This window comes from Streptomyces sp. DvalAA-43, from assembly GCF_900091725.1.
Taxonomy (GTDB): Bacteria; Actinomycetota; Actinomycetes; order Streptomycetales; family Streptomycetaceae; genus Streptomyces; species Streptomyces pulveraceus.
This window is the reverse complement of the sequence record NZ_FMBW01000071.1, coordinates 1-56341: the sequence shown is the minus strand read 5'-3', so window position 1 is coordinate 56341 and position 56341 is coordinate 1. Positions and strand designations below refer to the sequence as shown.

52 protein-coding genes and 2 pseudogenes (1 of these 54 cut by a window edge) are annotated in these 56341 nt (G+C 72.1%); 32 read left to right on the top strand and 22 right to left on the bottom strand.

Annotated features, from left to right (window positions below; translation table 11 throughout):
- A protein-coding gene (gene folP / locus GA0115234_RS28540; RefSeq protein ID WP_237541846.1) for a dihydropteroate synthase crosses the window boundary here: on the bottom strand, positions 1–317 show its beginning. Its footprint begins 481 nt before the window's first position; 317 of the gene's 798 nt are visible here — the first part of the coding sequence; its start codon is at positions 315–317; the stop codon falls past the left edge of the window.
- A gap of 94 nt (positions 318–411) precedes the next feature.
- Complete coding sequence (locus GA0115234_RS28535; RefSeq protein WP_093547454.1) at positions 412–2241, bottom strand: phosphatidylglycerol lysyltransferase domain-containing protein; 1830 nt, start codon at positions 2239–2241, stop codon at positions 412–414.
- A 139-nt stretch (positions 2242–2380) separates the two neighbouring features.
- Between GA0115234_RS28535 and GA0115234_RS28530 the strand changes: the two genes are divergently transcribed.
- Complete coding sequence (locus GA0115234_RS28530) at positions 2381–3505, top strand: alpha/beta hydrolase (protein WP_093547452.1); 1125 nt, start codon at positions 2381–2383, stop codon at positions 3503–3505.
- A gap of 36 nt (positions 3506–3541) precedes the next feature.
- Here GA0115234_RS28530 and GA0115234_RS28525 read toward each other — a convergent pair whose 3' ends face one another.
- Positions 3542–4720: an ABC transporter ATP-binding protein gene (locus GA0115234_RS28525; protein WP_093547450.1), complete on the bottom strand. Its 1179-nt coding sequence runs from the start codon at positions 4718–4720 to the stop codon at positions 3542–3544.
- Positions 4721–4850: 130 nt separating this feature from the next.
- Between GA0115234_RS28525 and GA0115234_RS28520 the strand changes: the two genes are divergently transcribed.
- From GA0115234_RS28520 to GA0115234_RS28505, 4 genes are all read left to right on the top strand, one after another.
- Complete coding sequence (locus GA0115234_RS28520; protein ID WP_093547448.1) at positions 4851–5561, top strand: ABC transporter permease; 711 nt, start codon at positions 4851–4853, stop codon at positions 5559–5561.
- Between the two features lie 3 nt (positions 5562–5564).
- The gene (locus tag GA0115234_RS28515; RefSeq protein WP_093547446.1) at positions 5565–6266 is read left to right on the top strand and encodes an ABC transporter permease; all 702 of its coding nucleotides are present in this window, start codon (positions 5565–5567) and stop codon (positions 6264–6266) included.
- Between the two features lie 108 nt (positions 6267–6374).
- Entirely contained in the window at positions 6375–7361 is a 987-nt protein-coding gene (locus GA0115234_RS28510; RefSeq protein WP_093547444.1) for an ABC transporter substrate-binding protein, read from the top strand.
- A gap of 95 nt (positions 7362–7456) precedes the next feature.
- Entirely contained in the window at positions 7457–8467 is a 1011-nt protein-coding gene (locus tag GA0115234_RS28505) for a hypothetical protein (RefSeq protein ID WP_176729297.1), read from the top strand.
- Between the two features lie 107 nt (positions 8468–8574).
- Here the strand turns inward: GA0115234_RS28505 and GA0115234_RS28500 are convergent, their stop codons facing one another.
- Positions 8575–9717, bottom strand: a complete 1143-nt coding sequence (locus tag GA0115234_RS28500; RefSeq protein ID WP_093547442.1) for an NADH-quinone oxidoreductase subunit D — start codon at positions 9715–9717, stop codon at positions 8575–8577.
- Positions 9718–9769: 52 nt separating this feature from the next.
- A complete protein-coding gene (locus tag GA0115234_RS28495; RefSeq protein WP_093547440.1) occupies positions 9770–10750 on the bottom strand; it encodes an SAM-dependent methyltransferase in 981 nt (326 codons plus the stop codon).
- 96 nt (positions 10751–10846) lie between these two features.
- Here GA0115234_RS28495 and GA0115234_RS28490 point away from each other — a divergent pair, with 96 nt between their 5' ends.
- The 3 genes from GA0115234_RS28490 (at position 10847) to GA0115234_RS28480 (ending at position 13419) form a co-directional block, all read left to right on the top strand.
- Positions 10847–12049: a sensor histidine kinase gene (locus GA0115234_RS28490; protein ID WP_093547438.1), complete on the top strand. Its 1203-nt coding sequence runs from the start codon at positions 10847–10849 to the stop codon at positions 12047–12049.
- Between the two features lie 83 nt (positions 12050–12132).
- Positions 12133–12807 carry a response regulator gene (locus GA0115234_RS28485; protein WP_093547436.1) on the top strand — a complete coding sequence of 225 codons (675 nt, stop codon included), beginning with the start codon at positions 12133–12135 and terminating at the stop codon, positions 12805–12807.
- Between the two features lie 3 nt (positions 12808–12810).
- Positions 12811–13419 (top strand): AAA family ATPase, encoded by a 609-nt coding sequence (locus tag GA0115234_RS28480; RefSeq protein ID WP_093547434.1) that lies wholly within the window; start codon positions 12811–12813, stop codon positions 13417–13419.
- A gap of 55 nt (positions 13420–13474) precedes the next feature.
- On the opposite strand, the gene GA0115234_RS28475 is transcribed toward GA0115234_RS28480, so the two are convergent.
- Positions 13475–14575, bottom strand: a complete 1101-nt coding sequence (locus GA0115234_RS28475) for a DUF5937 family protein (protein ID WP_093548269.1) — start codon at positions 14573–14575, stop codon at positions 13475–13477.
- Between the two features lie 105 nt (positions 14576–14680).
- Here GA0115234_RS28475 and GA0115234_RS28470 point away from each other — a divergent pair, with 105 nt between their 5' ends.
- Positions 14681–14956, top strand: coding sequence for a hypothetical protein (locus GA0115234_RS28470; RefSeq protein WP_093547432.1), 276 nt, complete (start codon positions 14681–14683; stop codon positions 14954–14956).
- On the opposite strand, the gene GA0115234_RS28465 is transcribed toward GA0115234_RS28470, so the two are convergent.
- Positions 14953–16155 (bottom strand): threonine aldolase family protein, encoded by a 1203-nt coding sequence (locus GA0115234_RS28465; protein ID WP_093547430.1) that lies wholly within the window; start codon positions 16153–16155, stop codon positions 14953–14955. The genes GA0115234_RS28470 and GA0115234_RS28465 overlap by 4 nt on opposite strands.
- 256 nt (positions 16156–16411) lie before the next feature.
- On the opposite strand from GA0115234_RS28465, the gene GA0115234_RS28460 reads away from it, so the two are divergent.
- The 10 genes from GA0115234_RS28460 to GA0115234_RS28415 all read left to right on the top strand — a co-directional run bounded on the left by GA0115234_RS28460 (position 16412) and on the right by GA0115234_RS28415 (position 24794).
- Complete coding sequence (locus GA0115234_RS28460; RefSeq protein WP_093547428.1) at positions 16412–17368, top strand: Rossmann-like and DUF2520 domain-containing protein; 957 nt, start codon at positions 16412–16414, stop codon at positions 17366–17368.
- Positions 17369–17541: 173 nt separating this feature from the next.
- Positions 17542–18555 carry a pantoate--beta-alanine ligase gene (panC, locus tag GA0115234_RS28455; RefSeq protein ID WP_093548267.1) on the top strand — a complete coding sequence of 338 codons (1014 nt, stop codon included), beginning with the start codon at positions 17542–17544 and terminating at the stop codon, positions 18553–18555.
- Positions 18552–20294: an L-aspartate oxidase gene (locus GA0115234_RS28450; protein WP_093547426.1), complete on the top strand. Its 1743-nt coding sequence runs from the start codon at positions 18552–18554 to the stop codon at positions 20292–20294. Before panC ends, GA0115234_RS28450 begins: the two co-directional genes overlap by 4 nt.
- Before the next feature lie 2 nt (positions 20295–20296).
- Entirely contained in the window at positions 20297–21340 is a 1044-nt protein-coding gene (nadC, locus tag GA0115234_RS28445; protein ID WP_093547424.1) for a carboxylating nicotinate-nucleotide diphosphorylase, read from the top strand.
- Positions 21340–22137: a type III pantothenate kinase gene (locus tag GA0115234_RS28440; protein ID WP_093547422.1), complete on the top strand. Its 798-nt coding sequence runs from the start codon at positions 21340–21342 to the stop codon at positions 22135–22137. The genes nadC and GA0115234_RS28440 overlap by 1 nt, the downstream gene beginning before the upstream one ends.
- Positions 22138–22276: 139 nt before the next feature.
- The gene (locus GA0115234_RS28435) at positions 22277–22861 is read left to right on the top strand and encodes a hypothetical protein (protein ID WP_093547420.1); all 585 of its coding nucleotides are present in this window, start codon (positions 22277–22279) and stop codon (positions 22859–22861) included.
- 48 nt (positions 22862–22909) lie between these two features.
- A complete protein-coding gene (locus GA0115234_RS28430; protein WP_093547418.1) occupies positions 22910–23089 on the top strand; it encodes a hypothetical protein in 180 nt (59 codons plus the stop codon).
- Positions 23090–23197: 108 nt separating this feature from the next.
- Complete coding sequence (locus GA0115234_RS28425) at positions 23198–23734, top strand: BlaI/MecI/CopY family transcriptional regulator (RefSeq protein ID WP_256088839.1); 537 nt, start codon at positions 23198–23200, stop codon at positions 23732–23734.
- 9 nt (positions 23735–23743) lie between these two features.
- On the top strand, positions 23744–24301 hold the full coding sequence (locus tag GA0115234_RS28420; RefSeq protein ID WP_093547414.1) for an amino-acid N-acetyltransferase: 558 nt from the start codon (positions 23744–23746) through the stop codon (positions 24299–24301).
- A 157-nt stretch (positions 24302–24458) separates the two neighbouring features.
- Positions 24459–24794: a histone-like nucleoid-structuring protein Lsr2 gene (locus GA0115234_RS28415; RefSeq protein WP_093547412.1), complete on the top strand. Its 336-nt coding sequence runs from the start codon at positions 24459–24461 to the stop codon at positions 24792–24794.
- Here the strand turns inward: GA0115234_RS28415 and GA0115234_RS28410 are convergent.
- Positions 24773–25378 carry an SCO3374 family protein gene (locus GA0115234_RS28410; RefSeq protein ID WP_093547410.1) on the bottom strand — a complete coding sequence of 202 codons (606 nt, stop codon included), beginning with the start codon at positions 25376–25378 and terminating at the stop codon, positions 24773–24775. The genes GA0115234_RS28415 and GA0115234_RS28410 overlap by 22 nt on opposite strands.
- Before the next feature lie 428 nt (positions 25379–25806).
- Here GA0115234_RS28410 and GA0115234_RS28400 point away from each other — a divergent pair, with 428 nt between their 5' ends.
- Entirely contained in the window at positions 25807–28335 is a 2529-nt protein-coding gene (locus GA0115234_RS28400; RefSeq protein ID WP_093547408.1) for an ATP-dependent Clp protease ATP-binding subunit, read from the top strand.
- Positions 28336–28467: 132 nt separating this feature from the next.
- Here the strand turns inward: GA0115234_RS28400 and GA0115234_RS42570 are convergent, their stop codons facing one another.
- On the bottom strand, positions 28468–28845 hold the full coding sequence (locus GA0115234_RS42570; RefSeq protein ID WP_093547406.1) for a trypsin-like peptidase domain-containing protein: 378 nt from the start codon (positions 28843–28845) through the stop codon (positions 28468–28470).
- Positions 28842–29012 (bottom strand): hypothetical protein, encoded by a 171-nt coding sequence (locus GA0115234_RS42565; protein ID WP_176729296.1) that lies wholly within the window; start codon positions 29010–29012, stop codon positions 28842–28844. The genes GA0115234_RS42570 and GA0115234_RS42565 overlap by 4 nt, the downstream gene beginning before the upstream one ends.
- A 449-nt stretch (positions 29013–29461) precedes the next feature.
- Here GA0115234_RS42565 and GA0115234_RS28390 point away from each other — a divergent pair, with 449 nt between their 5' ends.
- A complete protein-coding gene (locus GA0115234_RS28390) occupies positions 29462–30160 on the top strand; it encodes a M23 family metallopeptidase (protein WP_093547404.1) in 699 nt (232 codons plus the stop codon).
- 48 nt (positions 30161–30208) lie between these two features.
- On the opposite strand, the gene GA0115234_RS28385 is transcribed toward GA0115234_RS28390, so the two are convergent.
- Positions 30209–30793, bottom strand: coding sequence for a TetR/AcrR family transcriptional regulator (locus GA0115234_RS28385; RefSeq protein ID WP_093547402.1), 585 nt, complete (start codon positions 30791–30793; stop codon positions 30209–30211).
- 125 nt (positions 30794–30918) lie between these two features.
- On the opposite strand from GA0115234_RS28385, the gene GA0115234_RS28380 reads away from it, so the two are divergent.
- A complete protein-coding gene (locus GA0115234_RS28380) occupies positions 30919–32496 on the top strand; it encodes an MDR family MFS transporter (protein WP_093547400.1) in 1578 nt (525 codons plus the stop codon).
- Positions 32497–32569: 73 nt separating this feature from the next.
- Here the strand turns inward: GA0115234_RS28380 and cseC are convergent, their stop codons facing one another.
- From cseC to GA0115234_RS28350, 6 genes are all read right to left on the bottom strand, one after another.
- Positions 32570–33949, bottom strand: a complete 1380-nt coding sequence (cseC, locus tag GA0115234_RS28375) for a two-component system sensor histidine kinase CseC (RefSeq protein WP_093547398.1) — start codon at positions 33947–33949, stop codon at positions 32570–32572.
- Positions 33946–34650 carry a two-component system response regulator CseB gene (cseB, locus tag GA0115234_RS28370; protein ID WP_093547396.1) on the bottom strand — a complete coding sequence of 235 codons (705 nt, stop codon included), beginning with the start codon at positions 34648–34650 and terminating at the stop codon, positions 33946–33948. Before cseB ends, cseC begins: the two co-directional genes overlap by 4 nt.
- A 10-nt stretch (positions 34651–34660) precedes the next feature.
- Complete coding sequence (locus GA0115234_RS28365) at positions 34661–35395, bottom strand: hypothetical protein (protein WP_093547394.1); 735 nt, start codon at positions 35393–35395, stop codon at positions 34661–34663.
- Positions 35383–35997 (bottom strand): SigE family RNA polymerase sigma factor, encoded by a 615-nt coding sequence (locus GA0115234_RS28360; RefSeq protein WP_093547392.1) that lies wholly within the window; start codon positions 35995–35997, stop codon positions 35383–35385. Before GA0115234_RS28360 ends, GA0115234_RS28365 begins: the two co-directional genes overlap by 13 nt.
- 206 nt (positions 35998–36203) lie before the next feature.
- Complete coding sequence (locus GA0115234_RS28355; RefSeq protein ID WP_093547390.1) at positions 36204–37106, bottom strand: A/G-specific adenine glycosylase; 903 nt, start codon at positions 37104–37106, stop codon at positions 36204–36206.
- Positions 37107–37260: 154 nt separating this feature from the next.
- Positions 37261–37908 carry a phosphatase PAP2 family protein gene (locus tag GA0115234_RS28350; protein WP_093547388.1) on the bottom strand — a complete coding sequence of 216 codons (648 nt, stop codon included), beginning with the start codon at positions 37906–37908 and terminating at the stop codon, positions 37261–37263.
- Positions 37909–38080: 172 nt separating this feature from the next.
- Between GA0115234_RS28350 and GA0115234_RS28345 the strand changes: the two genes are divergently transcribed.
- A complete protein-coding gene (locus GA0115234_RS28345; protein WP_256088838.1) occupies positions 38081–38899 on the top strand; it encodes a hypothetical protein in 819 nt (272 codons plus the stop codon).
- A gap of 177 nt (positions 38900–39076) precedes the next feature.
- On the opposite strand, the gene disA is transcribed toward GA0115234_RS28345, so the two are convergent.
- Together disA and radA are read right to left on the bottom strand one after the other, a co-directional pair.
- On the bottom strand, positions 39077–40201 hold the full coding sequence (gene disA, locus GA0115234_RS28340; RefSeq protein WP_093547386.1) for a DNA integrity scanning diadenylate cyclase DisA: 1125 nt from the start codon (positions 40199–40201) through the stop codon (positions 39077–39079).
- An 80-nt stretch (positions 40202–40281) separates the two neighbouring features.
- Positions 40282–41694 (bottom strand): DNA repair protein RadA, encoded by a 1413-nt coding sequence (gene radA / locus GA0115234_RS28335; protein ID WP_093547384.1) that lies wholly within the window; start codon positions 41692–41694, stop codon positions 40282–40284.
- A 265-nt stretch (positions 41695–41959) separates the two neighbouring features.
- Here radA and GA0115234_RS28330 point away from each other — a divergent pair, with 265 nt between their 5' ends.
- Positions 41960–43861 carry a BACON domain-containing protein gene (locus tag GA0115234_RS28330; RefSeq protein ID WP_093547382.1) on the top strand — a complete coding sequence of 634 codons (1902 nt, stop codon included), beginning with the start codon at positions 41960–41962 and terminating at the stop codon, positions 43859–43861.
- 186 nt (positions 43862–44047) lie between these two features.
- Here the strand turns inward: GA0115234_RS28330 and GA0115234_RS28325 are convergent, their stop codons facing one another.
- Complete coding sequence (locus tag GA0115234_RS28325; protein ID WP_093547380.1) at positions 44048–44908, bottom strand: hypothetical protein; 861 nt, start codon at positions 44906–44908, stop codon at positions 44048–44050.
- Positions 44909–44948: 40 nt separating this feature from the next.
- Here GA0115234_RS28325 and GA0115234_RS28320 point away from each other — a divergent pair, with 40 nt between their 5' ends.
- The 3 genes from GA0115234_RS28320 (at position 44949) to ilvD (ending at position 48934) form a co-directional block, all read left to right on the top strand.
- Positions 44949–45896 carry a Ppx/GppA phosphatase family protein gene (locus GA0115234_RS28320; RefSeq protein WP_093547378.1) on the top strand — a complete coding sequence of 316 codons (948 nt, stop codon included), beginning with the start codon at positions 44949–44951 and terminating at the stop codon, positions 45894–45896.
- Between the two features lie 94 nt (positions 45897–45990).
- Positions 45991–46818, top strand: a complete 828-nt coding sequence (locus GA0115234_RS28315; RefSeq protein ID WP_093547376.1) for a sugar phosphate isomerase/epimerase family protein — start codon at positions 45991–45993, stop codon at positions 46816–46818.
- Positions 46819–47083: 265 nt separating this feature from the next.
- Positions 47084–48934: a dihydroxy-acid dehydratase gene (ilvD, locus tag GA0115234_RS28310; protein ID WP_093547374.1), complete on the top strand. Its 1851-nt coding sequence runs from the start codon at positions 47084–47086 to the stop codon at positions 48932–48934.
- Positions 48935–49020: 86 nt separating this feature from the next.
- Here the strand turns inward: ilvD and GA0115234_RS28305 are convergent.
- A pseudogene (locus GA0115234_RS28305) lies at positions 49021–51251 on the bottom strand (PQQ-binding-like beta-propeller repeat protein).
- Positions 51252–51383: 132 nt separating this feature from the next.
- On the opposite strand from GA0115234_RS28305, the gene GA0115234_RS28300 reads away from it, so the two are divergent.
- The 4 genes and pseudogenes from GA0115234_RS28300 (at position 51384) to proC (ending at position 54323) form a co-directional block, all read left to right on the top strand.
- Positions 51384–51716 carry an SH3 domain-containing protein gene (locus GA0115234_RS28300; protein ID WP_093547372.1) on the top strand — a complete coding sequence of 111 codons (333 nt, stop codon included), beginning with the start codon at positions 51384–51386 and terminating at the stop codon, positions 51714–51716.
- A 91-nt stretch (positions 51717–51807) separates the two neighbouring features.
- Positions 51808–52347, top strand: a complete 540-nt coding sequence (locus tag GA0115234_RS28295; protein WP_093547370.1) for a hypothetical protein — start codon at positions 51808–51810, stop codon at positions 52345–52347.
- A 207-nt stretch (positions 52348–52554) separates the two neighbouring features.
- Positions 52555–53370 (top strand): annotated as a pseudogene (locus GA0115234_RS28290) (class I SAM-dependent methyltransferase); the annotation flags it as partial.
- A 143-nt stretch (positions 53371–53513) separates the two neighbouring features.
- The gene (proC, locus tag GA0115234_RS28285; RefSeq protein ID WP_093547366.1) at positions 53514–54323 is read left to right on the top strand and encodes a pyrroline-5-carboxylate reductase; all 810 of its coding nucleotides are present in this window, start codon (positions 53514–53516) and stop codon (positions 54321–54323) included.
- Positions 54324–54337: 14 nt separating this feature from the next.
- On the opposite strand, the gene GA0115234_RS28280 is transcribed toward proC, so the two are convergent.
- Positions 54338–54940, bottom strand: a complete 603-nt coding sequence (locus tag GA0115234_RS28280; protein WP_093547364.1) for a cysteine hydrolase family protein — start codon at positions 54938–54940, stop codon at positions 54338–54340.
- Positions 54941–55014: 74 nt separating this feature from the next.
- Between GA0115234_RS28280 and GA0115234_RS28275 the strand changes: the two genes are divergently transcribed.
- Entirely contained in the window at positions 55015–56049 is a 1035-nt protein-coding gene (locus GA0115234_RS28275; RefSeq protein ID WP_093547362.1) for a GlxA family transcriptional regulator, read from the top strand.
- The last annotated feature ends 292 nt before the right edge of the window (positions 56050–56341 follow it).

Sequence of the window (56341 nt, the reverse complement as noted above, 5' to 3'; positions counted from 1 at the left end):
GGGTCGGCGAGGCCGCCGCTCACATCGTTGACCAGGGCGGCTCCGGCCGCGACGGCCTCCTCGGCGACCTCGGCCCGCATGGTGTCCACGGAGACCGTGACCCCTTCGGCGGCCAGGCCCCGGACCACCGGGACCACGCGGCGCAGCTCCTCCGAGGCGTCCACCCGGCTGGCGCCGGGGCGGGTCGACTCGCCGCCGACGTCGACCAGGTCGGCGCCCTGGGCCACCAGGTCGAGGCCGTGTTTGATCGCGGCCGTGGTGCCGAACCAGCGGCCCCCGTCGGAGAAGGAGTCCGGGGTCACGTTCACGACACCCATGACCGCGCAGCGGTCCCACTCCGGCAGGCCCTGGACCGTGCCTCGTCCACGCAACGTACTCATGCGACCAGCGTAGGCCCCGTACGGTGCGGCGTTACGCCGCGCGCGCGTGCTGCTCCTGGGTGTGGGCGCAGGGGCGGGGCCGGCGGGCCGGGAAGCGGCGGGCGAAGGGGCGGGGAAGGGCGAGGTTCACGAAGCCCTCGGCCTGCATGGCGGCGAGGGAGATGCGGGGCAGGTCGCGGGCGGTGCGGTAGACGACGAAGCGCGGCTCCCAGCGGGGCCGGAACTTGGCGTTGAACTTGTACAGCGACTCGATCTGGAACCAGCGCGAGAGGAAGATCAGCAGTCCGCGCCAGGTCCGCAGCACCGGTCCCGCGCCCAGCTTCTCGCCCCGGGCGAGCGCCGAGCGGAACATCGCGAAGTTCAGCGAGACACGCTCGACGTTCAGCCGGGCGGAGGCCTGGAGGGCGGCGACGATCAGCAGCTCGTTCATGCCGGGGTCGGCGGAGCGGTCGCGGCGCATCAGGTCGAGGGACATGCCGTCACGGCCCCACGGGACGAAGTGGAGCACGGCCTTCAGGTCGCCGTAGGGGGAGTCGGCGGAGTCCTCGCCGGCCTTGTGGGCGGTGGCGATGACGCAGTCGCCGTCGGCCGCGTCGCCGATCCGGCCGAGTGCCATGGAGAAGCCGCGCTCGTTGTCGGTGCCGCGCCAGTCGGCGGCGGCCCGCCGGATGCGGGCCAGTTCGGCTTCGCCGATGTCGCTCACGCGGCGGACCCGGGTCTCGTAGCCGAGGCGTTCAATGCGCTTCACCATCTGGCGTACGTTGCGCATCGCGCGCCCGGCGAGCGAGAAATCCGCGACGTCCACCACCGCCTCGTCGCCGAGTTCCAGGGCGTCGAGTCCGGTCTCGCGGGTCCAGACCTCGCCGCCGGTCTCGCTGCACCCCATCACGGCCGGGGTCCAGGAGTGGGCCCTGGCCTCGTCCATGAACCGTTCGATGGCGCCGGGCCAGGCCTCCACGTCGCCGATCGGGTCGCCGCTGGCCAGCATCACTCCGGACACGACCCGGTAGCAGACGGCGGCCTTGCCGCTGGGGGAGAAGACGACGGCCTTGTCGCGGCGGAGCGCGAAGTGGCCGAGCGAGTCGCGGCCGCCGTGCTTCTCCAGCAGGGCGCGCAGCCGGGCCTCGTCGTCCTCGGTGAGCCGGGCGGCCGGGTGCTCGGGGCGGAAGGCGAGGTAGATGGTGGTGACGGCGGTCAGCAGACCGAGGGCGCCGAGGGAGTACGCCACGGTCCAGGAGGTGTCGCCGGCGTACTCGACGGGGCCCTCGAAGCCGAGCATCCCGTACAGCACGTGCTGGAGCCGGTCGGCGACGCTGGGGTTGCCCACGACCCGGCCGGGGTGCGCGCTGACGATGACCAGCCCGAGGCCGAGCGAACCCGCGCCGAGGAGCACGAAGTTGGCCAGGGCCCGCCAGCGGCTCCTGGGGTCGGGGAGCGCGGCGAACTCGCCGCGGTTGCGGACCAGCAGCAGGCAGAGCGCCAGCGAGACGAGCATGCCGATGACCGAGTGCCGGTAGGTGAACTGCGCCAGCGCCCCGGCCGGCAACAGTACGACGGCGGCCCGCCAGGCCCGCCGCTTGCGCCGCTTGAGGCCGTGGGCGAGCAGCAGCAGCAGGACGCCCGCGCTCAGCGAGAGCGCGGCGGCGAACGGTCCCAGGGCGCCGGGCAGGACCTCGGCGAGCGTGTGCATCCGGCTGTGCCGGAAGCGCGGAAAGACGCCCGCGGCGACATCGATCAGGCCGACGGCGGTGCAGGCGGTACCGACCAGCGTCGGTACGGACTCGGGGCGCGGGCCGCGTACGAACTTGCGTACGGGACTCGGAACCGATCCCGATTTATCCCCATCTAGCGTGACAGACATCGCTTCCCGTGGTTCCGCGAGAGATTCTTGTAGTCCTTCGGCCGTAGCCCTCCGGACGATGTGCGACCTGTAGGACGAGGCTTCCGGGCCGTGGGTTCACCCGCCGTACGGAAATTTCCAGACAAGAAAGCTCACCCCCATGGGTCTTACCAGCAAAACATTTCTGGTTCTGGCCATCGCGATGGCCGTGGTGTTCTTCGCGGCCACCATCTGGCTCTGGCCCCGGCTGGCCCGGCGCAGCGTTCCCGCGGTGTTCGGCAGGGTCGGCCTGCTGCTGGTGACCCAGGTGACGGTCTTCGTCACGGTGGCCCTGGTGGCGAACAACTCCTTCCTCTTCTACGGGTCGTGGGCCGATCTGTTCGGCCAGAAGCAGGACCTCGGGGTCGTCACGGACAACGCGGCCGGGGCGCTGGCCTCCAAGAACATCGTCCGGGTCGGGGTCCAGCGGCCGGACGTGCCGGGTGGTCCGCGGCCCGCGACGAGCGGGCGGATCGACAAGGTCGTCATCGCCGGTCACCAGTCGAAGATCGAGAGCTCGGCGTACGTGTACCTGCCGCCCGAGTACTTCCAGCCGGCCTTCGCCCGCCGCAAGTTCCCCGCGGCCGTCGTGCTCACCGGCTACCCGGGCGTCTCGGAGAACCTCCTGAAGGGCCTCCAGTACCCCCGGACGGCACACGAACGAGTGAAAGCGGGCCGGGCGCAGCCGATGATCCTGGTGATGCTCCGGCCCACGGTCGCGCCGCCGAGGGACACCGAGTGCGTGGACATCAAGGGCGGACCGCAGACCGAGACCTATCTCGCCGAGGACGTGCCGCAGGCGATCTCCGAGTCGTACCGGGTCGGGAGGGTGGCCCGTAACTGGGGCATCATCGGCAACTCGACCGGTGGATACTGCGCACTGAAGATCGGGCTGCACCACCCGGACCGGTTCGCGGCCAGCGTCGGGCTCTCCGCGTACTACAAGGCGGCCGAGGACCCGACGACCGGCGATCTCTTCCAGGGCGACCAGAGCGCGCGGGACCGCGCGGATCTGATGTGGAGTCTGGACCACATGCCGAGGCAGCCCGACTCGTCCTTCCTCGTCACGACCTCCAGGCACGGCGAGGGGAACTACCGCACCACGCGGCAGTTCATCTCCAAGGTGAAGTCGCCCGCCCAGGTCTCGTCGATCGTGCTCGACAGCGGCGGGCACAACTTCAACACCTGGCGGCGGGAGATCCCCTCGGCGCTGGACTGGCTGAGCAGCCGGCTCAGCGAGAACTGACCCGGACCGTCGCACGGCGGGCCGGGAGGGACCGGCTCACCGCGCGACGCTCTCCACGGTCTCGACCGCCACCTCGGCGCGCGGGACGGCGTGGGCGTCCGCGTCGATCGAGCGGCGCAGCGCCTCGTGCAGCCGGGCCGGGGTGAGCACGCCGAGGAACCGGCCGGTGCTCTCCTCGTCGATGACGGCGATCCAGCCCGCGTCGTGCTGGAGCATGGTGGCGAAGGCCTGCTTGAGCGGGGCGCCGACGGGCAGCCACGCCTCCATCCGGCGGGCGTGCGCGCGCACCGTGTCGCCTGCTCCGGCGCCCCCGGTCCCGTCGGCCGGGATCCAGCCGTGCAGATTGTCCTGGCCGTCCAGCACGACGGCCCAGCGCGCCCCCTCGGACCGCAGCCGCTCGGTCGCCCGCGCCAGCGAGTCGTCGAGGTGGACGACCGGCGGCTGGTCGAGGTCGCCCTCCTCGATGGGGGTCACGGAGAGCCGCTTGAGGCCGCGGTCGGCGCCGACGAAGTCCGCGACATAGGGCGTGGCGGGCGCGCCGAGCACGGTGGCCGGGGAGTCGAACTGCTCGATGGAGCCCTGTCCGTAGACGGCGATCCGGTCGCCGAGCCGGACCGCTTCCTCGATGTCGTGCGTGACGAACAGGACGGTTTTGCGGACCTGTTCCTGAAGTTTCAGGAATTCGTTCTGCAGCCGTTCCCGTACGACCGGGTCGACCGCGCCGAAAGGTTCGTCCATCAGCAGCACCGGCGGGTCCGCGGCCAGTGCCCTTGCCACGCCGACGCGTTGGCGCTGACCGCCGGAGAGCTGTTCCGGATAGCGGTCGCCATAAACGGAAGGGTCAAGTCCGACGAGGTCGAGGAGTTCGGCCGCGCGTTCCCGGCCCTTTCCCCGTTTCCAGCCCAGGAGATGGGGGACGGTCGCGGTGTTCTCCAGGATCGTGCGGTGCGGGAAGAGTCCCACCTGCTGGATCACATAACCGATACGGCGGCGCAGCCGGACGGGGTCGATGGCGGATATGTCGTCCCCGTCGACGAATATCCGGCCCTCGGTCGGTTCGATCAGCCGGTTCACCATCTTCATGGTGGTCGTCTTGCCGCAGCCCGACGGTCCGACGAGCGTGACCAGTTCACCCTCGGCGACCTCGAAGGAAAGGTCGTCGACGGCGGTGGTGCCGTCCGCGTACCGCTTGGTGACGTGCTCGAAACGGATCATGGTTCCCCATTGTGGCGCGTGTTCTGTGAAGGACATGTTGCTGAAATACAACGGCTCCGGCGATTGTCAGTGGTCGAGGATAGGGTCGCCAGACATACGTACGAAGCGGTGACGAGGAGGTGGGGGACGGATGGCCGCGGGACAGAACTGCCTGGTGACGAACGACTGGATCTGCGGGGAGTATCTCCGTACCCGCAGTCAGGAGTTGACCGATGCGACGGTCCAGCACATCTGGATCACCGCCGTATCAGTGGTGATCGGACTCCTGGTGGCCTTTCCGCTGGCGCTGCTCGCGCGCCGCAGCCGCCGTTTCGCCGGGCCGGTGCTCGGGCTGACGACGGTCCTCTACACCGTGCCCTCGCTCGCCATGTTCTCGCTGCTGCTGCCGCTGTTCGGGCTCTCCGCCGCGCTGGTGGTCACCGGCCTGGTGCTGTATTCGCTGACCATTCTGGTGCGGAACATCCTGGCCGGTCTCGAAGCCGTACCCCAGGAGGCGAAGGAAGCCGCGAAGGGCATGGGGTACGGGCCGGTGCGGCTGCTCTGGGAGGTCGAACTCCCACTGGCGATGCCCGCGCTGATGGCCGGTGTGCGGATCGCCACGGTGTCGACGATCGCGCTGACGACGGTCGGCTCGATCATCGGCAGGGGCGGCCTCGGCAATCTCATAGGGGACGCGCTCCCCAGCTTCTTCAAGGCCCAGGTGCTCACCGCCTCGGTCCTGTGCGTCCTGCTCGCGGTCGTCGCGGATCTGCTGCTGCTCGGTGTGCAGCGGCTGCTGACCCCCTGGACCCGAATACGCGCCGCGCACGCGGACGCGGGCACCGTGGCAAAGGCGGTCTGACCCATGGGAGTTCTCGGCGAGGCCTGGACCTGGCTCACTACCGGCGCCAACTGGTCGGGGGAGAGCGGGGCGGCCCACCGGCTCGGCGAGCATCTGTACGTCAGCGGCGTCGCGCTCGCCCTGGCGTGCGCGATCGCGCTGCCGGTCGCGCTGTTCCTCGGGCACATAGGGAAGGGCGGCGCGCTGGCCGTCAACCTCTCCAACGTGGGGCGGGCGATCCCGGTCTTCGCGGTGCTGGCCCTCTTCATGGTCTCGCCGCTGCGCAACGCCGGATATGTGCCGACGGTCATCGCGCTGGTGCTGTTCGCCGTGCCGCCGCTGCTGACCAACGCCTACGTCGGGATGACGGAGGTCGACCGGTCGGTGACGGAGGCGGCCCGGGGCATGGGGATGTCCGGGCGGCAGCTCTTCCTCCGGGTCGAGCTTCCGCTGGCCTACCCGATGATCATGACCGGGCTGCGCTCCGCCGCGGTCCAGGTGGTCGCCACCGCCACGATCGCCGCGATGGTCGGCCAGGGCGGCCTCGGCCGGATCATCACCGCCGGGTTCAACACGTACAACACCCCGCAGGTGGTCGCGGGGGCGGTGCTGGTCGCCGTGCTCGCGCTGCTGGTGGAGGCGGTGCTGGTGGGCCTGGACCGGCTGCTGTCACCGCTGCGCCGCCGCCGGGCGGCACCGGGCGGCGCGAACGCGACGGCGGCGTGACGGCCATATGAAACCCGGTCCGCCACCCCCGGATCCATTCGGTCCGCCATCCCCGGATCGCATCTCGTACAGACCCTCGGACCCTGTTGCTGTGGACGGAGAACACCCATGAGCAAGACCTCGCGCATAACCGGCGCGGTCATCGGCATGATCGCGCTGGCCGGCTCGCTCGCCGCCTGCGGCGGCGACAGCCTGGAGAAGGACAAGGCGGGCCCGGCGTCCTCCGGCGGCGGCGCGGGCTCCGGGAAGAAGGGCTCGCTGGTCGTCGGCGCGGCCTCCTTCACCGAGTCCAAGGTGCTGGCGGAGCTGTACGCCCAGATCCTGGCCGACGCCGGATACAGCACCTCCGTCACCACGGTGGCGAACCGGGAGCTGTACGAGCCGTCCCTGGAGAAGGGCGAGATCGACGTCGTCCCCGAATATGCCGCGACGATCGCCGAATTCCTCAATGCCAAGGTGAACGGCGCGAAGAAGGCCGAGAAGGCGCCGGTCGCCTCCGGGGACGCGGCGGCCACGGTCGCCGCGCTGGAGAAGCTCGCCACCCCGCGCGGACTGAAGATCCTCCCGGTCGGCCGGGCCGTCGACCAGAACGCCTTCGCGGTGACCAAGGAATTCGCCGCGAAGAACAAGCTCAAGACCCTTTCGGACCTCGGCAGGTCGAAGGTCGGAGTGAAGATCGCGGCGGGTGACGAGTGCGAGGTGCGGCCGTTCTGCGCACCCGGTCTGAAGAAGACGTACGGCATCGACGTCACCGGAATCGACCCCAAGGGAGTCGGCACCCCGCAGTCCAAGCAGGCGGTCAAGGACGGGAAGGACCAGCTGGTCCTCACCACCACCACGGACGCGGTCCTGGACAGCTACGACCTGGTGTTCCTGGAGGACGACAAGAAGCTCCAGAACGCCGACAACGTACTGCCGGTCCTCAATGCCGAGGACGCCGGTTCCCAGGACATTGCCGACGCACTCGGCAAGCTCACCGAGGCGCTCACCACCGAGGATCTCGCGGAACTGAACCGCAAGGTCGACGCCGAGCGCGCAAAGCCCGCCGATGTGGCCAAGGACTATCTGCGCACGAAGGGCCTCGTCGAGAAGTAGGAAATCGGGGGGAAAAGGGGCCGTCAGGTAACCGGGAGGGAACAGATTGGCGGGCGGCCCCCCAAGTGCCCCGTACACACGGTAAATTTCAGGCCATGCCACGTGGACGTCATCGCCATTCGCCACCTCTGCACAGAATCCTTCCGTCGTCGGCAGTCGTCGGAGTCTCGGTTCTCTGTGCCTCGGGCGCCTGGCTGCTCGCCGAGCCCCTGGTCCTGCGCGGTCTGGTGGCCGCCTCGGCGGCCGCCGCCGTGACCGGCGCGTATCTGATGCGCAGCTGGGACCGGGAGGCCGGCCGCCGGGTCGCGGAGCTCACCCGGGCCCGCGCCGGTGACGCGTGGCGGGCCGAGGAGCGGATCGCCGAGCTGGAGACCGACCTGGAGGAGTCGCGGGAGCTGCGCACCCGGCTGGAGACGAAGCTGCGCCGCAAGCGCGTGGAGCTCGCCAACCTCCGCGGGGAGCACGCCGCGCTGCTGCGCCGGTACGCCAACGCCGAGACCGAGCGGGCCAGCGCGCTGGAGGGCCGCAGACAGCTCGCGCTCGAAGCCGCCGCGCCCCGGGAGCTGCCCGCCGCCCGCAGCACGCCGACACCGGCCGCCTATCTGCGGGCCGCCCAGGCGCTGGAGGACCTCGCGCGCAACGGGGCGCTCCAGGAGGCGCGCCGCACCGCCGAGCAGGCCAGGAAGCGCGATCTCGCGGAGCGGTCCCGGGAGGCGGAGGAGCGCCAGGGCAGGCACGCCGCGGACGAGGACCGGACCGGCGCGCACCATCTGCGCCCGCCGGCCGCCCTGCCTCCGACCCGGCAGTCCGCCGCGCTGCCCCCGGCGCGCACCGCACCGGCCGCCACCGCCGTCGCCCCGTACGCGGCGTCCCGCCGCCACCTGGTGCCGCAGGGCAGCTTCGACTTCTTCGGTACGCAGAAGGCGCGCGCCGCGATCGAGTCCGTGCAGAACGAGGACCTCGCCGACGTGGTGGGCGAGGAGGCGCTGGCCGCGCACCGTACGGGCACGCCCGGGAACCGGGTCGTCGGCGAGGTCATCGACCTGACCGCGCACGACGAGACCGAGCAGCTGGACGTGGTGGAGCTGCGCAGCGCCATCTCGTAGGCGGCACGGACAAGCAGGGCATCGGCGAGCAAGGCACAGACAGGCAAGGGCTGCCCCGGACCCGGGGCAGCCCTTGCTCGCCGATGCCGGTTGCTCGCCGGTGCCGCCTACTTGTCGATGTCGCCGACGACGAAGAAGAGCGAGCCCAGGATCGCCACCATGTCGGCGACCAGCGTGCCCGGCAGCAGCTCGGTGAGCGCCTGGATGTTGTTGTACGAGGCGGAGCGGAGCTTCAGCCGGTACGGGGTCTTCTCGCCCTTGGACACCAGGTAGTAGCCGTTGATGCCGAGCGGGTTCTCGGTCCAGGCGTAGGTGTGGCCCTCGGGAGCCTTGAGCACCTTGGGCAGCCGCTGGTTGATCGGGCCGGGCGCCAGGGCGGCCGTCCGGTCCAGGCAGGCGTCCGCGAGGTCCAGCGCGTTGTGCGTCTGCTCCAGCAGGCACTCGAAGCGGGCCAGGCAGTCGCCCTCGGTGCGGGTGACCACCTTCAGGGTGTCCTGGAGCTCCCCGTACGCGAGATACGGCTCGTCGCGCCGCAGGTCGAAGTCGACGCCCGAGGCCCGGGCGATCGGCCCGGACACCCCGTACGCGTGCACGGCCTCGGCGGAGAGCACGCCCACCCCGCGGGTGCGGCCCCGGAAGATCTCGTTGCCGAGCACCAGGTCGTCGTAGACGTCCATCCGGGAGCGGACCGAGGCGACGGCGTCCCGGACCCGGCCGAGCCAGCCGGCCGGGACGTCCTCCTTGAGGCCGCCGACCCGGTTGAACATGTAGTGCATCCGGCCGCCTGAGACCTCCTCCATCACGGCCTGGAGCTCCTCGCGCTCGCGGAAGGCGTGGAAGACCGGGGTGATCCCGCCGAGTTCGAGCGGGTACGAACCGAGGAACATCAGATGGTTCAGGACCCGGTTCAGCTCGGCGAGCAGGGTGCGGGTCCAGACCGCGCGCTCCGGGACCTCCATGCCGAGCATGCGTTCCACGGCCATCACGACGCCCAGCTCGTTGGAGAACGCCGACAGCCAGTCGTGGCGGTTGGCGAGCATCACGATCTGCCGGTAGTCGCGGGCCTCGAACAGCTTCTCCGCGCCGCGGTGCATATAGCCGATGACCGGTTCGGCGTGCTGGATGCGCTCGCCGTCCAGGACGATGCGCAGTCGGAGCACGCCGTGGGTGGAGGGGTGCTGGGGGCCGATGTTGAGCACCATGTCGGTGCTCTCCGCCGCGCCGCCGATGCCGACCGTCGTCTCCGTCATGCGGTCAGTATCGCGTGAACGCGCCGGGGCTCCGAGCCCAGGGCGCCCGTTCTCAGCCCCTGCGCTGCATCAGCCAGCCGAAATCGCCGAGGCCGCCCCGGGCCGTCAGCTCCGCCGCCTCGCCCGCCGAGGCGAGCGCCCGTACGTAGCCCGCCGGGTCGGCCGACGCCAGGGCCAGGGGCGGGCGCTCGCCGCTGACACCGAGGCGGCGCAGCGCCTCGCGCTGGCTCAGCAGCTCGGGCGGCGCCCCGGCCCCCGCCCCGGCCGCCGCGCACGCGTCCAGCGCCACATGCGCGGTGAGGTCGCAGCTGCCGTCCGGCACCGGCCGTACCTCGCGTCCGGCCCGGAAGCCGGTCAGGGTGCCGAAGGGCGGCCGGGCCTCCCGCACATGGGCGTAGTCCACCGCCACGGCGAGCCCCCCGGCCAGCGTGGCCACCGCCCGTGCCCAGGCCTCGTCGCGGGGGCGGCCGATCTCCGCGCGGCCCCCCGGCCCGGCCGACGGCCACCAGCGGCGCAGCCACGCGGCGTCCGCCCCGGTCACCGGAGCGCCCAGCCGTTCCGCGCCGTCAGACGCCCGGACGAGGACGTACCGGTCGACGCCGTCCGCGTCGGTCTCGGCGACCTCGGCCGGGACGTTGTCCAGCCACTCGTTGGCGAAGAGCAGCCCGTATGTGCGCGTCGGCGGTTCGGCGCACCACTCGATCCGGGGATCCAGGCCGGGCGGCCGGTCGGCCAGCTCCACGGCGTACGCCCGTACGTCGAGGCCGTCGGCGCCCGCGCCCGGCAGCGCCGCCAGCACCCCGGTCAGCAGCTCGCCCCGGCCGGCGCCCAGATCCACCAGGTCGACGGACCGGGTGCCCAGCTCCCGTGCCGTCCCGACCAGCAGCCGGGCGACGGCGGAGGCGAAGAGCGGGGAGGCGTGCACGGAGGTGCGGAAGTGTCCCGCCGGCCCTTCGGGGCTCCGGTAGAACCCCCCGTCCCCGTACAAAGCGGTCTCTGCCGCCTCCTGCCACCCACGCCACTCATCCGCCACGTGTCCAAGTCTCCACCTTGGGGAGTACGGTCCCTGAAGCCGGATCGGCCCTTCGGCTGACCCGTCCGCCCCTCGCCTGTCCCTACGCTGGGTCACGTGCAGCGCCTCTACGACTTCCTCCGCAGACACCCGACGGGCGTCGACAGCTTCTGGGCCGTCGTCCTCCTCGGGCTCTCCGGCGTGTCCATGGCGAGTTTCCCGAAGGGCGGGCTGGAGCGCGTCGCCGGCGTTCCGATCGTCCTCGGCCTCTGCCTCGTCGTGGCGCTGCGCCGACGGGCGCCGGAGAAGATGCTGCTGCTCGCCATCGCGATGGGGGTGGCGCAGCTGGGCACCGGGGTGGGGCCCGGCGTCATGAACTTCGCCCTGCTGGTGATCGTCTTCACCGTGGCCACCGTCGGGGAGCGCTGGGCGTCCCGGCTCGCGCTGGTCTGCAGCCTGTGCGCGGCGGGCCTGTCCAAGCTGCGCTGGCCGGGGGAGGCGCCGCGGACCGGCTGGGCCGAGGAGATCTTCATCGTCGTCGTGCTCACCGTGCCGTTCGTGCTCGCCTGGGTGCTCGGCGACTCGATGCGGACCAGGCGCGCCTACTTCAGCCAGCTGGAGGAGCGGGCCGCCCGGCTGGAGCGGGAGCGCGAGGCGCAGTCGAAGGTCGCGGTGGCGGCCGAGCGGGCCCGTATCGCCCGTGAGCTCCACGACGTCGTCGCGCACAACGTGTCGGTGATGGTGGTGCAGGCCGATGGCGCGGCGTACGTCATGGACGCGGCACCCGACCAGGCCAAGCAGGCCCTGGAGACCATCTCCAGCACCGGTCGGCAGGCGCTCGCCGAGATGCGCCGGCTGCTCGGGGTGCTGCGCACGGGCGACGCGCAGGAGAGCGGGGAGTACGTCCCGCAGCCCGATGTGGGCCAGATCGAGGACCTGATCGAGCAGGTCAGGCAGACCGGTCTGGCCGTCGACTTCAAGATCGAGGGAACCCCGCGATCGCTGCCCAGCGGGGTCGAGCTGACCGCGTACCGCATCGTGCAGGAGGCCCTGACCAACACCCGCAAGCACGGCGGTCCGGACGCGGGGGCCAGTGTGCGTCTGGTCTACTTCGACGACGGGCTCGGACTGCTGGTCGAGGACGACGGGCGGGGCGCCGCGCACGAACTGTACGAGGACGGCGGCGCCGACGGCGCGGGCCACGGGATGATCGGCATGCGCGAGCGCGTCGGCATGGTCGGCGGCACGCTGGACGCCGGGCCGCGTCCCGGCGGCGGCTTCCGGATCAGCGCGCTGCTGCCGCTCAAGCCCGCCCACTAGCCGCTCGAACCCGCCCACCAGATGTTCCAGCCCATTGGATGCTTCGGCCCACCAGATGTTTCGGACAGGAGACAGGACCCCTCATGGCGATCCGCGTGATGCTCGTCGACGACCAGGTGCTGCTGCGCACCGGCTTCCGGATGGTGCTCGCCGCCCAGCCGGACATGGAGGTCGTGGCCGAGGCCGGTGACGGCGCCGAGGCGATCGAGACCCTCCGTTCCACCGCCGTCGACGTGGTGCTGATGGACGTACGGATGCCGAGGCTGGACGGGGTCGAGGCCACCCGGCGCATCTGCGCGCAGCCGGACGCGCCCAAGGTGCTCATCCTGACCACGTTCGACCTCGACGAGTACGCCTTCTCCGGGCTGAAGGCCGGGGCCAGCGGCTTCATGCTCAAGGACGTGCCGCCCGCCGAGCTGCTCGCCGCCATCCGCTCCGTGCACAGCGGCGACGCCGTCGTCGCCCCGTCCACCACCCGTCGGCTGCTCGACCGCTTCTCCCCGATGCTGCCGAGCGGCACCGGCGAGCCGCAGCACAAGGACATCGCCAAGCTCACCGAACGCGAACGCGAGGTGATGCTGCTGGTCGCCCAGGGCCTGTCGAACGGCGAGATCGCGGCCCGCCTGGTGCTCTCCGAGGCGACCGTGAAGACGCACGTGGGCCGCATTCTCACCAAGCTGAGCCTGCGCGACCGGGTGCAGGTCGTGGTCCTCGCGTACGAGACGGGGCTGGTCCGGGCCGGTGGCGGGGCGGTCTGACCGATGGGACCGCTGATCTGGATCAACGGCCCGTTCGGCGTCGGCAAGACGCAGACGGCGTACGAGCTCCGGCGTCGGCTGCCCGGCAGCGTGGTCTGCGACCCCGAGCGCGTCGGGTTCGGGCTGAACCGGACGCTGCCGCCCGCCCTGCGCGGCGACTTCCAGGACCTGAAGGCCTGGCGCGACGGCGTGCGCGAGGTGCTGGGGGTGGCGTCGCGGGGGCACCCGGGGCCGGTGATCGCGCCGATGACGCTCGTCGACCCCGGCTACTTCACCGAGATCGTCGGGCGGCTGCGCGAGGACGGGCACACCGTGCACCATGTCGCGCTGCTCGCCGAGCGGGCCACGGTGCTGCGCCGGCTGAGCGAACGCGGGCTGGGGCGCGGGCTGAAGCGGGAGAGCTTCGCCGTACGGAAGCTGGACCACTGCCTCGAACGGCTCGTGGAGCCGGAGTTCGCCGAGCATCTGGCCACCGACCGGCTGACGGTCCCGCAGGTCGCCGACCGGATCGCCGGATCGGCGGGGCTGACCCTCCTGCCGGACACGGACGGTGCGCTGCGGCACCGGGTACGGCGGGTCTGGACGGGCGTCAGGCACATCCGCTTCGACTGAGCCGGGACCGAGCCGGGGCGGGCTGGGGGCCCGGCCCGGCCCGGGGCGCCTTCGCTCAGCGCAGGATGCCCTCCAGGAAGTCGCTGCCGAGCCGGGCCACCGAGGTCAGGTCCAGCTGGTGCAGCACGTACCGGCCGCGCCGCCGGGTGGTGACCAGGCCCGCCTTCTTGAGTACCGCGAGATGGCGGGAGACCTCGGGCGCCGTGATGCCGTGCGTATCGGCGAGCTGACCGGTCGTGTGCGGGGAACGGGCGAGGTGGCGGCAGAGGCGCATCCGCATCGGGTGGGCCAGCGCCTCCATGCGCAGCTGGAGCAGTTCCACGGAGGCGGGGGAGGGCAGCTCCGGCTGGTGCACCGGGTAGTGGATCACCGGGCGCCAGCCCGCCGCGTGCAGCAGGTTGAGGTGCGGCCAGCCGAAGGTGGACGGGATGAGGGTGAGCCCGGAGCCGGTGGCGCTGGTACGGCCCTCGCTCAGCTTGTCGGCGCTGATCAGGGTTTCGGCCTCGTCGACGGTCAGCGCCGTGGACACCGCGCCCATCGCCTCGCCGATCCCCTTGCGCCGCAGCAGATCGGTCTTGTGCCGGGCGTCGGCGACCAGCTGGACCTGGACCCGGCGCCAGGTGTCCGCGAAGAACGCCCGGTCGCAGTCCTCGAACAGGCGCCGCACCCAGCCGCGCAGCGGCGCCGGATCGGCCAGCAGCTGCTGGGCGAACTCCACCTGCCGGGGGCCGCGCGCCGCCGCCATGTCCAGGGCGCGGGCGTGCATCGTCGGGTCGCTGAGCGGGGAGGGCGCGCCGACCCCGTACAGGCTGGTGCAGGTGAACTCCAGGGCGGCGGCGACGAACCGCTCGTCGTCCAGCCGGTCGAGGATGTCGAGGTCCTCGGCGAGGTTCGCGCCGGTCCGGCCGTTGCCGCCGCGGACACCGGCGAACGGCATGAAGACGTCCGAGAACGTGTGGCGCCACAGGAAGTCGGCCTCGTGCAGCCGGTCGGCGAGGTCCGGGTCCAGTGCGCTGGAGGTCGCCGTCGCCCAGCCGTGCAGGCCGGGGTGGTGCCCCGGCTCGGAGAGGGCGTGCAGGGCCAGCCCCAGCTCGGCGAGGGGGGAGGTCTCGAAGACGATGCGGTCGGGGGTCAGCCCGGCGATGTCGATGTGCACGCTCACCCCTCCATAGTGCGGGGTGCCCGCGCGCGTCACCGCGCCATTTGACGGTGGTCGTCAATCGGCGGGCCGGACGGGCCGGGACCGGCCCACGCTGAGGCCATGGACGCCTTTCAGCAGCACATGATCGACAGCTACCGCTCGGCCCAGCGGGGCGAACTGCCGCCGCCGCTGCCGGGCCGGCACGACTGGGACGTGGTGCGCGAGGTGCGCGACCGGCGCCGCTTCGACGCGGTGATCGCGGGCCGCCCGGCACGCGGCCGCCGGCGGTCGGCGCTGCTGTCGGGCCGGTGGCGGGCGGCGCTGCGGTCCCGGTTCGCCCGGAGCCGCGGCACCGGGCGAACCGGGGAGTCGGGGGGAACCGTGGGTTCCTGCTAGCCCAGCCGCTCCACGAACCCCCGTACGGCGTCCCGTACGTCCTCGGCGGTCCACTCCAGCCCTTCGAGCCCCACCGTCACCTCGGTGAACGACACCCCGGGCGGTCCGGCTGCCGCGGGGTACCACTTGCGGAAGAGGGAGACGCCCGTCTCCTCCGCCTGCCGCACCGCCGCCTCCGTCAGGGCATCCGGTCCGTACGGCAGCCACACCTGGAACTGGTGCGTGTGCGGCGGCTCCGGATGCACCCGGAACCACCCGGCACCGGCCGCCGCGAAGCCCTCGGCCATCGCCTGCGCCACCACCTTCGCCTGCGCCACGTACGACGGGAGCAGCGGCAGCTCCTGATCGAGGCCGATCAGGGCGGCGAGCGCCGCCGGGAACTGCTGGAAGACCTGTCCCCCGTACCGGTGGCGCCAGGTGCGGGCCTCCTCGATCAGTGAGGCGGGACCGGCCAGCGCGGCCCCCGAGATCCCGCCCACGGTCTTGTAGAACGACACGTACACGCTGTCCGCGAGCGCCGCGATCTCCGGCAGCTCCCGCCCGAAGTGGGGGGCGCACTCCCACAGCCGCGCGCCGTCGATGTGCACCACCGCATCGCGTTCCCGCGCGGCCGCCACCACGGCCTCCAGCTCCTCCCACGTCGGCAGGACGAAACCGGCGTCGCGCAAGGGAAGTTCCAGCATCAGCGTGCCGAACGGCTCGTCGAAGTCGCGGATCTCCTGCGCCGTCGGCAGCCGGGGTTCGTGCGCCGGATGGACGGTACGCAGCCCGCTCACCGCCCCCAGCGCGCCCCGCTCGTGCAACTCGGGGTGGGCGAGGGGGTGCAGCGCCACGGTGGCGTTGCCGGTCCGCCCGGCCCAGCACCGCAGCGCGACCTGCTGCGCCATCGTCCCGGTCGGGAAGAACGCGGCGGCCTCCATGCCCAGCAGGCCCGCGATCCGCTCCTCCAGCTCGGCGACGACGCCGTCGCCGTAGATGTCCGCGGGGCGGTCGAGATCGGTGACGGCACCGGCCCCGGCCGTCAGGGCGGCCAGCCGCTCCCGGAGCGAGAGGTTCATCGGCGGCCTGATCAGGACCCGTTCGGCCGCGTGCCAGGCGTTGATCCTGCGCAGCCGCTGCGCCTCCTCGGGCGACTGGGGCCCGGCCGTCCCGTCCGCGTCCCGCGCCCGCTCGTCCGTGCCTGTGGTGGTGTCTGTCATGTGACGATCATCGCGCGGCGGGCGGCTCGGGCCCGCATGGTTTTCCGGGTCGTCCCGGCTCGGGCCCGCATGGTTTTCCGGGCCGTCCCGGCTCCGGACCGCATGGTTCCCCGGACCGTCCCGGCTCCGGACCGTGCCGACGCCCGGAGTTTTCCCACAGGCTGTGGACGGCCGGGAGTCCGGGCGAAACGCTGGCGTAGCATGCAGAGAAATCGTCCGGTACCCCCCGCGGACTGGAACGGAAGGCCATCGCCGCGTGAACGCAACAGCCCCCCATGATTCCCTCGACGCGAGGGACCGCCCCGCCCGCCTCACGGTCGGCGTCGTGGGCGCGGGCCGTGTCGGCCCCGCTCTCGCGGCGTCCCTCCAGCTCGCCGGGCACCGTCCGGTCGCCGTGTCGGGCGTCTCCGACGCATCCGTGCGCAGGGCGGCCGCCCTGCTGCCCGGCGTACCGCTGGTGGAGCCCGCAGAGGTCCTCGCGCGCGCCGAGCTGGTGCTCCTGACCGTCCCCGACGACACCCTGCCCGGCCTGGTCGAGGGCCTCGCCGAGACCGGCGCGGTGCGGCCGGGACAGCTGATCGTCCACACCTCCGGGCGGTACGGGACGAAGGTCCTGGACCCGGCGCTGCGGGCCGGCGCCCTGCCGCTCGCCCTGCACCCGGCGATGACGTTCACCGGCACCACGGTCGACGTCCAGCGGCTGGCAGGCTGTTCGTTCGGCGTGACCGCCCCCGAGGAGCTGCGGCTCGCCGCCGAGGCGCTGGTCATCGAGATGGGCGGCGAGCCCGAATGGATCGCGGAGGAGTCCCGCCCGCTCTACCACGCGGCACTCGCCCTCGGCGCGAACCACCTGGTCACCCTGGTCGCCCAGTCGATGGAGCTGCTGCGCACGGCCGGGGTCGCCGCCCCCGACCGGATGCTCGGCCCCCTCCTCGGCGCCGCGCTCGACAACGCCCTGCGCTCCGGGGACGCCGCGCTCACCGGCCCGGTGGCCCGCGGCGACGCCGGTACGGTCGCCGCGCACATCGGCGAGCTGCGCAGGCACGCCCCGCAGACCGTGGCCGGTTACCTCGCGATGGCCCGCGCCACCGCCGACCGCGCCCTCGCCCACGGCATGCTCAAGCCGGAACTGGCCGAGGACCTGCTCGGGGTCCTGGCCGACGGCACGGGCACCGGCGGTACGAGCGGCACCGGATCACAGGAGCCCCGATGACCGACACGACCGGCGCAACCGGATCGACCGGTGCAACCGGCACACCCGAAACGACCCGCACAGCCGACACGATCGACTCGACCGGCACAGCTGGCACGACGGGCACAGCCAGCACAGCCAGCACAGCCAGCACAGCCAGCACACCCGGCACGACCGACCCCGACGCGCCGCGGATGCCCCACAGCCCCGCGGCCACCCTGCTCCGTACCGCGGCCGAGCTCGGCGCGTTCGCCCCGCTCAGGGGGGCGCGGGCCGTCGTCATGACCATGGGCGCCCTGCACGAGGGCCACGCCACCCTGATCCGCGCCGCCCGCGCGGCCGCGGGCCCCGGCGGCCAGGTGGTCGTCACCGTCTTCGTCAACCCGCTCCAGTTCGGCGAGGCCGCCGACCTGGAGCGCTACCCCCGTACGCTCGACGCCGACCTCGCCGTGGCGGGCGCCGCCGGGGCGGACGCGGTCTTCGCGCCGTCCGTCGACGAGGTCTACCCCGGCGGCGAGCCGCAGGTCCGGATCTCCGCGGGCCCCATGGGCGAGCGGCTGGAGGGGGCCTCGCGCCCCGGGCACTTCGACGGCATGCTCACCGTCGTCGCCAAGCTCCTCCACCTCACCCGCCCCGACGCCGCGTTCTTCGGGCAGAAGGACGCCCAGCAGCTGGCGCTGATCCGCCGCATGGTGCGCGATCTGAACTTCCCGGTGGAGATCGTCGGCGTGGAGACGGTCCGCGAGCCGGACGGCCTCGCGCTCTCCAGCCGCAACCGCTTCCTGGACGCGGAGGAGCGGCACACCGCCCTCGCCCTGTCCCGGGCCCTGTTCGCCGCCCGCGACCGGCTCGCCGCCCAGCAGGCGCTGCACGCCCGCGCACAGACCACCGCGGCCACCACCGGCCGGGCCGCCGCGCTCACCGCGCTCGGCGAGGCCCGCGCCGCCGCCGACACCCAGGCGGTGGCCCTGGCCCGCCCGGTCGACGGCCCCTCGGCGGTACGCGCCGCCGCGCTCCTGATCCTCGACGACGCGGCGGCCGGACAGCCCCCGCTCGCCCTGGACTACCTGGCGCTCGTGGACCCGGCCGACTTCACCGAGATCCCCGACGACCGCACCACCGGAGAGGCGGTCCTCGCCGTCGCCGCGAGGGTCGGCACGACCCGCCTCATCGACAACATCCCGCTGACCTTCGGAGCCACCACGTGACCGGAATACGGCTGACCGCCCCCGCCCCCGGCTGGTCCCTCGACGCCGACGTCGTGGTGGTCGGCTCCGGCGTGGCCGGTCTCACCACCGCACTGCGCTGCGCGGCGGCGGGCCTCGCCACCGTCGTCGTCACCAAGGCCCGTCTCGACGACGGCTCCACCCGCTGGGCGCAGGGCGGCATCGCGGCCGCGCTCGGCGAGGGCGACACCCCCGAGCAGCACCTCGACGACACCCTGGTCGCGGGCGCCGGTCTCTGTGACGAGGCGGCGGTCCGGACGCTGGTCACCGAGGGCCCGGACGCCGTTCGCCGGCTGATCGGGACCGGTGCCCACTTCGACACCACGGAGAGCGGCGACATCGCGCTGACCCGCGAGGGAGGCCATCACCGCCGCCGCATCGCCCACGCGGGCGGCGACGCCACGGGCGCCGAGATCTCCCGGGCCCTGGTCGAGGCGGTCCGCGAGGCCGCCCTGCACACCATCGAGAACGCGCTGGTCCTGGACCTCCTCACCGACGCCGAAGGACGTACCGCGGGCGTCACCCTGCACGTCATGGGCGAGGGCCAGCACGACGGCGTCGGCGCGGTCCGCGCCCCCGCGGTGGTCCTCGCCACCGGCGGCATGGGCCAGGTCTTCTCCGCCACCACCAACCCGGCCGTCTCCACCGGCGACGGGGTGGCGCTGGCGCTGCGGGCCGGAGCGGAGGTCTCCGACCTGGAGTTCGTCCAGTTCCACCCGACGGTCCTCTTCCTCGGCTCCGGCTCCGAGGGCCAGCAGCCCCTGGTGTCGGAGGCGGTACGGGGCGAGGGCGCCCATCTCGTCGACGCGTCCGGCACCCGCTTCATGCTGGGGCAGCACGAGCTGGCCGAGCTGGCCCCGCGCGACATCGTCGCCAAGGCCATCACCCGCCGGATGGAACTGCACGGCACCGCGCACATGTATCTCGACGCCCGTCACTTCGGCGCCGAGATGTGGGAGCAGCGTTTCCCCACGATCCTGGCGGCCTGCCGCGCCCACGGCATCGACCCGGTCACCGAGCCGATCCCGGTCGCCCCCGCCGCGCACTACGCCTCCGGCGGCATCCGCACCGACCTGCGCGGGCGTACGACGGTGCCCGGTCTGTACGCCTGCGGCGAGGTCGCCTGCACCGGCGTGCACGGCGCGAACCGGCTGGCTTCCAACTCCCTCCTGGAGGGCCTCGTCTTCGCCGAGCGCATCGCGGCGGACATCGTCGAGGACCGCCCGCGCGCGGGCGCCGCGGAGACCGGCACCCCGCGCACGCCCTCCCCGCTGATCGCCCCGGAGGCCCGGTCCACGATCCAGCGCATCATGACCCGGGGTGCCGGAGTGCTCCGCTCCGCCGAGTCCCTGGCCACCGCCGCCGACGAGCTGGAGGCCCTCCACAACAGCGCCGCCCTGGCCGTCGAGGCGGACGAGCCCAAGGTCGCGGTGCCCGGCGTCGAGGCGTGGGAGGTCACCAACCTGCTGCTCGTCTCGCGCGTCCTGGTCGCCGCCGCCCGTCAGCGCGAGGAGACCCGCGGCTGCCACTGGCGCGAGGACCGGCCCGAGCGCGACGACGAGAACTGGCGCCGCCACCTCGTCGTCCGGCTCACCCCGGAGCGCCGCCCGGTCCTCCGCCGGACGGAGACCCAGGCATTCGGGCCCGTACGCCCCACGCAGGCACCAGACTGCGCAGCAGCACCCCCGACCCACCCCGCCGACGTCACCGAGGAGCCGTAACCGTGAGCACGCCCGAAGAGAATCCGCGCCCCACACCCGTGGACGTACCGCTGATCCAGATCGGCGCGCCCGCACCGTCCGCGGGCGGCTGCGGGGACGGCTGCGGCTGCGGCGGGGACGACTACTACGAGGCCGACCCGCTGGAGTGCGGCCTCGACCCCGCCCTGACCCAGCTCCTCGCCGACGCGGGCCTGGACCCGGTCCAGGTCGAGGACGTCGCCCACGTCGCCATCGCGGAGGACCTCGACGGCGGGGTGGACGTCACCACCGTCGCGACCGTCGCCGAGGACGCCGTGGCCACCGGTGACTTCACCGCCCGCGAGGCGGGCGTCGTGGCCGGTCTCCGCGTCGCCGAGGCGGTCCTGTCCATCGTCTGCACGGACGAGTTCGCGGTCGAGCGCCATGTCGAGGACGGCGACCGGGTCGCCCCCGGCCAGAAGCTGCTGACCGTCACCACCCGCACCCGCGACCTGCTCACCGGCGAGCGCAGCGCGCTCAACCTGCTGTGCAGGCTCTCCGGCATCGCGACCGCCACCCGCGCCTGGGCCGACGTGCTCGAAGGCACGAAGGCCAAGGTCCGCGACACCCGCAAGACCACCCCGGGCCTGCGCGCCATGGAGAAGTACGCGGTGCGCTGCGGCGGCGGCGTCAACCACCGCATGTCGCTCTCGGACGCGGCGCTGGTCAAGGACAACCACGTGATCGCGGCGGGCGGCGTGGCCGAGGCCTTCAAGCGGGTACGGGACGAGTTCCCGGACGTACCGATCGAGGTCGAGGTCGACACCCTCCAGCAGGTCCGCGAGGTGATCGACGCGGGTGCCGACCTGATCCTGCTGGACAACTTCACCCCGCTGCAGACGGTCGAGGCGGTCGCCCTGGTCGGCGGCCGCGCGGTCCTGGAGTCCTCCGGCCGGCTCTCCCTCGACACCGCCCGCGCCTACGCCGAGGCGGGCGTCGACTACCTGGCCGTCGGCGCGCTCACCCACTCCTCGCCGATCCTCGACATCGGCCTGGACTTCCGCGACACCGACGGGGCCGACGCCTGATGCTGCTCACCATCGACGTCGGCAACACCCACACCGTCCTCGGCCTGTTCGACGGCGAGGAGATCGTCGAGCACTGGCGGATCTCCACCGACGCCCGCCGTACCGCCGACGAACTCGCCGTGCTGCTCCAGGGCCTGATGGGCATGCACCCGCTGCTGGGCATGGAGCTGGGCGACGGCATCGAGGGCATCGCGATCTGCTCCACGGTCCCGGCCGTCCTGCACGAGCTGCGCGAGGTGACCCGCCGCTACTACGGCGACGTCCCCGCCGTCCTCGTCGAGCCGGGCATCAAGACCGGCGTGCCGATCCTGATGGACAACCCGAAGGAGGTCGGCACGGACCGCATCATCAACGCGGCCGCCGCCGCCGAGCTGTACGGGGGCCCGGCGATCGTCGTCGACTTCGGCACGGCCACCACCTTCGACGCGGTCTCCGCGCGCGGCGAGTACACCGGTGGGGTCATCGCGCCCGGCATCGAGATCTCGGTCGAGGCGCTCGGCGTCAAGGGCGCCCAGCTCCGCAAGATCGAGCTGGCCCGGCCGCGCAGCGTGATCGGCAAGAACACGGTCGAGGCGATGCAGTCGGGCATCATCTACGGCTTCGCCGGCCAGGTCGACGGCGTCGTCGCACGGATGAAGCGGGAGCTGGCGGCCGACCCCGACGACGTCACCGTCATCGCGACGGGCGGCCTTGCGCCGATGGTGTTGGGGGAGTCCTCCGTCATCGACGAGCACGAGCCCTGGCTCACCCTCATCGGGCTGCGTCTGGTGTACGAGCGGAACGTGTCCCGGCTGTAGCGGACAGGCGGCGTACCTGCGGGAACGGCCCACGGGGGAGGGGGGCCGCCGCCGCGCCGCCGACGGCCAGTTAAGCCGATTTTGTCCATTTAGCACGTATTGTCGCGTCATGCCCACGCCTTACGGATCACGCGGCGGTATGGCGTTCAGCGCGGACGAGCTGCGTGTGCTCCGACGCGCCCTCGCCATCGCCCTTCACCCGATGCCCCTGCCGGACGAGGACGTCCAGGACTGCCTGCGACTGGCCGGCGCCGTGGACGAGGCGGTCGGCGAGGCGGGACGGCTGCGCACGTTCCTCCTCGCCGACCTCGTCCGCTACCGCAACGCCCTCCCCGGCTCCGTCAGCGGCTATCTGGAGCTGCTCCAGGACGCCCTGGCGGGCGGATACGACCCCCGCCCCGACGACCTCGCGGCGCTGCGCGCCCTGCGCCACAGACCGGTGGCCGCGGCGCTCCTGGAGCGCTGTCAGGTGCTCGCGGAACGGTCGGTACGGGCCCGCCTCGCCGGACGCGCCGCGTCGGCGAAGGCCCCCGCGCCGCGCAGTCGGCTCCTGGCCCTGCCCGGCGGCCGGGCCGCCGCCGACGACGGACCCGAACAGCCCAAGGCCCCGGCGGCACCGCCCCGGCCCGGCCGGCCGTCCGGGCGCCCCGCGCCGAAGCCCTCGGAGGTCTTCCCGCCCCGCCGTCGCCCGGCGCCCCCGCCCCAGCAGCGCGCCGCCGGGTAGCGGAGGGGCGACGCGGAACTCCGTACCGGCCTCGCTACTCTGGACGCCATGGACTATGTATCCGCGCTCGTACCCCCCGTGGTGATGGCCGCCTTCTTCATCGGCCTCGTCGTGACGATCGTCAAGAGCCAGGGCGGTCCCAACAAGGCCAAGGAGGACGCGGCCGTGGACCTGGCGATCGGCCGCGCCGAGTCGGTCCAGCAGGCACCGCGGACCGACGGCGCCTGATTCCGGCACCCGCAGCACACGAAGGGCGTACGGCTCATCCGGAGCCGTACGCCCTTTTGTCGCGCAAATAAGCCGGTCATTCCAGGCATGTGGCACTAAAGTGACATTGTGCCCCGCCCATTGGGAGATCTGGAAGACGCCGTGATGACACGGGTCTGGCAATGGAACCGTCCGGTGACCGTGCGGGAAGTCCTTGAGGACCTTCAGCAGGAACGCTCCATCGCCTACACCACCGTCATGACGGTAATGGACAATCTCCATCAGAAGGGCTGGGTACGCAGGGAAGTCGACGGCCGCGCATATAGATATACGGCGGTCTCCACCCGCGCCGCCTACGCGGCCGCACTGATGAACGAAGCATGGTCGCGCAGTGACAACCCGGCGGCCGCTCTTGTCGCCTTCTTCGGCATGATGTCCGCCGAGCAGCGCGAAGCCCTCCAGGACGCCATGCGGGTCGTTCAGCCCAAGCTGTCCGGGGCCGCCGAGCCCCCGCCCGCCGAACAGAGCGGTGGACAGACCGCCGAACAAGCCGCTGAACAGACCGGTGAACCGGCCGGAGCGGCGACCGGTGAACCGGCCGGAGAAGCGGCCGAAGGCCCGGCCGGAGATCCGGCCGATGGGACGGGCCCGGGGGCCGGGCGATAGCGTCGGGGTATGTCCTCAGAGCTTCCGCATGCCGATTCCCGTACCGAACCGCCGGCCATAAACACGGCCGTCACCGTCCGACGTGCCAGGACCAGCGATGTGGCATCGGTCCGGCGCCTCCTCGACGGCTACGTACGTGAAGGCATCCTGCTCGACAAAGCGACCGTGACGCTTTACGAGGACATCCAGGAGTTCTGGATCGCGGAACGCGACGAGGACGCCCGCGTCATCGGCTGCGGTGCACTGCATGTGATGTGGGAAGACCTCGCCGAAGTGCGTACTCTCGCCGTCGATCACAGCATCAGGGGCGGCGGAGTCGGCCATCACGTGCTGGACAAGTTGTTGCAGACCGCCCGCTGGCTCGGTGTGCGACGGGTTTTCTGTCTCACCTTCGAAGTCGACTTCTTCGCGAAGCACGGCTTCGTGGAGATCGGAGAGACACCGGTCGACGGAGATGTCTACAGTGAGCTGCTGCGTTCCTATGACGAGGGTGTAGCAGAGTTCCTGGGTCTCGAACGGGTGAAGCCGAACACCTTGGGCAACAGCCGGATGCTTCTGCATCTGTGACCGTCTTCTGCGGTTGCCACAAGAAGCCGGAACCCTATGTCCGAATCGCGCATGTTTCCCGTCTCCCCGTGATCCTGAACCTCTCCCGGGGGTTTGTGTTTTCCGGGGAAAAGCGGTTTCCTTTCCGCGTACTGCATTTTCGATGAAAGGGAATCCAGTGGCACAGAAGGTTCAGGTCCTTCTTGTCGATGACCTCGACGGCGGCGAGGCGGACGAGACGGTCACGTTCGCTCTCGATGGCAAGACGTACGAGATTGACCTCACGACGAGCAACGCGGACAAGCTCCGTGGTCTTCTTGAGCCGTACACCAAGGGTGGCCGGCGCACGGGTGGCCGCGCGGCGGGTGGCCGTGGCAAGGGCCGCGCCGTCACGGGTGGCAACAAGGACACCGCCGAGATCCGTAAGTGGGCCCGCGAGAACGGCCACAATGTGAATGACCGTGGCCGTGTTCCCGCGGAGATCCGCGAAGCTTACGAGAAGGCCAACGGCTGAGCTGTCGACCCATCCGTCGACGGCCCCGTTCGGGCACGCGTCAACCGGACCCGGTGGCATTCCGTCGCCACCGCGTCCACCAGCCGTACGAGATCGGGAGCACCCCCACCCCTGCTCCCGAGGGCGGCGAGGGCCGGGAGTCCCGACCCTTCCTCGTGTCGTGGCCCGGGGGGTCGCAGCCATGCGGCCGCCCCCGGCCGGCCCGCCATCCGTCCGGGCGGCACCGGCGCGGTGATCCGGCCGCCCGCGCCGATGGCGGTCAGCGCGAGGGCGACGCCTCCCCACTCCAGCCAGTCGAGCAGCCCCGGCAGCTCCTCGGCGCTTCCCGCGGCGACCAGCAGGTTCATCCGCGCGCCCGACAGCGCCACGGGCCCGGTGCGCTCCAGCCGCCGCAGCGCCGCGTGACCGGCGGCCGCGGGCACCTGGAGCACGTCGAACCGCAGGCCGGTCAGCAACCGCACCGGTGCGGTCCCCGCCGTCGCCCAGCCGAGCTCGCGTTCGTACCACTGCGCCCACCGGGCGCTCTCGCCGCTCTCCCGCTCACCGGTGGCCGACGGCAGGGGTGGCGGGACGGTGATGGCCATGCCGGAAGAACGGCCCGGAGACCCCCAGGGTTACGCAGAGTCCGTGAGCGGGCGCGCCATGTGTCCGTGATGGGGGCGTAGGGGCGCATTCGGGAGCGTCAATGTGTTCGCCCGTAGCGGAGGGAACCGGCGCGCGCCGCATGGACTGTCTGTAATTGCGGGTAAGACATCCCTAGTGGGGAGGGGCGACACGCAGGCTCGGGCATCTCACGTTCGCCATCGGCGTACTGGCGAAAGGGGTATCTGCCTGGCCTGCGGGAACATCGTCTCGCACCATCGGGTTGGAGAAGTTGTCGGCGTTCGGGGCAGGAGGCCAAGGACGGTGTCGGCAGTTGGAATGAGCGGTCCCCGCTTGCGGGACTAAGCTGCGGAAGGACAGGGAGGGGACCGACCCCTTACTGCCTGACCGCTCTGAGGAGCGATTAACGATGTTCGAGAGGTTCACCGACCGCGCGCGGCGGGTTGTCGTCCTGGCTCAGGAAGAAGCCCGGATGCTCAACCACAACTACATCGGCACCGAGCACATCCTCCTGGGCCTTATCCACGAGGGTGAGGGTGTCGCCGCTAAGGCCCTGGAGAGCCTCGGGATTTCGCTCGAGGCGGTCCGCCAGCAGGTGGAGGAGATCATCGGCCAGGGCCAGCAGGCCCCGTCCGGGCACATCCCCTTCACGCCCCGGGCCAAGAAGGTCCTGGAGCTCTCGCTCCGTGAGGCCCTTCAGCTCGGCCACAACTACATCGGCACCGAGCACATCCTGCTTGGCCTGATCCGCGAGGGCGAGGGTGTCGCCGCCCAGGTCCTCGTGAAGCTGGGCGCCGACCTGAACCGGGTGCGGCAGCAGGTCATCCAGCTGCTCTCCGGGTACTCGGGCAGCAAGGAGGCGGCGACCGCGGGCGGCCCCGCGGAAGGCACGCCCTCCACGTCCCTGGTGCTCGACCAGTTCGGCCGGAATCTCACCCAGGCCGCTCGTGAATCCAAGCTCGACCCGGTCATCGGGCGCGAGAAGGAGATCGAGCGGGTCATGCAGGTGCTGTCCCGTCGCACCAAGAACAACCCGGTTCTCATCGGCGAGCCCGGCGTCGGCAAGACGGCGGTCGTCGAAGGACTGGCGCAGGCCATCGTCAAGGGCGAGGTGCCCGAGACCCTCAAGGACAAGCACCTCTACACCCTCGACCTCGGCGCGCTGGTCGCCGGCTCCCGCTACCGCGGTGACTTCGAGGAGCGCCTGAAGAAGGTCCTCAAGGAGATCCGCACCCGCGGCGACATCATCCTGTTCATCGACGAGCTCCACACCCTCGTGGGTGCGGGCGCCGCCGAGGGCGCGATCGACGCCGCCAGCATCCTCAAGCCGATGCTGGCCCGCGGTGAGCTGCAGACCATCGGTGCCACCACGCTCGACGAGTACCGCAAGCACCTGGAGAAGGACGCCGCTCTCGAGCGCCGCTTCCAGCCCATCCAGGTCGCGGAGCCGTCGCTGCCGCACACCATCGAGATCCTCAAGGGCCTGCGGGACCGCTACGAGGCCCACCACCGCGTCTCCATCACGGACGAGGCGCTGGTCCAGGCCGCGACGCTGGCCGACCGGTACATCTCGGACCGCTTCCTGCCGGACAAGGCGATCGACCTGATCGACGAGGCCGGTTCCCGGATGCGCATCCGCCGGATGACCGCGCCGCCGGACCTCCGCGAGTTCGACGAGAAGATCGCGGGCGTCCGTCGCGACAAGGAGTCGGCCATCGACTCCCAGGACTTCGAGAAGGCGGCTTCCCTCCGTGACAAGGAGAAGCAGCTGCTGGCGGCGAAGACCAAGCGCGAGAAGGAGTGGAAGGCCGGCGACATGGACGTCGTGGCCGAGGTCGACGGCGAGCTCATCGCCGAGGTCCTCGCCACCGCGACCGGCATCCCGGTCTTCAAGCTGACGGAGGAGGAGTCCTCCCGTCTGCTGCGCATGGAGGACGAGCTCCACAAGCGCGTCATCGGGCAGAAGGACGCCATCAAGGCCCTCTCGCAGGCGATCCGCCGTACGCGAGCCGGTCTGAAGGACCCGAAGCGCCCCGGTGGCTCGTTCATCTTCGCCGGTCCGTCCGGTGTCGGTAAGACCGAGCTCTCCAAGACGCTCGCCGAATTCCTCTTCGGTGACGAGGACGCGCTGATCGCCCTCGACATGTCGGAGTTCAGCGAGAAGCACACGGTTTCCCGCCTCTTCGGCTCGCCCCCCGGTTACGTGGGTTACGAAGAGGGCGGACAGCTCACCGAGAAGGTGCGCCGCAAGCCGTTCTCCGTCGTCCTCTTCGACGAGGTCGAGAAGGCCCACCCCGATATCTTCAATTCCCTGCTCCAGATTCTGGAAGACGGTCGCCTGACCGACTCCCAGGGCCGGGTCGTGGACTTCAAGAACACGGTCATCATCATGACGACCAACCTCGGGACCCGGGACATCTCCAAGGGCTTCAACCTGGGCTTCGCCGCCCAGGGCGACGTCAAGACCGGCTACGAGCGGATGAAGAACAAGGTCAACGAAGAGCTCAAGCAGCACTTCCGCCCCGAGTTCCTCAACCGTGTCGACGACACGGTCGTCTTCCACCAGCTGACCGAGGAAGACATCATCCAGATCGTCGACCTCATGCTCGCCAAGGTGGACGAGCGCCTGAAGGACCGCGACATGGGCATCGAGCTGAGCTCGGAAGCCAAGTCGCTCCTGGCGAAGAAGGGCTACGACCCCGTGATGGGCGCCCGGCCGCTGCGCCGGACGATCCAGCGCGAGATCGAGGACATCCTCTCCGAGAAGATCCTCTTCGGTGAGCTGCGCCCCGGTCACATCGTGGTCGTCGGCACCGAGGGCGAGGGCGAGGAGAAGGCCTTCACCTTCCGTGGCGAGGAGAAGTCGGCGCTGCCCGACGTCCCCCCGATCGAGCAGGCGGCAGGCGGCGCGGGCCCGAACATGTCGAAGGACGTGTGAGGACGCTCCCGAGCGCCTGAGCAGTAAGGCAGTAAGACCGAAGGGGCTGCCCCGGACCGTGCGCAACGGTCCGGGGCAGCCCCTTTTTCTGCGTGTACTTCCCCTGCGCGTACTTTTCCGTGCGTACGGCGGTCAGCGGCCTATGCCGAGGCCCTCGGCGCCCCTGACCGACGCCTCGCCGGTGACGGTCACCCGGCACCCGGGCATCTCGCAGCCGGGGACCGCGTGCCCGGTGTGGAGGGTGCCGAGCCGTACCGGGGCGACCGGGAGCACCGGGTCGGCGGTCAGCAGGAGGGCGGCGTCGAGGCCGTGGTCGATCCAGGCGACCGTCGCCGTCGCGTGGTCCGCCCGTCCGGGGTGGGCGACCGCGGCCCGGCTGCCGCCCCTGACCACATGGGCGCAGGTCAGTACGAGCCGGTCGGTGAGCAGGGCGCCGCTGCCCTGGACGGTTCCGGCGCCCAGCACGACGACCGTGCGCGCCGCGGGTGCGGTGGGCGGCGCGGTGCTCACGGCCGGGGCGCTCCGCCGCCGAAGTGTGCTGTGCTGCCCTGGTCCCCGTGGCCGATCTGCCAGGGGCCGCCGGTCGCGGCGTCGATGAGCTGGTTGCGGATCGACTCGACGGCATCGGCGAGCTCGATGCCGTCCATGCCGCTGCTGCCTGCGGTGCCGCTGGCCATGGCCTGTCCCCCCGGGATGAGCTGGTCGTCGTGTCAGCCCGTGGGGCCGAAGGTCCCGAAACGGACAGCCTCCGGGCCGCCGGCGGTGACAAGGCGCACAGCCCGTTCCGGGCCTACTAGGGAACGTAGGAGGGAGCGCCGTGATCGTCGCGGGGACCTTCGGCCCTGCGACGGAGGGGGTTTCGGGTGCCGGAGGGACGAGAACCCGGATCACCAGCATCTGTCCGGTTCGAGTGGGTTTGAAACCAAGGTCGGGTCTGCCCGGAGCCGGACTTTCGACGGGTGCGAGTGCGGGGTGCGCGAGGTCCGTGGCAGTGAATTCCCGGGGCTCCGGATACGGCTTTTGTTCGTAGATGGGGTGTTTGATCCATGGCTGGGGTGCGGGTTACCAAAGAATGGCCAGCCCGGCCGGAACGCCGGGTCCAGTCATCTCCGGAGGTTCTCCGCTTATGTCGAAGCGCGTTTCGTTCCAGCACTCCCGCCGCCCGTCCCTGTCCCGTGTCCGGGGTGCCGTCGTGGCAGCCGGCCTGGGGACGTCGATGGTTCTCGGTGCGGGCGCTGCGTTCGCGGCCGCCCCGGCGGGCGCCCCGGACGGTGTGAACCTGCTGGGCAGCGGCGCTGCCCAATCGGTCGCCGAGCAGGCGGCCGTGCAGGGCAAGGTCGCGGCCAAGAAGGCGGCGGCGGTCAAGAAGGCGGCCGCGGCGAAGAAGGCCGCCCTGAAGAAGACCCACGGCTGGGGAGCCCCGGTCAGCCGCTACGAGCTGAGCGCGAGCTTCGGCAACGACGGCAGCCGCTGGGCCCACAAGCACTCCGGCCAGGACTTCGCCGTGCCGACCGGCACCAAGGTCCGCGCCGCGCACACCGGCATCGTCGTGAAGGCCGGCCCCAACGGCGGCGGCGACGGTCCGGCGTACGGCAACGCCGTCGTGATCAAGCACGCCAACGGCACGTACTCGCAGTACGCCCACCTGTCGAAGATCGAGGTGCGGATCGGCGAGGCCGTGAAGACCGGCGAGCGGATCGCGCTCTCGGGCAGCACCGGCAACTCCAGCGGCCCGCACCTGCACTTCGAGATCCGGCACACCGCCGACTACGGCTCCGCGATCAACCCGGTCAGCTTCCTGCACAGGGAGGGCGTGCGGGTCTGACCCGACCGGGACGGTCCCGACGGGGACGTTCCCGACGGGGACGGCTCGCTACTCCACCGGATCCCGGCCGTGTGCCCGGGTGACCAGTTCGAAGGCGACTTCGAGGACGGCCTTGCGCTTCTCCTCGGGGTCGCCTTCGAGGTCTTTGAGGGCGAACATGCCCGCGTGCGTCGCGAAGAGCGCGGTGGAGCAGCGCACATGGTCGGTCATTGACGCGCCGGGTTCCTGGATCAGGTCGACCAGGGCGACGACGCGCTCCTTGATGGTCTGCCCGATGCTCAGTTCCCGTACGGCCGCCTGGTTCTCCTGCATGAAGCGGAACAGCGGGGCGGCGGCCACCAGGGCCTCGCTGTAGCGGCTGAGGATCTCCTTCTTCGTCTCCAGGGTGCGCGGCTGCTCCTTGCCCCAGGCGAGCAGCTCCTCGACCGGGCGGTTGAGGTCCTCGAAGATGCTGACCAGGATGTCTTCCTTGGTCTTGAAGTGGTAGTACAGCGCGGCCTTGGTGACATCGAGCCGCTCGGAGATCTCGCGGAGCGAGGTCTTCTCGTAGCCCTGTTCGGCGAAGAGCTCCAGGGCGACGTCCTGAATGCGCTGGCGCGTGTTGCCACGGCGCTGCTGCGGCGTGCTCCCCATGAAACTCTCCCTCACGAACTTACTTGACGCCCGGCTAGTTGGGGGTCTACTTTCCCCAGTGTAGTTACTAGCCGGGCGGCAAGTAAGTGTCTGGCCCGTACCGGGGATCAGGGGAGTGGGGACCAATGTCCGATCTGAAGAAGGCGGCCGTCGGGACGGCGGCCGTCGCCGACCGTCCGGCCGCGAAACCCGAGACGCCGCAGCGGAGCGTCAGGGCGGTGATGCTCGCCCTGATGATCACGATGCTGCTCGCCATGCTGGACAACCTGATCGTCGGCACGGCGATGCCGACCATCGTCGGCGACCTCGGCGGCATGGAGCACCTGTCCTGGGTCGTCACCGCGTACACCCTGGCCACCGCCGCCTCCACCCCCATCTGGGGCAAGCTCGGCGACATGTACGGGCGCAAGGGCATCTTCCTCACGTCCATCGTGATCTTCCTGGCCGGCTCGGTGCTGAGCGGAATGTCCCAGGACATGGGCCAGCTGATCGGTTTCCGGGCGGTCCAGGGGCTCGGCGCGGGCGGCCTGATGGTCGGCGTCATGGCGATCATCGGTGACCTCGTACCGCCCCGCGAGCGCGGCAAGTACCAGGGCATGATGGCCGGCGTCATGGCCATCGCCATGATCGGCGGACCGCTGGTCGGCGGCACCATCACCGACCACCTCGGCTGGCGCTGGAGCTTCTACATAAACCTGCCGCTGGGCGCGATCGCCCTCGCCATGGTCACCATCGTGCTGCACCTGCCCAAGCGGAAGGGCGCCCAGGGCAAGATCGACTACCTCGGCGCGGGACTGCTGACCCTCGGCATCACCGCGATCGTCCTGGTGACCACCTGGGGCGGTACGGAGTACGACTGGAACTCCGCCATGATCATGGAGCTCATCGCGATCGGCGTCGTCGCGCTCGTAGGCTTCGTCTTCGTCGAGACCAAGGCAGCAGAACCGATCATTCCGCTGCGCGTCTTCCGCAGCCGCAACTTCACCCTGATGTCCGTCGTCGGCTTCGTGGCGGGCTTCGTGATGTTCGGCGCGGTGCTCTTCCTGCCGCTGTACCAGCAGTCCGTCCAGGGCGCCTCGGCCACCAACTCGGGTCTGCTGCTCCTGCCGATGCTGCTGGCGATGATGGCCGTCTCGCTGATCGCCGGACGGGTCACCACCAGCACCGGCAAGTACAAGATCTTCCCCGTGATCGGCTCCGTGCTGATGGTGACCGGTCTCTTCCTGCTCTCCCGGATGGACGTCGACACCACCCGGTTCACCTCCGGCGTCTACATGGCGGTGCTCGGCGCGGGCATGGGCTTCCTGATGCAGATCACGATGCTCGTCGCCCAGAACAGCGTGGAGATGAAGGACATGGGCGTCGCCTCCTCCGGGGCGACCCTCTTCCGCTCGCTCGGCAGCTCCTTCGGCGTCGCGATCATGGGCGCGCTGTTCACCGGCCGGGTGCAGGACGAGATGGTGGCCCGCGGCGGCGGTGCGGCCACCGAGCAGTCCGCGCAGCTGGACGCGGCGAGCCTGGCGAAGCTGCCGGACGCGGCGCGCGAGGCCTACCAGTTCGCGGTGTCGTCCGGCACGCACCTCGCGTTCCTCGTGGGCGCCTCGGTCGCCCTGGTCGCGCTGGTCGCCTCGGTCTTCGTCAAGGAGGTGCCGCTGCGCGGAGCGGGCCCGGTGACCAAGCAGGCCGAGGCCGAGGCCGTCTGATCCCGCACGGCGTACGGCAGAGGCTCCCGGGGCACGCCCCGGGAGCCTCTGCCGTATCTGCCGTACCAGGGGCTCAGCCGCCGGACCGCCCGAGGCCCGGCTCAGCGCCCTGTGCCTCGTCGTCGTCCGGGCCCCGCTGCTCGGCCACCTGGAGCATCGGGAAGCTGCCGGTGTTCGTCGGCGCGTGCTCGGGCAGCCACAGCACCGCGATCGCGCCCGTGCCCTCCGCGGCCCCCTCCGGCGCCGCGTTGCGGAAGGTCAGCCGGGCCCCCAGGACCCGCGCCTGACCGGCCGCGATCGTCAGCCCGAGACCGTGCCCGTGACCGGCCCGGTCACTGCTGCCGGTACGGAACCGGCTCGGCCCCTCGCGCAGCAGCGCCGCCGGGAACCCGGAACCGTGATCGCGGATCCGGACCACCCGGCCCTCGACCGTGACCTCCACCGGGGTCGCGCCGTGCTTGGCGGCGTTGCCCAGCAGATTGCCGAGGATCCGCTCCAGCCGGCGCGGATCGGTGTTGACCCAGGACTCGTGCACCACCCGCACCCGTACATCCGGGTCCAGCAGCGCGATCCGCCGGCTGACGAACTCCCCGAGCGCGAGCTCCTGGAGCTCGGCCCGCTCCGACGCGCTGTCCAGCCGGGCCACCTCCAGCACGTCCTCGACCAGCGTGCGCATCGCCTGCGCCCGGTCCCGCACCAGCTCGGTGGGGCGGCCGGGCGGCAGCAGCTCGGCCGCCGTCAGCAGACCGGTCACCGGCGTACGCAGCTCGTGCGCGATGTCCGCGGTGACCCGGCGCTCCGCCTCGATCCGCGCGTTCAGCGCGTCCGTCAGCGCGTCCACCGCGGCGGCCAGCTCATCGGTCTCGTCCTGGACGACCCCGCCGACGGCCTCCCTGACCCGTACCTCCGTATTGCCCTGCGCGACCTTGCCCGCCGCGGCCGCCGCCTTGCGCAGTCGGCGCGACAGCTGCCCGCCGATCAGCACGCCCAGCGCACAGCCGCCGAACACCACCGAGACCGAGCCGATGATCAACGCCCGGTCGAGGTCGCCCATGATCGTGGCGGAGCGGCCCGCGAACCGGGTGTGCAGCGAGAGCACGTCGCCATGGCCGACCGGTACCGCCGCCCAGACGTCCGGCACCCCCTCGGCGGACTCGTCGACATGGGTGGCCCGCCGGTTCCTGGCGGTCTCCGCGCGCAGGCTGCGCGGCATCGTCGGGTCGTTGAGCTTGGCGCCGAACCGGAGGTCGGCCTTCTTCGTCTTCGTCGCCTCGTACAGCAGCTGCGCGTACGTCAGCCGGTCCAGCTGGACCTCGCGGGCGTTCTCCAGCATCGAGACCCGGGCCGCGTTGTGGACGACGAAGCTGAGCGCGACCGCGGTCAGCGCTCCGACCGCCGCGATCGCGATGCTGATCTTCCAGCGGACTCCCGTCCGCAGGGCGGGCCGCTTCACGGCCGGAGTTTGTAGCCGAAGCCGCGGACCGTCTCGATCCGTTCCTGGCCGATCTTGGTGCGCAGCCGCTGCACATGGACGTCCACGACCCGGGTGTCACCGCCCCATCCGTAGTCCCATACCCGCTCCAGGAGCTTGTCGCGGGAGAGCACCGTGCCGGGCGCCGCGGAGAACTCCAGCAGCAGCCGCATCTCGGTCGGTGTCAGCGCCACCTGTTCACCGCCGCGGTGGACCGCCATGCCCTCGGTGTCGACCTCCAGATCACCGAAGACCAGCACCCCGCCCACGGGCCGCTGCTCCGGCTCCCCGATCCCCGGCTGCCCGCCCGAGGCATGGCCGAAGCGGCGCAGCACGGCCCGGATCCGGGCGACCAGGACCGCCCCGTCGAAGGGCTTGGTGACGTAGTCGTCGGCGCCGGCCTCCAGGCCGAGCACCACATCGATCGAGTCCGCGCGGGCGGACAGCATGATCACGGGCACCGTCGACTCGTCGCGGATGCGACGGCAGAGGCTGACCCCGTCGAGCCCCGGCACCATCACATCGAGCAGGGCGATGTCGGGGCGGTCGGCCCGGAACGCTTCGAGGCCCGACAGGCCGTCGGGCATGGCGGTCACCACGAAGCCGTCGCGCTCCAGCGCCAGCTGGGTGGCCTCGCGGATGACGTCGTCGTCCTCGACGAACAGGACGTGGGTCTCGGCCATCAGACTGCTCTCAGTTCCCCGCCGGATCGGCGGCCCCCGGAAGGGCCGCTCCGCCGCTGCCGACGGCTCGGTTGAAGTCGTTGTGCACCCGGTCGTGCTCGGTGAAGCGGTTGCCCGCCCAGCGGTAGGTGATGACTTCCTCGCCGGAGGGGTACGCGACCGAGTCCTTCTTCTCGTACACCTGGGTCGTCACCACCAGATCACCGCGGTCGATGGTGCCGTAGACCGCGGGCTGCTCGATGGCGAACACGTTCTCGTACCGGCCATTGCTCTGCGGCCGGTACACATAGGTACCGACGCCCACCGAATCGCCGCAGGTCATCACGTTCACCACGACATCGGGCGAGGGCCCGCCGGTCATGGTGCCGTACGAGGTGTCCACCGGGTACGCGGAGCCGGTGCAGGGCTTCAGATCCGTTCTGACCCGCTCGCTGACCTTGGGGTCGTGCTTGAGCAGGGAGACGGGATCGATGCGCGCGGCGGGCTTCGCGGAGGAGGACGGCTCGGCGCTGGGCGTGACCTGCGCGACCGGCTGGGTGCCGGCCGGGCCCTCGTCCCGGGTGCCGGTGCCGCCGGTCGAGCAGCTGACGGTGAGCAGCCCGAAGGCGGCGAGGCCGACCAGGGTCGTGGCGCTCGCCGCCCAGCCGGTCAGGACCCGGCCACGTCGGACGGTGGCCGCACGGCCACCGTCATCTCTTCCACCGCCACGGTCACCACCGTCGCCGCTGGCTGTCAGGCCGCGCAACGCTCCCGCCCCCGTTCGTCCGTATGCCTGCCCACCCGCGCCCGCGCCGGTACCGGGGCACGGCCCGCCGGCCGGACCTGCTCCTCGCGGAGCCGGTCCTCCCTGCTCGCCGCCTCCCGGCTCTCCAGCTCCTGGCGCAGCCGTGCCAGCGCACGGTGCAGCGTGCTCTTCACCGTACCGGCCGACATGCCGAGCGCGGCGGCCGTCTCCTCGGTACTCATCTGCTCCCAGTGTCGCAGCACGACCACGCTGCGCTGTTTGGGAGCCAGGACGCCCAGCACGTCCATCAGCAGGGCGCGGTCGGCGCGCTGCTCGGTGCCGTCCTCGACGCTCGCGTCGGGAAGCTGCTCGGTGGGGACCTCGTCCAGCTTGCGGGCCCGCCACCACTCGGTACGGGTGTTGATCATGACGCGGCGCAGGTAGGCATCGGCCAGCGACTTGTCGGCGATGCCGTCCCAGCGGCCGTACGTACGGACCAGGGCGGTCTGGAGCAGGTCCTGTGCGTCCACCGGGTCGGGGACCAGCCGTCGCGCGCTGCGCAGCAGCGCGTCATGCCGAGTGCGTACGTAGTCCTCGAATGCGAGCACCTCGCCGTGCGCCATTCCAACCGCCTCCGTCCCCGTGGATCCCCGTGGTCCCGCCGCCAGCCATCGTTCGGTCGGGCTGACGAGACAAGACGCTACGGAGCAGTTGTCACGGGGCTGTGCGGAGCAGCCATAGGCCGACGCACGGCTGTCCATCGGTTGTGTAACAGCGGGGGAGCGGGTGCTGCCTCGCGGTTGTGCGGGAGCGGGGAGCGAGCGCTGCCTCAGGTCAGCGGCAGCCGGTACTGCCCGCCTGCCAGCGGTTCGACCAGGCCGTCGGCGACCAGGCCGTCCAGCGCGCGGGCGCGCTGCACCGGTTCGTCCCACACCGCGTCCAGCGCCGACTGCGGCACCGGTGTCACGGCCTCGCGCAACACGGCGAGCAGCCGGCCGCGGACCTGCCGGTCGGTGCCGGCGTAGGTCTGACCGCGCCGCGGCGGCCCCTGGTGGGCGGGCTTCCCGGCCAGCCGCCAGGCGCACTGCCCGGAGATCGGGCACCGGGTGCAGTCCTCGTTCTTGGCGGTACAGACGAGGGCCCCGAGCTCCATCGTCGCGGCGGCCCAGCGGGCGGCCCGTTCGTCCTCCTCGGGGAGCAGCGCACGGGCGAGCTTGCGCTCGGCGGCGGTGGTCGCGTTCGGCGGGTACTGGATCCCGGACGCGGCCCGCGCGAACACCCGGCGGACGTTCGTGTCGAGCACCGCGTGGCGCTGCCCGTACGCGAACGAGGCCACCGCCGCCGCGGTGTACTCGCCGATCCCGGGCAGGGCGAGCAGCTGGCCGTGCTCGCTCGGTACGTCGCCGCCGTGCCGTTCCGTTATTGCCTGCGCGGCCCCGTGCAGGCGGAGCGCCCGGCGAGGGTAGCCGAGCCGGCCCCAGGCACGGACCGCCTCGCCGGGCGGTTCGGCGGCCAGGTCGGCGGGGCGGGGCCAGCGGGCCAGCCACTGCTCGTACACCGGGAGGACCCGGTTCACGGGGGTCTGCTGCAGCATGAACTCGCTCACCATCACACCCCAGGCGCCCGCTTCGGGGCGGCGCCAGGGCAGATCGCGGGCGTGCTGGTCGAACCACCCGATCACGGGGGAATGGAGGGAGGTGGGGGGCGTCTGTGTCGCAGTCATGGCAGTCATCGCACTGCCGATCCTGGCACGGAAGGGCGGACGACGGCTCCGCGTACGGTGGTGTCGCTCCCGCCGGGGGCCCTTGGGGTGATAATGCCACCCGTCCGAGCCCCGGCGGTCCGGCAACCGGCCCAAGCGGGCTCCCCCGGTGCCGTCGGTGGCGTCAGTGCCGCTTGCCCCGTCGCCGGGAGCGGCGGGGAGGCACCGCGCCCGGTCCCGAGGCCCAGGCCGCCACCGGCGCCCCGCTGCCGCGCACGGTCCGGGCGAGCGACTGTGCCGGGCGGCGCAGCACGACGACCACCACGGCCGAGACCACGGACCCCAGCACCAGCCCGACCGCCACGTCATGCGGATAGTGCACGCCGACGAAGACCCGCGAGAAGGCCATCAGCAGTGCCATCGGCACGGTGAGCCAGGCCAGCCGGGGCCGGGCGATCGCCAGGGCGACCGCCGCCGCACCGGCGATCGCGGAGTGGTTGCTGGGGAAGGACCAGTCGCCGGCCGGCGGGCAGGTCACCAGCGAGGCCGCCGCGCCCGCCACGGACCTGCACGGGCGCTCCTCGTTCACCATCGACTTGAGCACCTCGCTGGCCACATAGCCGAAGGCCGTCGCGACGGGCGCCAGCACCGCCAGCGCCAGGGCGCGGTCGTCCTGGTTCCGGGCGCGCCACCACCCGGTGATGAACAGGACTCCGAAGACCAGGAGCCCGAGCTCCGTCCATATCTCGGCCAGATGCTGCACCCATGACGGCATGTCATGCGCGAAGTCGGTGATGTCCCGGTAGAGCGGGGCCGTAACTGAACTATCCATGTGACAGAGGGTAGTCAATGAAACCGGGAGTTCATCCGGGCGCCGTCCGATGGCCAACTCGGCGGCGATACGGGGCGGATCCGGGCCGCCCGTGATGATGATCCGTAAAACTTGCTGCCCGGGGCGGCGGGTGGGGCGGGAGTTGGCGCCGATCTCTCGTAGAGTTTGAGCCGTGGGATCTTTGCGTAATCCGATCGGTCCGCTTCCCTCCACGATCTACTGGCGACGGAGGGCCGTAGCGGCGACGCTCGTTGCGCTGATCGCGCTGCTGGTCGTGTGGATCGTCACCTCGGGCGGCGACAAGAAGAGCAAGGACGACGCCCGGCCCGCCGGGTCGGCCCCCGCGCGCGAGATCACCCCGGGCCCCGGCGGCTCGGGCCCGGCCATCACCCAACAGCCCGGCGGACGCGACGAGCCGGGCGACTCGGGCGGCGACGGCGGCGGAGACGGCGACGGTACGGACACGGGCTCCGGCGACGGCACGGGCGACGGCGGTAGGGGCTCCGGCGGCGGATCGGGCACCGGAGCCGGCGGTGCCGGTGGCAGCGGCGGAACGGCCGGCCAGCAGGTCCCGGCCTCCTCCCCGCTCCCCGACTGCACCCCCGCGGCACTGCGGTTGAGCCTGAGCACCGGGCTCAGCTACGGCCCCGGCCAGAAGCCGAGGTTCAAGCTGGTCCTCAAGAACACCTCGGCCACCACCTGCAAGGCCGACCTCGGCCCGAAGAGCGCGGTGCTCACCATCACTGAGGCCGGTGGCGACGACAACCAGGTGTGGTCCTCCAAGGACTGCCCGCGCGAGGCGGCCGCCCTGCTGCTGAAGGTCCCGGCGGGCGAGACCGTCGTCCACACCGTGGAGTGGGACCGGAAGAAGAGCTCCCCGCACTGCGCGACACCGCCCGCGGGGACGGCGGGGCCCGGTACGTACCTGGTCGAGGCGAAGGCGCCGGGCGAGCCGGTGCAGCGCGCCTCGTTCGTCCTCGCGAAGGACTGAGCGGGCGGTCCCGGGCGGGCGGTACCGCGCGGGCGGCCGGGACGCCGGAACGGGCCTGGGAAACGCGGCGGGGCCCGGTCTCCCGGGCCCCGTTCGTCCTGCGGTGGCATCCGCTGTTCTGAGGTCGCGTCCGCCGTCCTTCGGTGGCGTCCGCGCGCCGCGCGTACCGTCCGCGCGCTACACGTACCGTTCGAGGATCGACGACTCGGCCAGCCGGGACAGCCCCTCGCGCACGCTGCGGGCCCGTGCCTCGCCGACGCCGTCCACCGTCTGGAGGTCGTCCACGCTGGCGGCGAGCAGCTTCTGGAGACCGCCGAAGTGCTCCACCAGCCGGTCGATGATCGCCCCGGGCAGCCGCGGCACCTTCGCCAGCAGCCGGAAGCCGCGCGGCGAGACCGCCGAGTCCAGCGTCTCGGGCGAGCCGCTGTAGCCCAGGGCCCGTGCCACGACCGGGAGTTCGAGCAGCTCGGTGTGGGAGAGCGCGTCCAGTTCGGTCAGCGCCTCGGCGACCGTACGGGACCGCTTCGCGGTCGGCTCCGGCACGTAGTCGCGTACGACCAGCTCGCGCTCCGGCTCGACGCCCGCGATCAACTCGTCGAGCTGGAGCGAGAGGAGCCGGCCGTCGGTGCCCAGCTCGACCACGTACTCCGCGATCTCGGTGGCGATCCGGCGGACCATCTCCAGGCGTTGCGCGACGGCCGTGACATCCCGGACCGTCACCAGGTCCTCGATCTCCAGCGCGGAGAGCGTGCCCGCGACCTCGTCGAGCCGGAGCTTGTACCGCTCCAGGGTGGCGAGGGCCTGATTGGCGCGGGAGAGGATCGCGGCGGACTCCTCCAGGACCCGGCGCTCCCCGTCCACGTAGAGCGCGATCAGGCGCATCGACTGCGAGACCGAGACGACCGGGAAATTGCACTGCTTGGAGACCCGGTCCGCCGTGCGGTGGCGGGTGCCGGTCTCCTCGGTGGGGATGGAGGCGTCCGGCACCAGCTGCACACCGGCCCGCAGGATCTTGGTCATGTCCTTGTCGAGGATCAGCGCGCCGTCGAGCTTGGCCAGCTCGCGCAGGCGCGTCGCGGTGAACTCCACGTCCAGCACGAATCCGCCGGTGCACATCGACTCGACCGTCTTGTCCATGCCGAGCACGATCAGCCCGCCGGTGTTGCCGCGGAGGATGCGCTCCAGGCCGTCCCGCAGCGCCATCCCGGGCGCCACGGCGCTCAGCGAGGCGCGCATCAGCGCCTCGTTACCGGTGCCTTGGCCGGACTTTCCGGGCGATGCTGCCCGGTCGTTGGCTGCCACTGCACTCCTCCGGTCACAGGTTTGCGGTGCCCTTACGTCCCTCGTACCGCTCGTACGGACGGGCGAGACCAGGGCAAAGTCTACCGGCGTGCGCCCTCCTCCTGGGGGGCCTGTGCGCGAGACCGGCGCGGGAGGACTCTCAGCGCGTCGCCCATGTTGGCGACTTCTGTGACCTTCATACCGGCCGGGACCTTCCCCGGGTCGGTAGGTACCAGCGCGTGCGTGAAGCCCAGGCGGAACGCCTCGGCCAGCCTGCGCTGGACCCCCGTGACCCTTCTGACTTCGCCCGCGAGGCCCACTTCGCCGATCGCCACCAGGTTCTTCGGCAGGGGGGTGTCGCTCGCGGCGCTGGCCAGGGCCAGCGCGACCGCGAGGTCGGCGGCGGGCTCGGAGAGCTTCACACCGCCGACCGTCGCGCTGTAGATGTCCCGCTTGCCCAGCGAGCTGATCCGGCCGCGCTGCTCCAGGACCGCGAGCATCATCGACACGCGGGACGTCTCCAGGCCGGAGGTGGTGCGCCGGGGCGAGGGGATCTGGGAATCGACCGTCAGCGCCTGCACCTCGGCGACGAGCGGTCGCTTGCCCTCCAGGGTGACGGTCAGACAGGTGCCGGGCACGGGCTCGTCGCGCCGGGTGAGGAACAGCCCGGAGGGGTCGGCGAGGCCGGTGATGCCCTCGTCGTGCAGCTCGAAGCAGCCGACCTCGTCGGTCGCGCCGTACCTGTTCTTGACGCCCCGTACGAGCCGGAGGCGGGCGTGCCGGTCGCCCTCGAAGGACAGCACCACGTCGACCAGGTGCTCCAGCAGCCGCGGCCCGGCGATCGCTCCGTCCTTGGTGACGTGGCCGACCAGGAGCGTCGACATGCCGCGCTCCTTGGAGGCCCGGATGAGGGCCCCGGCGACCTCCCGGACCTGCGCCATGCCGCCCGGTGCCCCGTCGATCTCGGGCGACGCGACGGTCTGTACGGAGTCGAGGATGAGGAGCGAGGGCTTGACGGCGTCGAGATGGCCGAGGACCGCGGAGAGGTCGGTCTCGGCGGCCAGGTACAGATGGTCGTTGATCGCCCGGATCCGGTCGGCGCGCAGCCGCACCTGGCTCGCGGACTCCTCGGCGGTGACATAGAGCGTGCGGTGGTCCTCGCTCGCCGCCTTGGCGGCGACGTCCAGCAGCAGCGTCGACTTGCCGACGCCCGGCTCGCCCGCGAGGAGCACGACGGCGCCCGGCACGAGACCGCCGCCGAGCACCCGGTCGAGCTCACCGACGCCGGTCGAGCGGGCGGTGGCCTGGCGGCTGTCGACCTGGCCGATGGGGAGCGCGGCGGTGCTGACCCGGCCGGCCGCGGTGGTCCGCACGGCGGGGGCGCCGCCGAACTCCTCGACCGTCCCCCACGCCTGGCACTCGGGGCAGCGGCCGAGCCACTTGGCGGTCGTCCAGCCGCACTCGGTGCAGCGGTAGGACGGCCGGTCCTTCGCGGATTTCGTACGGGCAGCCATGGCACAACCGTATAGGTGGGGTACGACAACGCCGTCGGGCGCGGTAGGACGACGGCGCGCGGCGGCGGGCGCGCGGGCCGGCCTCGTGCGCCTGCCCGGAGGCTGTGACACGCACGCCGGAGGCCGTGACGCGGCTGCCGGAGGCTGTGGCACGACCGGCGGAATCCAGGATTCCTGTCCCCTTTTGAGGGATACGTTCACCCGTAAGGGTTAAAAGTGCTGAAGAGGAGCTAAAGGTGTGCCCAGTGCTGCCTACGGTCGCAAGGTGACGAGCAGCGGTCTGGAGCCCCCCACGCACACCACCGGCGCACACCGGGAGCGGCGCGGTGCGCCCCGTCTCGCGACGCACTCTTCGCCGCGCCGGCCGCCCGCCCGTTACGAGCCGCATCTCGACGGCCTCTTCACCTACTGCCTCTCCGTGCTCTGCGACCACGATGCCGCCATCGAGGCGCTCGGCGGTGTGCTCGCGATCGCGGAACGGCAGGGCGGCCGGTGCCCGGAGGGCGAGGAGGAACGTAAATCCTGGCTGTACGCGCTGGCCAGATGGATGTGCATGCGCAGGCTCGCCGAGCAGAAACAGGGCCTCCAGGCGCACCGGCACAAGGCCGGGAAGCAGCCGGGGAGGCTTGCGTCGAAGCAGGCGCCGTCGTCGAAATCGTCGAAGGCCTCGAAGCCGTCGAAGCAGGAGACGAAGCGGGCGGGCGGGCCGCCGGGCAAGCAGCCCGGCGCAACGGCCACCCAGGGGGCGCGCGCCGGACGCCGTATGCCCCCGGCAGTCGCCGCGAAGACCCCTGCCACCCCCGCGTTCACACCGGGCGGCGCCCCCCTCGGCCCCGCCCACGCCCCCGAGACCGACGCCGCCGAGGCGCACCGCCGCGAACTCGCCCAGCTGGCCTGGCCCGAGGCCGCGGGCACCACCCCCGAGCAGCGCGAAGCACTCGAACTCGCCGTGCGCCACCGTCTCGCCCCGCGCGCCGTCGCCGCCGTCCTGGGCCTCGACCCGGCGGCCGCCCGTGAGCTCCTGGCCGCCGCGGCCTGCGAGGTGGAACGCACCCGCGCCGCCCTCGCCGTCGTCGAGACCGGCAACTGCCCCACGGTCGCCCGGCTCACCGGTGAACACCGCGTCCTGCTCTCCGCCGCCCTGCGCCGCGAACTCGTCCGCCATGTCGACGACTGCCCCCGCTGCCGCCGGGCCGCCGAACGGGCCGGGGCCCAGGGCCCGTGGCCCGGTGCCGCCGTCACCCAGGCCGCCGCGCTGCCGGTCGTCGAGGCGCCCCGGCCCTCGGCGTACGTCGCGATGGTCCGCGCCCAGCGCACCCGCTCCGGCGGCCCGCGCTTCGACCGGGCGGGCTTTCCCATGGATCCGAAGGACCACGCCGCGCGCCGGGACCGGCTGCGGGCCAGGGTCGTGACGACGACGGTGGTGGCGACGGTCGTCGCCGCCCCGGTGATCGCGCTGTGGACCGCCTACCGCGGTGCGCCGCTGACCGGGGAGGGCCACGAGGGCGCATCGGTCACCGCCACCGAGACCGACGGCCGGCACGGCTCCGAGGGCGGCCCGGACGGCCCCTACGAGAACGCGGGCAATGCCCGTCCCCAGCCCGGCGCCCGCTTCGAGGACGGCCGCGCCCCGGACGTCTCGGCGGAGGTGATCAGCTCGGGCCACGGCGCCGGCGGGCTCACCGTCGAGGCCCGCTCGTCCGCCGGCAGGACCCTGATCCGGCTGACCGCTTCGGGCGGCGCGCCGGTCGCCTGGTCGGCTCGCGCGGATGTGTCCTGGGTGCGGCTGAGCCGCTCCTCGGGCACGCTCGCCGCGGGCGAGAGCGTGACCCTGCACGTCCTCGTGGACCACCGCCGGGAACCGGCCGGTCCGTGGAGCGCGCGCATCGCCCTCGCCCCCTCGGGGTCGGCGGTGGTGATCCGGGGGCATGGGTCGGCGCCCTCGCCCGGCGGCCCGGGACACCCGGCCGAACCCTCCGCCACCCCCGGACCTTCGGAGCCGCCCGTCTCCTCGCCGGATCCCACGCCGTCGACCGGCCCGACATCCGGCCCCGGCGACCCGACGCCGTCACCGACGGACCCGGACCCGACCGGTCACCCCTCGCCGTCCCCGGACCCGTCCGACTCCACGAGCCCCACCGCCCCGGGGCCGGACCGGGGGGACTGAGCCGGACCGCCCGGAGCCTTGCCTAGACCCGCCCGACAGGCCACGTCCGTCACGCCCGACAGGCCACGTCCGTCACGCCCGACAGGCCACGTCCGTCGCGCCCGACAGGCCACGTCCGTCACGCCCGACAGGCCCCGCCCGTCGCCCCGGGGCGATCCCACCCGTCAGGCGGACCGCCCCCGCCCGTCACGCAGGCTCGACCGGATCCGCCGGGTGCGGGGCCATCGGCAGCAGCGAGGACAGCCGCTGCTCGCACAGTTCGACGAGCCGCTCGTACGCTTCCTCGCCCATCATCTCGGTGAGCTCCGGCCGGTACGAGACGTACACCGGCTCCCCGGCCCCGTGCGCCGAGGTCGCCGAGGTGCACCACCAGTGCAGATCGTGACCGCCGGGACCCCAGCCCCTGCGGTCGTACTCACCGATCGACACCTGGAGCACCCGCGTGTCGTCGGGCCGGTCGATCCAGTCGTACGTACGCCGGACCGGCAGCTGCCAGCAGACGTCCGGCTTGGTCTCCAGGGGCTCCTTGCCCTCCCGCAGCGCCAGGATGTGCAGGGAGCAGCCCGCGCCCGCCGCGAATCCGGGCCGGTTCTGGAAGATGCACGAACCCTTCCAGCGCCGCGTCTGGCGTTCCCCGTCGTCGTCGACCTCGACCCAGCCCGTCCCGGTGCCGACGTCGTGGAACTGCCACAGCTCGGGGGTCAGCCGCGCGACATGCTCCGCCACCCGCTTCTCGTCGTCCTCGTCCGAGAAGTGCGCGCCCAGCGTGCAGCACCCGTCGTCCGCACGGCCCGCCTGGATGCCCTGGCAGCCACTGCCGAAGATGCAGGTCCACCTGGAGGTCAGCCAGGTCAGGTCGCAGCGGAAGATCTGTTCGTCGTCCGCCGGGTCCGGGAATTCGACCCAGGCGCGCGCGAAGTCGATCCCGGTCTCGTCCTCGGACCGGTCCGGTCCGGTCACTTCCTGTTGCGCCATCTCCTGCTTCGTTCTCTGTTTCTTCGTGTTCTTCGTGTTTTTGCCCGGCTTCGCCTTTTTCGTCTTTGGCACGCGCCAAGAGTAAGGCTGAGGTCCCGGTAGCGTTCCTGCCATGAGACTCGGAGTCCTCGACGTGGGTTCGAACACGGTGCATCTGCTGGTGGTGGATGCGCACCCCGGCGCGCGCCCCCTGCCCGCGCACTCGCACAAGGCGGAGCTCCGCCTGGCCGAACTCCTCGACGAGGACGGGGCGATCGGCCCCGAGGGCGTGGACCGGCTCGTGGCGACGATCACCGGCGCGCTCCAGGCCGCCGAGGACAAGGGATGCGAGGACGTCCTGCCGTTCGCCACCTCCGCGGTGCGGGAGGCGAGCAACGCCGACCAGGTGCTGGCCCGGGTGCGCGACGAGACCGGCATCGACCTCGCCGTCCTCAGCGGCGCCGAGGAGGCCCGGCTCACCTTCCTCGCCGCGCGCCGCTGGTTCGGCTGGTCGTCGGGGCGGCTGCTGGTCCTGGACATCGGCGGCGGTTCGCTGGAGATCGCGTACGGCATGGACGAGGAGCCGGACGTCGCGGTGTCGCTGCCGCTCGGGGCAGGCCGGCTCACCGCCGGATGGCTGCCGGGCGATCCGGCGGATCCGGCGGAGGTGAAGGCGCTGCGCCGCCACGTCCGGGCCAGCATCGCCCGGAGCGTCGGGGAGTTCACCCGCTTCGGACGCCCGGACCATGTCGTGGCCACGTCCAAGACCTTCAAGCAGCTCGCCAGGATCGCGGGCGCCGCGCGCTCCGCCGAGGGCCTGTACGTGCAGCGCGGCCTCACCCGCAAGGCGCTGGAGGAGTGGGTGCCGAAGCTGACGGCGATGACCGTCGAGCAGCGGGGCGAGCTGCCCGGCGTCTCCGAGGGCCGGGCCGCGCAGCTGCTCGCCGGGGCGCTGGTCGCGGAGGGGGCCATGGACCTCTTCGGGGTCGAGGAGCTGGAGATCTGCCCCTGGGCGCTGCGCGAGGGCGTCATCCTGCGCCGCCTGGACCACCTGCCCGCGGAGCGCGCCGCGCTAGGCTGAGCGGGCTGCCGGGCGGCCGGAAGCCCGCCATGGCCCTGCTCACTTTCCGCCGGGACCCCTCGGCTCCGTGTACCGCTGCCCGTACGCTGTCCCAGTGGCAGAACCAGTGGTGCGCATCCCGGATGCGAAGGTCGCCCTGTCGACGGCTTCGGTCTACCCGGAGTCGACCGCGACGGCCTTCGAGATCGCCGCGCGTCTCGGTTACGACGGCGTCGAGGTCATGGTGTGGACCGACCCCGTCAGCCAGGACATCGAGGCACTCCGGCGGCTCTCGGACTACCACCAGGTGCCGATCCTCGCCGTCCACGCGCCTTGTCTGCTGATCACACAGCGGGTCTGGTCCACCGATCCGTGGGTGAAGCTCCAGCGGGCCCGCGCCGCGGCGGAGAAGCTCGGGGCGACGACCGTGGTCGTCCATCCGCCGTTCCGTTGGCAGCGCAATTACGCGCGCGACTTCGTCACCGGGATCTGGCGCATGGCGGACGAGACCGATGTGCGGTTCGCCGTCGAGAACATGTACCCCTGGCGCTACCGGGACCGCGAGATGCTCGCGTACGCCCCCGACTGGGACGTCACCCACGACGACTACCGCCACTTCACCGTGGACCTCTCGCACACCGCGACGGCCCGCACGGACGGCATGGCGATGGTCGAGCGGATGGGCGACCGGCTCGCCCATGTCCACCTCGCCGACGGCAAGGGCTCCAACAAGGACGAGCACCTGGTCCCCGGCCGCGGCGACCAGCCCTGCGCGGAGCTGCTGGAGCGGCTGGCCCGTAGCGGGTTCGACGGCCATGTCGTCATCGAGGTCAACACCCGCCGTGCCATGTCCACAGCCGAACGCGAGGCAGACCTCGCGGAGGCGCTGGCCTTCACCCGGCTCCACCTGGCATCGTCCCCGTCCCGGGCGCCCCGCCCATGACGGACGACCCGGCGGGCCCCGCCGGTCCCGTACAGCCCGATCGCCTCGTCAGCCCCACCGGCCCCACAGGTCCTGACCGTCGCACCCGCCCCAACCGTCATACCCGCCCTACCAGCGCCAACGCCACCAAGGGCCGCGGCCGCCCTTCCCGTACCGCCGCCCAACCACCGAGCACGTCATCCCGCATTTCGGACACTGTGTCCAGATCTTGGAGCCGGAGGCGTACGCTCGGAGGCAGTCTTTAACGTCGAAGGAGCGAGAGACGATGCCCCAGCTGAGGTCCCGCACTGTCACTCACGGCCGCAACATGGCGGGCGCCCGCGCCCTCATGCGGGCCTCGGGCGTAGCGAGCGAGGACATCGGCAAGCCGATCATCGCGGTCGCCAACTCCTTCACCGAGTTCGTCCCCGGCCACACCCACCTGGCCCCGGTCGGCCGGATCGTCTCCGACGCCATCAAGGCCGCGGGCGCCGTGCCCCGCGAATTCAACACCATCGCCGTCGACGACGGCATCGCGATGGGCCACGCCGGGATGCTCTACAGCCTCCCCTCCCGCGACCTGATCGCCGACTCCGTCGAGTACATGGTCGAGGCGCACTGCGCGGACGCGCTGATCTGCATCTCCAACTGCGACAAGATCACCCCCGGCATGCTGATGGCCGCGATGCGCCTCAACATCCCGACGGTCTTCGTGTCCGGCGGCCCGATGGAGGCCGGCAAGGCCACCCTCGTCGACGGCACGGTCCGCAAGCTCGACCTGATCAACGCGATCAGCGACGCGGTCAACGAGAACATCTCGGACGAGGACATCCTCCGCATCGAGGAGAACGCCTGCCCCACCTGCGGCAGCTGTTCCGGCATGTTCACCGCCAACTCGATGAACTGCCTGACCGAGGTCCTCGGCCTCTCCCTCCCCGGCAACGGCTCCGTCCTCGCCACGCACACGGCCCGCAAGGCGCTGTACGAGGAGGCCGGCCGCACGGTCGTCGAGATCACCCGGCGCTACTACGAGCAGGACGACGCGTCGGTCCTGCCCCGCTCCATCGGCACCCGCGCCGCGTTCGACAACGCCATGGCGCTCGACATCGCGATGGGCGGCTCCACCAACACGATCCTGCACCTGCTGGCCGCCGCCCAGGAGGCCGAGCTGGCGTACGACCTCGACGACATCAACGAGGTCTCGCGCCGCGTCCCCTGCCTCTCGAAGGTCGCGCCCAACGTGGCCCCCGGCGGCACGTACTACATGGAGGACGTCCACCGGGCCGGCGGCATCCCCGCCATCCTGGGTGAGCTGCACCGCGGCGGCCTGCTCGACGAGGACGTGCACGCGGTCCACTCCGACTCCCTCGCCGAGTGGCTGAAGGACTGGGACGTCCGCGGCGGCTCCCCGTCCCCGGAGGCCGTCGAGCTGTGGCACGCGGCGCCCGGATGCGTCCGTTCCGCGACCGCCTTCTCGCAGTCCGAGCGCTGGGACACCCTCGACCTGGACGCGGCCGGCGGCTGCATCCGCGACCTGGCGCACGCCTACTCCAAGGACGGCGGCCTCGCGGTCCTCAAGGGGAACCTCGCCGTGGACGGCTGCGTCGTGAAGACGGCGGGCGTCGACGAGTCGATCTGGACCTTCGAGGGCCCGGCGGTCGTCTGCGAGTCGCAGGAGGAGGCCGTCGACAAGATCCTCCGCAAGGAGATCAAGGAGGGCGACGTCGTCGTCATCCGTTACGAGGGCCCGCGCGGCGGCCCCGGCATGCAGGAGATGCTGTATCCGACCTCCTTCCTCAAGGGCCGCGGCCTCGGCAAGAGCTGCGCCCTGGTGACCGACGGCCGCTTCTCCGGCGGTACGTCGGGCCTGTCCATCGGCCACGCGTCGCCGGAGGCCGCGTCGGGCGGAACGATCGCGCTGGTCGAGGACGGCGACCGGATCAGGATCGACATCCCGAACCGGTCGATCGAGCTCCTCGTCCCCGAGACCGAGCTGGCCGAACGCCGCGAGGCGCTGAACGGCGTCTACGCGCCGAAGGACCGCGAGCGCAAGGTCTCGGCGGCGCTGCGCGCCTACGCCGCGATGGCGACGAGCGCGGACCGGGGCGCGGTGCGCGACGTCTCCAAGCTCGGCTGACAGACCCGCCGGACCATCCCGCCGCATCGCCCCGGCGGAGCGATCCGCAGCACCGGCCCGCTGAACGTCCAGGACCCCGCCCGCTCTCACCAGCGCGCGGGGTCCTGCCCGTCCACCGCGAAGACGGACCCGTCGGGCGCCGTCCCGAAGACGGTCCGCCCGGCGGCGACCGGGGCGGGCAGCGCCGACGAGTACGTGAGCCGCCCGTTCCGCAGCCGTGGACCCGTCTGCCCCAGCAGCTTTCCGTGCTCGGTGTCCACCGCCAGCAGCCGCCCGTCCGCCGCCGAGAAGTACAGCCGGTCCCCGGCGGCGAGGACGGGCGCGGACGTCCGCCCGGCAGCGGTCTCCAGCTGCCAGCGGACCGTTTCGCCGCCGTCCGGGCGGAGGCCGGCGGCGACCAGCGTCCCGCCGTGCCCCAGCAGATAGGCGGTGTCCCCGCCCACCACGACCTCCGGTTCGTTCATCCGGAACGGCAGGTCCAGCCGTACGACATGCCGCGAGCCCGGTTCGTAGCGGACGAGCCCGACGGTCTGGGCGTCGCCGTTCATGGCGGTCAGGACGAGCGCGCCGTCCGAGGTCCCCACCGGGGTCAGCATCCCGTCCAGCCGCCGCTGCCACGCCGTGTGCCCCGTAGCTGCGTCGACGGCCGTGACCAGCGTGGTCGACCCGTAGGCCGAGTGCTCGAACGCGTAGGCCAGCCCGGTGCGGTCGTCGTACAGCGCGTAGTCCGGGCGCTGGTGCCCGGCGAGCGGGTGGCGCCAGAGGGACACCCGCTCGCGGAGTCGAGCGCCTCGGTCGTGCCGTCCTCGGCGACCAGCAGCAGCGTGTCACCCGCGTCGAAGGGGGTGCCCAGGTACGGGGAGAGATCCGCGTCCCAGACCTGTTCGCCCTTGACGGGGTCGTACGCCCGGAGCTTCCCGCCCGGCACCGCCGTGTGGACCAGACCGCCGGAGACCGACACCACACCGACCGACGGGCCGGGGGCCGGGGCGCGGCGGGACCACAGCACCCGGCCGTCCGCGGGGTCCAGCCGGCTGACCCCGGCCCCACCCGCCGCGCAGTACAGCCCCGAGGGCCGTCCGGACCCCGCCTCCCCGGAGCCGGAGCCGTCCGCGAGACCCTCCCCGGAGCCCTCTCCCGGGGAACAGACCGGCGTCGCGCTCCCGGCGGTACGCAACGGCGTTCGCCACGGGGAGAACGCCTCCGCCGCCCCCTTCGACCCATCCGGCTCCCCGGCCCCGCCCGAGCCGCCGGGACCGAGGCCCGCGCCGACGGCCCACACCCCACCGGCCCCCATGACCAGCAGCGCCGCGGTGGCCGCCAGCCACCGCCGCTTGCCGCCACCGGACGCGGCCTCCCGCGGGCTCCGCGCCGCCGCACCCGCGCCCGTATGCGTGACCGCCTCGGCGTCCCCACCGCTCCCGTCCCCACCGCTCTCGCCGCCGCCCGTGACCGGCCGCCGCTGCGACGGTATGAACGCGGCGGCCTCGTACGAGGGCGGGCGCAGCGTCGCCATGATCTCGTCCGGGGTGGGTCGCCCGGCGGGGTCCTTCGTCAGGCACCGCCCGATCAGCGGAGCCAGGTCCGCCGGCACCCCCGCCAGATCGGCCTCGTCGTGCACCACCTGATAGGCCACGAGGTACGGGCTGTCCGAGTCGAAGGGCCCCCGGCCGGTCGCCGCGTGGACGAGCACGGCCCCCAGCGCGAATACATCGGCGGCGGGCCCGACCTCGCGCGGCCGCTGGAACTGCTCGGGCGCCATGTACGGCGGCGAGCCGATCAGCTTGCCTGTCTCGGTGCGCAGATCACTGTCGTACGGGCGGGAGATCCCGAAGTCGATGACCTTGGGCCCGGAGTCGGAGAGCAGCACATTGCTCGGCTTGAGGTCGCGGTGGATGACCCCGGCCCGATGGATGTCGCGCAGGGCCTCCGCGAGCCCCGCCGTCAGCCTGCGCAGTTCGGCGGGGGCCATCGGCCCGTTCCGCTTCACCTGGTCGGAGAGCGTCGGGCCGGGCACGTGCAGGGTGGCCATCCATGGCCGTACGGCATCCGGATCGGCATCGACGACCGACGCGGTGAAGGCCCCGCTGACCCGCCGGGCCGCCCCGACCTCCTGCCGGAAACGCGCCCTGAACTCGGGGTCCGAGGCGTACTGCTGGTGCACCACCTTGACGGCGAGCCGCAGCCCCGAGGCGGAGCGGGCCAGGTGCACGACTCCCATGCCGCCCGCGCCGAGACGTGCCTCAAGACGGTACTGCCCGGCGTACTCCGGATGCTCCGCTTCCGGACTGGCTCCGGTACCTCGCAGCGGCGGCATCGCCCACCCCCGTGTGTTCGTCCGCAAGCGCGACGCACGGAGCCTAGTCGATGGTGCGTGCGATACGGATGGGGCTTGTAGCCTGCGCGTCGTACACGTCGTACACACCATCTCTCGACGGGGGAGGGCCTCATGGCCATGGAAGAGCAGACCGACAGCACGACCGCCGTGCCCGACATCACCGAGGACGTGGCGACGCTCGCCGGGAGCGACGACGTCACCCGGTACCCGATCGCGCCCGGCTACCGCGTCAACGTCCGCACGGGGCCGGGCACCAAGTACGGGATCGTCCGGACGCTTCCGTACGGAATGAAGGTCCCGGTCTACTGCCAGAAGCCGGGGGAGCGGGTCACCGGCCCCTACGGCACCTCGAACGTCTGGGACAACATCGCCAACGGCCAGTTCGTGTCGGACGCCTACGTCCACACGGGCAGCGACGGCTACATCGCGCCGCGCTGCGACTGACCGGGACAGCGGCCGGGACGGTGTCCGGGTTCGCGGCCCGGATCGCGACCGGCGCGTCCGGGACCGCGGCCGCCCGGGGATAATCGACTTCGTGAGCGAGAACAGCGAAGCCCCCGGCACCGGTGCCGCGCCCGGTTCCACCACGCCCGGCCCGCAGCCCGAGCCCCTGCGCTTCTTCGGTACGACCTGGGTCGACCACAGCGGGGGCTACGGGCTGCGCCGCGTCGGCGCCTCGGTCGGCTCCCTGGCCGCCGCGGTCGCCGCCTGCTTCGTGCTCCGCTTCGCCTACCAGGGGCTGGAGATCGCCGACGTCGGCGGCTTCGTCGGCATCCTGGTCGTGCTGATGTTCGCGATCTGCAGCGCCATCGCCTTCCGCAAGACCTGGGAAGGATTCAGCCGCCGCCCCGCCGACCCGGCGCGCGAGGCCAATCTGCGCGGTCTCAAGACGATCGGCTTCGTGGGCTCGCTGATCGCCTACTTCCTCCGTACGTTCCGGGAGGCACCGGGCGAGCAGCTGCATCGCACGGAGTACGAGACGGCCCTGGCCCGCTACGAGAAGCGCCGCTCGGCCCGCACCGGCAACCCGGCGGCCCGCAGGACCACCAAGGGCAAGCGCCCCAAGCGCAAGTAGTCCGCCCCCGAACGGAAGCCCCGCGCGTACCGGCGCACGGACCGGGCCGCCGAAGCCGCCACGCCGGATTGACACGGAAGCCGCCCGCCCGGCGCACGCACCACCGGAGTCCGCACCATCGGGACGACACGGAAGCCGTGCGCACCGGCGCACGGGCACACCGCGAAAGCACCGGCGCAGGCCCCCGGCGCGCGCCACGATGGCCTCATGCCTCCTGTGCCTCCCACTGACCCCGATACGCCTCGCACACCACCCCCGTCCCGCACACCACCCCCATCCCCCGCCCGCTCCTCCCGCGCGCTCTCCTTCGACCGCGCGGCCGCCCAGTACGCCGCGGCCCGCCCCGGCTACCCGCCCGCGCTCCTGGACGCCGTCGAGGAACTGGCCCGCCGCCCCCTGCGCGGCGCCCGCGCCGTCGATGTCGGCGCCGGCACGGGCATCGCCACCCGGCTCCTCCACGAGCGCGGCGCCCAGGTCGTCGCCGTCGAACCGGGCGCCGGCATGGCGGAGGAACTCCACCGCTCGCTCCCGCGCCTGCCCGTCGTGCGCGGCGACGGCAACCGCCTCCCCCTCGCCACCGCATCGGCCGACCTGATCACGTACGCCCAGGCCTGGCACTGGACGGACCCGTCCCTCGCCGCCCCGGAGGCACGGCGCGTCCTCCGCCCCGGCGGCGCCCTCGCCCTCTGGTGGAACGTCTCGGACCACTCGGTCGCCTGGATCGCCGAGCAGGATGCCCGCCTCCGCCGCTTCCTCGGGGCCGGCGATTCCGCCCACGGTTCGCCCGTCCGCTCACGCGACCTGCCGTCCGGGCTCGACTTCGCGCACCGCCGGGTGCCCTGGACCCGGCGGGTCTCCGTCGACACCCACCTCGCCAATCTCGGCAGCCACTCCGCCTTCCTCGTCCTGGGCGCCGAGCCGACGCGGGGCTTCCTCGCCGAGGAGCGCGACCGGTTCGCGGAACTCTTCCCGGACGGCACGGTCGAGGAGAGCTACACGGTCGACCTGAACGTGGCGATCAGCCCCGGCCCGCCCCCCACTCACCCCCTGACGCGGGCGGCCCCGGCCCCGGCCCCCACCCACGAACGCACCGCCCGACAGGGCCGGTGCGAGGATGGCGCCCACGAGCACCGAGAACCGTCAGCACCGCCCGGAGGGTGAACCACATGACCCAGACAGTCGCAGTCCTCGGCACCGGCAAGATCGGCGAGGCCCTGCTCAGTGGCATGATCCGGGCGGGCTGGCGCCCGGCGAACCTGCTGGTCACCACCCGCCGTTCCGAGCGCGCCGAGGAACTCCACAACCGCTACGGCGTCGACTCCGTCAGCAACGCCGAGGCCGCCGGGCGCGCCGACATCCTCATCCTCGCGGTCAAGCCCCAGGACATGGGCCGGCTCCTCGACGAGCTCGCCGGGCACCTCACCCCCGACCGCCTGGTCATCAGCGCGGCCGCGGGCATCACGACCGCCTTCATCGAGGACCGCCTCGCCGCGAACACCCCGGTCGTACGCGTCATGCCGAACACTCCCGTCCTCGTCGACGAGGGCATGTCCGTCATCTCGGCGGGCAGCCACGCCACCACCGACCACCTCGCCGCCGCGGAGGCGATCTTCGGCGGCGTCGGCAAGACCCTGCGCGTCCCGGAGTCCCAGCAGGACGCGGCAACCGCCCTGTCCGGATCGGGTCCCGCGTACTTCTACTTCCTCGTCGAGGCGATGACCGACGCGGGCATCCTGCTCGGCCTGCCCCGCGCCCAGGCCCACGAGCTGATCGTCCAGGCCGCCATCGGTGCCGCCGTGATGCTCCGCGACAGCGGCGAACACCCCGTCAAGCTGCGCGAAGCCGTCACCAGCCCGGCCGGCACCACCATCAGCGCCATCCGCGAGCTGGAGAACCACGGGGTACGAGCCGCTCTCATCGCCGCCCTCGAAGCCGCCCGCGACCGCAGCCGCGAACTCGCCACCGGCAACGGCTGACCCGCTCCACCGACCTACGCCGCCCCACCGACCCACCCCGCGGCAGCGATCAGCTCCGCGCTGCTCACCACCTTCGCGAACCCACCGCCGTGCAGCGACACGGCGGTGGCCCGCGCCAGCTCGTCCGCGCTCCGCGTCCACCCCCACGGCCCGGTCAGGTCGAAGGTGTACGTCGCATCCAGCGGCACGAACACCTCGTACCCGAGGTTCCCGCCCATCCGCGCCGTCGTCTCGACGCACATATTGGTCTGGATCCCGGCCACCACGAACTGCCGGATCCCGCTCCGGTCCAGCCACTCCTTGAGATCCGGAGTCCCGTAGAACGCGGAGTTCACGCTCTTCGTCAGCAACAGCTCGGGCCCATCACCCTTGCCGCGCCGCTCCTCCACATACCCCTTGAAGCCGTTCCCCGGCTGACCCACCCGCAACGGCGACCCCGGCTTGGGCGAGTCATGCCGTACGAACACCACGGGCCGTCCGCCCGCCTGCCAGGCATCGATCAGCCCCGCGATGTTCCGATCGGCCCCGGGATTGTTCCGCGGCCCCCAGAACGCCTCCTCCTCGAAGCCTTCCTGCACGTCCACCACGATCAGCGCCGCGTTCTCCGTGATCTCCATGCGAATGATCCTGCCGCCCGGCGAGCACCCGGCCCAGAGGTCAAAAAGCCATCGACCGATGCTTTACTGCCACGATGCAGACCACCTCGGACCGCACCCGGGAATCCGACCCGGATCCCGACCCGGACTCCGCCCAGGACCCCACCCGCATCGCACTCGTCGCCTTCCCCGGCATCCGGGCCTTCGACGTCTCGGTCATCACCGAGGTCTGGGGCGTCGACCGCACCGACCGCGGCGTACCGCCCTTCGAGCTGCGCCGCACCGCCGCCGAGCAGGCCCCCATCGCCCTGCGCGGCGGACTCTCCCTCACCCCCGACCGCACCCTCGCCTGGCTGGCCCGCGCCGACCTGATCGTCGTCCCCGGCCTCGACGACCAGCCGGCCCCGGCCCCCGCCCCGGTCCTCGAAGCCCTCCGCCGCGCCCACGCCCGAGCCACCCCGATCGCGTCCCTGTGCGGTGGCGCCTTCACACTCGCCCAGGCAGGCCTCCTGGACGGCCGCCGAGCGGTCACCCACTGGAACCTCACCGACCTCCTCCGTACCCGCCACCCCAGGGTGGAGGTCACCCAGGACGCCCTCTTCCTCCACGACGACAACATCTGGACGTCGGCGGGCACGGCAGCCGGCATCGACCTCTGCCTCCACCTCGTACGCACGACCCACGGCGCCGAGACCGCGGCGACGATCGCCCGCTCGATGGTCACGGCCCCGTTCCGCACGGGCACCCAGGCCCAGTTCATCGAGCACCCCACCCCCCGGACCGACCGCGACGCGGACACCCTCGCCGCGGTACGCGCCTTCGCCCTGACCCATCTGGCCGAACCCCACACGGTCGACGAACTCGCCGCCCGCGCCGGAATGTCCCCCCGCTCCTTCGCCCGCCACTTCCAGGCCACCACCGGCACGACCCCGCTGCGCTGGCTGATCACCCAACGCGTCGCCGCAGCCCAGAAGCTCCTGGAGCGCACCGACCTCCCCCTCCCCGAGGTGGCCCGCCGCACCGGTTTCGGCAGCGAGATCACCATGCGCCAGCACTTCGCCACCCACCTCTCCACCAGCCCCCGCGACTACCGCCTGGCCTTCCACCATCCGGGCCAGACCCGGGGTTGACACGGCCTCCCCGCATCCGTAGTGTTCTCCGAGTTGTCCGACGTGAGCGCCGACTCCGGTCGGTCCCCGGACAGCCATTCCGCAGTAACCACATCTGGCCAGCGACATCTGTCGCCGGACTTTCTGTGCGCATTTGCGAAATGAGGAATCCGCGTTCGAGAGAGCGCGACCCCGATTAGCGTCGGGGCCCAGGATTCCGCTAAAGTCTCACTCGTCGGAACGGCCCAACAGCCAGGAAGACAAACCCCGCTGACCGGGAATCAGGCCCGAAAGGATCTGATAGAGTCGGACT

Bases quoted from the DNA above. Each gene is read 5' to 3' on its own strand.
- GA0115234_RS28440 (WP_093547422.1), top strand. From the start codon at position 21,340: ATGCTGCTCACCATCGACGTCGGCAACACCCACACCGTCCTCGGCCTG.
- GA0115234_RS28430 (WP_093547418.1), top strand. From the start codon at position 22,910: ATGGACTATGTATCCGCGCTCGTACCCCCCGTGGTGATGGCCGCCTTC.
- GA0115234_RS28420 (WP_093547414.1), top strand. From the start codon at position 23,744: ATGTCCTCAGAGCTTCCGCATGCCGATTCCCGTACCGAACCGCCGGCC.
- GA0115234_RS28500 (WP_093547442.1), bottom strand. From the start codon at position 9,717: ATGACGGAGACGACGGTCGGCATCGGCGGCGCGGCGGAGAGCACCGAC.
- radA (WP_093547384.1), bottom strand. From the start codon at position 41,694: ATGGCTGCCCGTACGAAATCCGCGAAGGACCGGCCGTCCTACCGCTGC.
- GA0115234_RS28465 (WP_093547430.1), bottom strand. From the start codon at position 16,155: ATGACAGACACCACCACAGGCACGGACGAGCGGGCGCGGGACGCGGAC.
- GA0115234_RS28480 (WP_093547434.1), top strand. From the start codon at position 12,811: ATGGGACCGCTGATCTGGATCAACGGCCCGTTCGGCGTCGGCAAGACG.
- GA0115234_RS28535 (WP_093547454.1), bottom strand. From the start codon at position 2,241: ATGTCTGTCACGCTAGATGGGGATAAATCGGGATCGGTTCCGAGTCCC.
- GA0115234_RS28385 (WP_093547402.1), bottom strand. From the start codon at position 30,793: ATGGGGAGCACGCCGCAGCAGCGCCGTGGCAACACGCGCCAGCGCATT.
- GA0115234_RS28410 (WP_093547410.1), bottom strand. From the start codon at position 25,378: ATGGCCATCACCGTCCCGCCACCCCTGCCGTCGGCCACCGGTGAGCGG.
- panC (WP_093548267.1), top strand. From the start codon at position 17,542: ATGCCCCACAGCCCCGCGGCCACCCTGCTCCGTACCGCGGCCGAGCTC.
- GA0115234_RS28525 (WP_093547450.1), bottom strand. From the start codon at position 4,720: ATGATCCGTTTCGAGCACGTCACCAAGCGGTACGCGGACGGCACCACC.
- GA0115234_RS28300 (WP_093547372.1), top strand. From the start codon at position 51,384: ATGGCCATGGAAGAGCAGACCGACAGCACGACCGCCGTGCCCGACATC.
- GA0115234_RS28390 (WP_093547404.1), top strand. From the start codon at position 29,462: ATGTCGAAGCGCGTTTCGTTCCAGCACTCCCGCCGCCCGTCCCTGTCC.
- GA0115234_RS28380 (WP_093547400.1), top strand. From the start codon at position 30,919: ATGTCCGATCTGAAGAAGGCGGCCGTCGGGACGGCGGCCGTCGCCGAC.
- ilvD (WP_093547374.1), top strand. From the start codon at position 47,084: ATGCCCCAGCTGAGGTCCCGCACTGTCACTCACGGCCGCAACATGGCG.
- GA0115234_RS28320 (WP_093547378.1), top strand. From the start codon at position 44,949: ATGAGACTCGGAGTCCTCGACGTGGGTTCGAACACGGTGCATCTGCTG.
- GA0115234_RS28280 (WP_093547364.1), bottom strand. From the start codon at position 54,940: ATGGAGATCACGGAGAACGCGGCGCTGATCGTGGTGGACGTGCAGGAA.
- proC (WP_093547366.1), top strand. From the start codon at position 53,514: ATGACCCAGACAGTCGCAGTCCTCGGCACCGGCAAGATCGGCGAGGCC.
- GA0115234_RS28350 (WP_093547388.1), bottom strand. From the start codon at position 37,908: ATGGATAGTTCAGTTACGGCCCCGCTCTACCGGGACATCACCGACTTC.
- GA0115234_RS28355 (WP_093547390.1), bottom strand. From the start codon at position 37,106: ATGACTGCCATGACTGCGACACAGACGCCCCCCACCTCCCTCCATTCC.
- GA0115234_RS28515 (WP_093547446.1), top strand. From the start codon at position 5,565: ATGGGAGTTCTCGGCGAGGCCTGGACCTGGCTCACTACCGGCGCCAAC.
- GA0115234_RS28435 (WP_093547420.1), top strand. From the start codon at position 22,277: ATGGCGTTCAGCGCGGACGAGCTGCGTGTGCTCCGACGCGCCCTCGCC.
- GA0115234_RS28505 (WP_176729297.1), top strand. From the start codon at position 7,457: ATGCCACGTGGACGTCATCGCCATTCGCCACCTCTGCACAGAATCCTT.
- GA0115234_RS28485 (WP_093547436.1), top strand. From the start codon at position 12,133: ATGGCGATCCGCGTGATGCTCGTCGACGACCAGGTGCTGCTGCGCACC.
- GA0115234_RS28510 (WP_093547444.1), top strand. From the start codon at position 6,375: ATGAGCAAGACCTCGCGCATAACCGGCGCGGTCATCGGCATGATCGCG.
- GA0115234_RS28360 (WP_093547392.1), bottom strand. From the start codon at position 35,997: ATGGCGCACGGCGAGGTGCTCGCATTCGAGGACTACGTACGCACTCGG.
- GA0115234_RS42565 (WP_176729296.1), bottom strand. From the start codon at position 29,012: ATGGCCAGCGGCACCGCAGGCAGCAGCGGCATGGACGGCATCGAGCTC.
- GA0115234_RS28520 (WP_093547448.1), top strand. From the start codon at position 4,851: ATGGCCGCGGGACAGAACTGCCTGGTGACGAACGACTGGATCTGCGGG.
- cseB (WP_093547396.1), bottom strand. From the start codon at position 34,650: ATGGCCGAGACCCACGTCCTGTTCGTCGAGGACGACGACGTCATCCGC.
- GA0115234_RS28400 (WP_093547408.1), top strand. From the start codon at position 25,807: ATGTTCGAGAGGTTCACCGACCGCGCGCGGCGGGTTGTCGTCCTGGCT.
- GA0115234_RS28275 (WP_093547362.1), top strand. From the start codon at position 55,015: ATGCAGACCACCTCGGACCGCACCCGGGAATCCGACCCGGATCCCGAC.
- GA0115234_RS28530 (WP_093547452.1), top strand. From the start codon at position 2,381: ATGGGTCTTACCAGCAAAACATTTCTGGTTCTGGCCATCGCGATGGCC.
- GA0115234_RS28470 (WP_093547432.1), top strand. From the start codon at position 14,681: ATGGACGCCTTTCAGCAGCACATGATCGACAGCTACCGCTCGGCCCAG.